Here is a 57,671-nt window from a genome sequence, read left to right on the forward strand (position 1 = left end):
TGATGAGCAGCCGGGCCGCGCTGAAGGTTCCCTCATCGGTGACCACCTGCTGCAGGTCGCCATCGCGGGAAATACTTTTTATCGGACAGTTAAACAGCTGTGCTGCCCCCTGTTCACGGGCAAGGTGGATCCAGTGTTCGACGGCCAGTTCACTGGACAGATAACCGGCGTCGGGTTCAAAAACAGCGTCAAAATGGGCCGGTAACGTAATCTCAGGCCAGCGTCGGGCCACCCCTTGCGGAGTCAGAGGTTCAACATTCAGTGACCAACGCTCAGCACTTTCTGCCAGGCTTGTCATAAACAGTGAGTCCCGGGGGCCTGCATTCAGCACGCCACAGGGATGAAGCAGCCGGACACCGGCATCGGCTTCAAACTGCTGCCAGAGCTGCTGACTGCGCAGCAGCAGCGGGACATATTTCTCACCTTCGCCATAGGCGTAGCGGATCAGTCGGTTCTTTCCGTGGTGGGCACCTTCTGTATGAGGCGGATGAAAGGCATCTACCATCAGCACCTTTAAACCGGCCTTGCTGGCATAATAACCGGCCGCCGCACCGGCAGATCCGCTGCCGGCGATGATCAGATCGTAAATCATTCCCTGTGAGCTCCTGAATCAAGACAGATAAAGCAGCATAGCAGACCCGCGTAGAGAATAAAAAAAGCAATAATGCGGATAAAGCGTCTCCGGTTGTTACCCCTGCAGTGCAGTTGTAGTGCAGGTGACTGATGTGCCCGGAGTACATTCAGGGTGAACACCGGTACCTCTCAGGTTACCGTTACGGAGGGGGACTGACTAACAGAAGGGCATGCATCGACCTTTTGAGGACAGGTAACACGATAGCCTTGCAGGTGAGAAAACGGAAAGGATGCAGGCACCCGGCAGGGTGCCTGTCAGAGGAGAGATTAATGTTTTAGCGGTAAAGATAAACTGTTTTCGGCAGATTCTATTTTGGCGATACCCGCTTCCAGAATCGAAATAAATTGCCGGGCGACGTCCGTCGTCAGCCAGTAAGTCGGGCCCACATCGGCATCTTCTTCACTTTGCTGCATTGATGATAATGAGTGCAGGCGGATCATCATGGCGTCATAGACATCAACGGTACTGATATCCCAGCCGACCAGTGAATGGGTCTGAATAACATCTTTCTCTCTGTCCATAAAACCTCCTGATTACTCGTTAGACTACGTGTAGGTTGAGGTTTACATCCGGCCTTCTGTGATGGAAAGAAGGTGGATCCAGTATAGCATGACTGTTGAAAACACGCTTATTCAGCGCGAAGAATATGAGACAGGGATAATGATTACCGGAAAATGAACAGGAAGTACAGTCGGTTTACCGGAGAGCCCGGCAGGGTGTCGCCAGTCAGACAAAACTGCCTGCTTTTTATCGGACTTTTAGCATCGGGCTACGCCCGGGTGCTGCAGGCCAGTCTTAAGGACACGCTGTTGCTGAAACGAATAAAAAAGCCGGATGGCGACACCCGGCACGGCGCATGACACGCTTAATCGTTACTGAAATGATCGGTTAAACAGCCGCAGTGGCGGCTGTTTATGCTGTATATATTTACAGTGTTTGGGCGGAAAATGCAACCCCTGGCGGCTCTCAGGCCTCTACACTCCAGTTCAGGGTTTCACCGGCCAGGAAAGGTACCAGCACATCTTCCCCGGCAGGGATGGTCTCCGGCACGGTCCAGGGTTTACGGACCAGTGTGACGGTATCGGTATTGACCGGTAAGCCGTAGAACTGCGGCCCGTTCAGTGAACAGAAGGCTTCCAGGTGCTGCAGAGCGCCCAGTTCATCGAATACAGTGGCATAGGCTGACAGTGCTGTCGGGGCATTAAAGACCCCGGCGCAACCGCAGGACGATTCTTTGCGTCCGCGCAGGTGAGGAGCCGTATCTGTTCCGAGGAAGAAACGGCTATCCCCGCTGGCAACAACCTGACGCAGCGCTTCCTGATGGACATTACGTTTCAGAATAGGCAGACAGTACAGATGCGGGCGGATCCCCCCGCTGAGCATATGGTTACGGTTAAACATCAGGTGCTGCGGTGTGATAGTCGCGGCAATATGTTGTTTTTCACTGCTGACAAACTGGGCCGCATCCCGGGTGGTAATATGTTCCATCACAATCCGCAGCTCAGGAAACTGACGGCGGAGCGGGATCAGGACCTGGTCAATAAATTGTGCTTCACGGTCGAAGATATCAATATGGGCATCGGTCACTTCACCATGAATAAGCAATGGCATACCGATAGCCTGCATGCGCTCCAGTACCTTAGCGATATGCTGAATACTGGTAACACCGTGGCTGGAATTGGTGGTCGCATGTGCCGGGTAAAGTTTAGCCGCCGTAAATACCTTCTCTGTAAAACCGGTTTCAATTTCATCCGGGTCCAGGGAGTCGGTCAGGTAGCAGGTCATCAGGGGCTGGAAGCGGTGTGCCTTTGGCGTCGCTGCCAGGATACGTTCACGATAGGCTTTCGCTGCGCTAACAGAAGTGACCGGCGGCACCAGGTTGGGCATGACAATCGCCCGTGCAAAAACATCACTGGTATACGGCAGGACAGTATTAAGCATTTCATCGTCACGTAAATGAATATGCCAGTCATCGGGGCGGCGTAAAGTGATTGTATCTGGGTGAAGAGTCATGCATCAGGCTCCGGCGTCATAAGTGAAGGTGGGATTTAACCGGGGAGTAAGGATAAAGCTCCCCGCGCCGGAATGCACATGTTTTTTCGCGTGATTTCTGTCGTCAGCAGAAATCACTGTCACACCTTTAGCGGGTGAGTGAAATCACTAATTCTCCCGGTCTGACTTCCAGTCCCTGCGCCAGTTTTTTCGCTATCGCTTCCCCGGTACCGCGATCCGCATTCAGTACATAGGCCGGATGGGTTCTGAAATAGTCCTGCAGTGACTGGTTCAGTACCGGCATCAGGGCATTGACGACCTGTTGCAGTTTTTCCGGCCGGACCTGGCTGTCAGTCACCTGCAGATCCTGCAGATAAATGGCACCCTGATCAGGGTTATAAACCGGCTGTGCTTTCATCTTCAGGAAAATATCGGCGTTCTGCTGACCAAACAGCGACGTTAACTGCAGACTGGCTTTCCCCGAGAGGGTCATTTTACCAGGTTCTTCACGGCCGATAGCAGACTGCAAGTCTGTCAGGATAATATGTGCGGTCGCCAGGCCGTTCACACCGATATCTTTCTCATAATTGTCATGCTTCTTCAGCGCCTGATTCACTTCCTGCTCCGTAATGGTATAGCGGGCCAGATGGTCACAGGCACTCAGTAACAGAATACTGATCAATAACGGTACAAACAGAATAACCTTACGCATTTTTCCTCACTCACCGGGCATTTTATCAGGCGCAGACAGGCATTTTGCCTGAGTTATCCCGGAGTGTATATCTCCGCGCGTCTGATACTCCGGGGAAGCCGGACAGTGACCGGGATTTCAGGAGGTGATCGGAAAATCGCCATTCAGGACAGAAAGTGATGCGTTTTTAATGGGATAAATTTCCTGACGGGTTTAACATAGCCTGCTTTCACCGCCGGCGTGGAGGGGCGTGGCAGAACGCAACTCTCCGGTGAATTTATCTTCAGGGAGCTTCTATGTTCGGATATCGCAGTATGGGACCACGGGTGAGTCTGACCACAGATCGCATGGTGGTCCGTTTAGTCAACGAACGTGATGCATGGCGTATGGCCGATTATTATGCCGGTAACCGTGACTATCTCATGCCCTGGGAGCCTATCCGTGATCAAAGCTACTTTCAGCCTTCGGGCTGGCAGACACGGTTATCGATCATGGCCGAACAGCAACGGCAGGGCGCAGCCTGTTATTTTATTCTGACTGATCCTGACAGCGAAGAAGTGATGGGGGTGGCTAACTTCAGTAATGTGGTACGAGGATGTTTTCATGCCTGTTATCTGGGATATTCGCTCGGCGAAAACTGGCAGGGACAGGGACTGATGCAGGAAGCATTACAAACGACTCTTCGTTATATGCAGCGCCAGCAGAAAATTCATCGCATCATGGCTAATTATATGCCGCGCAATCAGCGAAGTGGTAATCTGCTGGCGCGACTGGGATTTGAAAAAGAAGGCTATGCCCGGGAATATTTACTGATTAATGGCGTCTGGGAAGATCATGTACTGACCGCGCTGACCTGGAAAGAGGGCACGGCGGACAAGTATCGCTAAATCACGCCTTGTAACAAACAGTACTGGTCATTTTACTGCGGGGCAGTAGACTAACGCCGGCACACCCGGAGAGTTATCTCCTGGCAGGGACATAAATGTCGAAATAGCAGGATGTCAGAAACACTATGAATTTGCTCAAATCACTGGCTCAGGTCAGTTCTATGACGTTATTTTCCCGTATCCTGGGGTTTGCCCGGGATGCTATTGTCGCCAGAGTCTTTGGCGCAGGTATGGCGACGGATGCCTTCTTTGTGGCATTTAAACTGCCGAACCTGTTAAGGCGTATCTTTGCAGAAGGTGCCTTCTCGCAGGCTTTTGTGCCTATTCTGGCAGAGTATAAAAATACTCAGGGTGAGGAAGCGACCCGTATTTTTGTCTCCTATATCTCCGGTCTGCTGACGCTGGTACTGGCCATTGTCACGCTGCTGGGAATGCTGGCAGCCCCCTGGGTTATCTATATTACTGCCCCCGGGTTTGCGGATACGGCCGATAAATTTGCGCTGACGACGTCACTGCTGCGCGTCACGTTTCCTTATATTCTGCTTATTTCACTGGCCTCGCTGGTGGGTGCGATTCTGAATACCTGGAACCGTTTCTCGGTGCCGGCTTTTGCCCCGACGCTATTGAATATCAGCATGATTTTCTTTGCACTGGTCGCGACTCCCTGGTTCCACCCGCATATCATGGCTCTGGCCTGGGCTATTGTTGCCGGTGGCGTATTGCAGCTGGGTTATCAGCTGCCGCATTTACGTAAAATCGGGATGCTGGTACTGCCGCGTATCAATCTGCATGATAGCGGGGTCTGGCGCGTTTTACGGCAGATGGGGCCGGCGATCCTCGGGGTCTCCGTCAGTCAGATTTCCCTGATTATCAACACCATTTTTGCTTCTTTCCTGGCCTCCGGCTCAGTCTCCTGGATGTATTATGCGGACCGCCTGATGGAGTTTCCTTCCGGAGTGCTGGGGGTCGCACTGGGGACTATCCTGTTACCGTCGTTATCACGCAGTTTTTCCAGCGGTAACTTCAAAGAATATTCTCATCTGATGGACTGGGGGTTGCGCCTGTGTCTGTTACTGGCCATCCCGAGTTCGGTGGCTATCGGTATCCTTGCCGGTCCCCTGGTCTCTGCGCTGTTTCAGTACGGTAAATTCAACGCCTTTGATGCACTGATGACCCAGCATGCGCTGGTGGCTTATGCCGTAGGTCTGGTCGGCGTGATCGTGGTAAAAGTGCTGGCTCCCGGTTTTTATTCGCGTCAGGATATTAAAACTCCGGTAAAAATTGCCATCGTGACGCTGATTTCTACCCAGTTAATGAACCTGGTTTTTATCGGGCCGCTGAAGCATGCCGGGTTATCGTTATCTATCGGTCTGGCCGCCTGCCTCAATGCCTCACTGCTGTTCTGGCAATTGCGCAAGAAAAACTTTTTCCAGCCTCAGCCTGGCTGGTACAGCTTCCTGGCCCGGCTTATCCTGGCAGTGATCCTTATGGCCGTCGTGTTGTGCGTAGTGCTGCACTTTATGCCTTCCTGGGGCGAAGGTGAGATGGTCTGGCGTATTTTACGCCTGATGGGCGTGTGTGCTCTGGGTGGTTTTGTTTACTTCGCCAGCCTGGCGGCCTTTGGCTTCCGTCTGAAAGACTTTTCCCGCCGCAGTGTTCAGTAACGTATCATGAACATTCCACGGCTTACCCTGACAGGGTAAGCCGTGCGGGGTTCAGTTTTATCACTCCTGTTTCTTCCCCGCGATTATTATCTCTCCGGACCGTTTTCTGTCATTGAGTCTCTGCCTGCAGGACAAATGCCTCTGCTGTGCCGGGTGAGGCTATCAGCACGCCGGATTTCTGCAGAACCGTGAAACAGTAAGCGAAAGTCATGACGGATAGCCTGATATACCGGGCAGGGGGCTGAGCGCGGATTCTGTAATAGCGATTCCGTTCATGTAACCGGGTGATCAGCATAGTCACGCTGACTTAACAGAGAGGCTGGGGCTGATCCCTGTCATGCAAAACGGCAGGCAGCCTGACAGATCGGTTATTATGACCTGCAGAACCCGGAGGCAAAAAAAAACCTGACCGCAAGGTCAGGTTTTTTGGGCTGGCAACATGGCCGGCATCATCAGGAATTACTCGCCGGTTTTAGTCACCGGAGCAGTTGCATGATGTGTAGCGGCATGACCACCGGCTGAACCTTTACCGTCGAAAGCATATTGAGGACGAACCCAATCGCTGTGTGGCAGAGGTTCCGGACGCCATTCCGGCGCCGGAGCTTTCGTCATCGGTGCCGTTGCATGGTAACGATAACGCGCAGTGACCGATGCGTCAGCCGGTGCTTCGGTCTTAACTGGCGCAATATCCGCGACCGGTGCTTCGGCGACCGTAGCCTGCGGCGCGGGACGTTGTTCTGCCGGTGTCGGTGTTTCAGCATCAGCCTGCTGTGCGGTAGCCTGTTCAGTCACCTGCGCTGCCTGAGGGGCTGGTGCAGGGACGACAGTTTCAGACGACTCGTCTTCTGCTGCAGGCTCTGCCACCACTTCAGTGTCGGGCTGACTGACAGCCGGCGCTTCTACGGCGACAGGCGTTACGTCGATAACCCCGGCTTCGCTCACCGGAGTGACGGTGTCAACGTCATGTTTTTCAGCCACTACCGCATTCGTTTCTGCGACATCAGCGGCATGTTCAGGTGATACCTGAGGTTCTGCCGGGGTTGTTACAACAGAGACAGGAGCCTGAGGTTCGGCCTGCGGAGTCACTTCAGCAACAGTTGTCTGTGGTTCAGACTCTGTAGTGACTGCCGGCAGATCGTAACGGATCCAGACTTTACCTGACGCCATCTCCGGGGAGGCAGCCGCCGTTTCCAGAGGCATCGGAGATTGCTGCGGGTAACGCTCATCACGATAACGACGACGACGCTGACCACTGACACGCAGGTGACGCGGTGAACGGCGTGAACGACGCGGAATATTAGCGTTATTCTCACGGCTCTCCGCAGAGGCTTCGCGGCCGGTATCGCTTGCGGGTTCTTCCTGAACGGCCGGAGTGGTTTCCACCGCCGGAGTTTCTGCGGCCAGGTCTTCTTCAGACACATAACGGACTTTCTGTGTCAGCGTACGTTGCTGACGACGTGCAGTGACCTGAACCTGTTCTTCTTCACGTTCACGTGCAGGTTGCTCTGCCTCCGTTTCCGCGACGACGGTAGCCGTTTTTTCTGTAGCATTGGCCGCCTGTTGCTGGCGACGTTCTTCCTGACGGCGACGCTGGCGCTCAGCACGTTGTTCACGACGCTGTTGCTCACGTTGCTGACGGGCTTCTTCGCTCAGAGGCTGACGAGGTTCAGCGGCGGTGTTGCGATCCTCTGTAGCAGCCGTATTACGACGGTTGTTACGGCGATTATCGTCACGGGTATTTGCTGTCTCGTTATTACGATCGTTGTTGCGTGACTGACGGTCATTACGCTCGTTACGGTCATTACGCTCGTTACGGTCATTACGCTCGTTACGGTCATTACGCTCGTTACGGTCATTACGCTCGTTGCGGTCATTACGCTCGTTACGGTCATTACGCTCGTTGCGGTCATTACGCTCGTTGCGGTCAGTACGCTCGTTGCGGTCAGTACGCTCGTTACGATCAGTACGCTCGTTACGATTGTTGTTGTTACGGCGATTGTTACGGCGGTCGTTACGGTTGCCGGACGTATTTTCACGAGGGCGTTCCGGCGTCGCTGTTTTTTCCGGCGTTGCTACCGGGGCTTCAGCTTCCCGTGGGGCTCCGCCAAACAGGTTTTTCAGTCCGCTAAACAGACGACTGAAGAAACAAGACGCTGTTGCGGTGGTTTCTTGCTCTTTTTCTGCGGCACGACTCTGAGAAGCCGCTGACTCGGTCACTGCCGGAGGTGCTTCCTGGATTGCAAAAGCAGCAAGTGCAGGTTGCTCCGGACGACGGCGTTCAGCCGGCTCTTCATCTGAAATGGAGGCAATTTCAACTTCATGCAGCTTCGGCAGGTGATAGCTGAGGGTCTTGGTCTCTTCACCTTTACGAACACGCAGCACCGAATAGTGTGGAGTTTCCATACGCTCATCAGGAACAATGATAGTACGTACGCCCCCCTGACGGGTTTCAATGGCATTGACCGCTTCACGTTTTTCGTTCAGCAGGTAAGAAGCCACCTGTACCGGCACAATGGCATGGACTTCTTTGGTGTTTTCTTTCAGTGCTTCTTCTTCAATCAGACGAAGAATGGACAGAGAAAGTGACTCGTTGTCACGTACTGTACCGGTACCACTGCAACGCGGGCAAACGTGGTGGCTGGACTCACCCAGTGACGGGCTGAGACGCTGACGGGACATTTCCAGTAAGCCGAAGCGCGAAATGTGGCTGATCTGAATACGGGCGCGATCCTGACGGACAGCTTCACGCAGACGGTTTTCAACCGCACGCTGGTGGCGTACCGGAGTCATGTCGATAAAGTCGATAACAATCAGGCCGCCCAGGTCACGTAAGCGTAACTGGCGGGCGATTTCGTCTGCCGCTTCCAGGTTAGTATTGAACGCGGTTTCTTCAATATCCCCCCCGCGGGTAGCCCGGGCGGAGTTAATATCGATAGCGGTCAGGGCTTCGGTACTGTCGATAACAATCGAGCCACCGGAAGGTAACCGGACTTCACGCTGGAAAGCGGATTCAATCTGGGATTCAATCTGGTAATGGCTGAACAGCGGGATTTCCCCGGTGTACAGTTTGATTTTGCTGCTGAAGTCGGGACGGCCGAGCGCGGCAATATGCTGACGAGCCAGCTCCAGAACCTTCGGGTTATCGATAAGGATCTCACCAATATCCTGGCGCAGGTAATCACGGAAGGCGCGAACAATGACATTACTTTCCTGATGGATCAGAAAAGGGGCAGGGCGATTTTCTGCCGCTTTCTTAATCGCATCCCAGTGTTTCAGACGAAAGCTCAGGTCCCATTGCAGGGCTTCTGCCGATTTACCGACGCCTGCGGTACGCACGATCAATCCCATACCTTCCGGCAATTCCAGCGAGGAAAGGGCTTCTTTCAGCTCTGTACGGTCATCACCTTCGATACGGCGGGAGATCCCACCGGCACGCGGATTGTTCGGCATCAGTACCAGATAGCTTCCGGCCAGGCTGATAAAGGTGGTCAGCGCAGCGCCTTTGTTACCACGTTCTTCTTTATCAATCTGAACAATGACTTCCTGACCTTCACGTAACACGTCTTTAATATTAGGACGGCCGTGCATGGAGTAATTGGCAGGAAAATATTCGCGGGAGATTTCTTTGAGAGGAAGGAAACCGTGACGTTCAGCACCGTAATCAACAAATGCAGCTTCAAGGCTGGGTTCAATTCGGGTGATTTTACCTTTGTAGATGTTCGCTTTTTTCTGCTCATGACCAGGACTTTCGATATCCAGGTCATACAGGCGCTGTCCATCCACCAGGGCGACACGCAACTCTTCCTGCTGAGTTGCGTTTATTAACATTCTTTTCATTTATAAGTACTCGTCATTTTTTCATAAGTGACTCAGCTGTGGGCATCATTGCCCCGGACGAAGATAAACCGATGGCTCCGTGGCTTATTGCAATCACGTCAGCCTCACGGCTGTCGATCGCTAAAGGAGCGCAAATAATGTCGGAGGTGAGGTCTCTCAAAGAGACCGCGACCAGGAGGATGTCAACTGCATGATAAAAAACAGTGGTATGCCCCCCCATACGTCCGGGCTACAACCCGCAGCCCGCTAAGTGCCTGAGTTAACATTACGTCTTATGCCATTGCTGCGTGTCTGTTCAATCCGGCAAAAATTTCTGCTTCATGTTTTCCTTATTCCGGATTTCCGGAAAAAGAAACCAGAGCATTATTCCATTGCTGGCATTAATATAGCAAGGTGACTTTCACTGCGAAGATCACTTTATTTGTTATTTATTTGTTCTGCTGAACAGGCAGCTCTGGCGATAGGCCAAAAAGGAAACGCATTGCTGGCGAAATAACCAGCGCAATTGCTGGCCGGTGACAAAAAAGTAGCACTCAGGAATAACTCTCTTTAGAATCTCACCCATGAAAAATGAGAACCAGGGCGTACAATTTGTCGCCATTACGGCGGAAAACGCCGGACAACGTATCGATAACTTTTTGCGTACCTTTTTGAAAGGGGTTCCGAAAAGTATGATTTACCGTATTTTGCGTAAAGGTGAAGTACGGGTTAACAAAAAGCGAATCAAACCAGAATATAAACTGGAGGAAGGTGACGATATTCGTATTCCCCCGGTGCGGGTCTCAGAGAAAGAAGCGCCTGAAGTTTCTCCTAAGCTCGAAAAAGTGGCACAACTGGAGCGGGCCGTTATCTACGAAGACGAGGCTATCCTGGTCCTGAATAAACCTTCCGGTACCGCAGTTCATGGGGGCAGTGGCCTGAATTTCGGCGTTATTGAAGGGCTGCGTGCTCTGCGTCCTGAGGCACGTTTTCTTGAGCTGGTGCACCGTCTGGATCGCGATACCTCCGGTGTCCTGTTGATCGCTAAAAAGCGTTCAGCATTACGTTCATTGCATGAGCAGCTCCGTGAGAAGGGGATGCAAAAAGATTATCTGGCACTGGTCCGTGGCCAGTGGCCTTCGCATACTAAATCCGTGAAAGCTCCGCTGTTAAAAAATATTTTACAGAGTGGTGAGCGGGTGGTGCGGGTCAGCAGTGAAGGTAAACCGTCCGAGACGCGCTTCAAAGTCGAGGAACGTTATCAGCATGGCAGTCTGGTAAAAGCCAGTCCGATCACCGGGCGTACGCATCAGATCCGTGTGCATACTCTGCATGCCGGACATCCGATAGCCTTTGATGATCGTTACGGCGACAGTGAATTTGACCGGCAACTGGCGAAAACCGGGTTAAACCGGCTTTTCCTGCATGCCGCGGCCATTACTTTTACCCATCCGTCAACGGGCGAAACATTGCGCCTGGAAGCGCCGATGGACGAAAAACTGCGCCGTTGCCTGGCCATTCTGCGCCAGGAAAAACAGTAATTGCCTCTCCTGCCGGGGTATATGCCCCGGCAGCACTCACTGCGGGCTTAATCCGTTAGCGGATTAATTCCCGCGTCACGCAGAAATTCTCCGAGAGCGATCAGCGGCAACCCGACCAGGGTATTGGGGTCCCGGCCCTGTAACTTTTCAAACAGGCTGATGCCCAGGCCTTCCGCTTTAAAACTGCCCGCACAGTGTAATGGCTGCTCTTTCGCGACATACCCTGCAATTTCAGCCGCAGAAAGAGTGCGGAAAGTGACATCAAAAGTCTCACAGCATTGCCAGAATTGCCGGCGACGTGAACAATACACGGCCAGTCCGGTGTAAAAAGTGACGGTATTACCGCTGGCGGCTTTCAGTTGCTGTCTGGCGCGTTCTTCCGTATGAGGTTTGCCAAGGAACGTACCATTCAGCACGCCTGTCTGATCAGACCCGATGATAAGCGTGTCTGGCCAGGCGTCTGCCAGGGCCAGCGCTTTCTGCTTTGCCAGTCGTATCACCAGTTGCTCTGCAGTTTCGCCGTCCAGTGCAGATTCATCAATATCAGGCGCAGCCCATTGAAAGGGCAGGCCAAGTTTTTCAAGAATGGCACGGCGGAATGGGGAAGACGATGCTAGTAACAGTGCTTGTTTCATATTTTTTTCATTATCTGTAGCGAATTGAACGTTCTCATTTTAAACTATCCGCCGCACCGGATGCGAATATTGGGTGAAAGATGCCTGAAAACGGCCTTTTTCTTTGACTCTCTGACATTACAAAGTTAATATGCGCGCCCTATGCAAAAGGTAAAATTACCCCTGACACTGGATCTGCTCCGTTCTGCTCAGAAACGCCTTGATTATCATGGCGTCTATACTCCTGAACTCACGGAACGTATTGCGGCCTCAGTTGTGAGTGTGGACAGTGATGTAGAATGCACCATGAGTTTTGCAATCGATAACCAGCGCCTTGCGGTGCTGAAGGGCACGGCCGGAGTAGAGGTCACCCTGCGTTGTCAGCGTTGCAATAACACGTTTCCGCACACTGTAAACGTAAGTTATACCTTCAGTCCTGTCCGTAATGACGAACAGGCGGAGGCGCTACCGGAAGGTTACGAGCCAGTTGAAGTCGATGAGTATGGCGAAATCGATTTGCTCGCGGTCATCGAGGATGAAATTATCCTCGCATTACCTGTCGTTCCGGTGCATGATTCTGAACACTGTGAAGTGTCCGACGCGGATATGGTCTTTGGTGAATTGCCTGCAGAGGCAGAGAAACCAAACCCGTTTGCCGTATTAGCCAGTTTAAAGCGTAAGTAATAGGAGTAAGGTCCATGGCCGTACAACAGAATAAACCCACCCGTTCTAAGCGTGGTATGCGCCGTTCTCACGATGCGCTGACCACTACCACTCTGTCAGTAGATAAAGTTTCAGGCGAAACTCATCTGCGTCACCACATGACTGCCGACGGTTACTACCGTGGTCGTAAGGTCATCACTAAGTAATTTCTTGCTGCGACGCAAGGCGTTACTTTGACACGTTTGACCCTGGCAGTTGATGCCATGGGCGGGGATTTCGGTCCTCCCGTGACGGTGCCTGCTGCATTGCAGGCACTGGCCTCACACTCGCAACTTGAACTTCTTTTAGTCGGTTATCCCGACGAAATTCAGCCATTACTTGCCAGAGCGGATTCTCTGTTACGACAGCGGGTGCATATTATCCCGGCTGAGTCGGTTGTTGCCAGTGATGCTATACCTTCCGTCGCTATGCGTCACAGCCACGGATCTTCAATGCGTATCGCATTGGAACTCATAAAAGAAGGGCGGGCTGATGCCTGCATTAGTGCCGGGAATACCGGGGCATTGATGGGGCTGGCCACCTTGTTATTACGGCCGCTTGAAAATATTAAGCGACCGGCGCTGGTCTCTGTGGTTCCCCATATCCGACAGGGGCAGACCGTACTGCTGGACCTCGGGGCGAATGCCTGTGCAGACAGTACGATGCTGGTTCAGTTTGCGATGATGGGCGCAGTGCTGGCCGAAGAAGTGATGGGGATAAAAAACCCGCGCGTTGCTCTGCTGAATATCGGGCAGGAGGCAAGCAAAGGGCCACGGCATATCCGTGATGCCGCCGGAAAGATACGCTTACTCGACGGGCTTAACTACGTCGGTTTTCTGGAAGGCAGTGATTTGCTGAGTGGCAAAACAGATGTATTAGTGTGTGATGGCTTCGCAGGAAATGTCTCACTGAAAACTATGGAAGGTGTAATAAAAACATTTCTGACCCTGATGACAGGGACAGGACAGACAATGAAGCGATCATGGTGGCGTCACCTGGTTGTCCGTAGTATGAAGGGACGTCTGATGAAGCGTTTTGGCGAAATCGACCCCGATCAGTATAACGGTGCATCCCTGTTAGGGTTGCCCGGAATTGTTATTAAGAGTCATGGTGCCGCAAGTGAGCGAGCCTTCGCCGTTGCCATCGAACACGCGATTCAGGCGGTGATCCGTAATATCCCTGAAAAAATTTCGGTTCGGCTTGATACAGTACTAGCCAGGAGTGACATAGCCTAGATGTTTAGCAAAATTATTGGTACGGGCAGCTATCTGCCTCAACAGGTTCGCACCAATGCTGATCTGGAGAAAATGGTAGAGACCTCAGACGAGTGGATTGTCACCCGGACAGGTATTCGTGAACGACGCATTGCTGCTGCCGATGAAACGGTCGCGACGATGGGCGCAACCGCGGCGCAGAATGCGCTGCAGATGGCCGGTATCGATGCTAATGACATCGGGCTTATCATTGTCGCCACGACGTCGTCGTCACATGCTTTCCCAAGCTCGGCCTGTATTATCCAGCAACAGTTAGGGATCCGTGATTGCGCGGCCTTTGACCTGGCCGCGGCCTGTGCCGGTTTTACCTATGCACTCAGCGTTGCCGACCAGTACGTGAAAAGCGGCGCGGTTAAAAATGCACTGGTGATCGGTTCAGATACCTTATCCCGGACGCTGGATCAGGCTGATCGCGGTACCGTTATCCTGTTCGGAGACGGTGCCGGTGCAGTGGTTCTGGGCGCGAGTGAGCAGCAGGGGATTATCTCTACCCATTTACACGCGGACGGTAATTACGGTCAGTTACTGACGTTGGCTAATCCGTCACGTGATGAAGGGGCAGAACCTGCCTACCTGACGATGGCGGGTAATGAAGTCTTTAAAGTTGCCGTCACTGAATTGGCTCATATCGTTGAAGAAACACTGGCGGCTAACAATATTGATCGTCAGGAACTCGACTGGCTGGTGCCACATCAGGCGAATTTACGCATCATCAATGCGACGGCGAAAAAGCTGGGCATGGGGATGGATAAAGTCGTGGTCACGCTGGACCGTCACGGGAATACCTCGGCCGCTTCCGTGCCGACGGCCCTGGATGAAGCCGTGCGTGATGGCCGTATTAAACCAGGCCAACTGGTGCTGCTGGAGGCCTTTGGTGGCGGGTTCACCTGGGGTTCAGCGTTAGTTCGTTTTTGATAGACAGGAACTCGAAATGACACAATTTGCAATGGTATTCCCGGGTCAGGGGTCACAGGCTGTTGGCATGCTGGCTGAGCTGGCAGAACAGTATCCGTCAGTGGAAGCGACGTTCGCCGAGGCTTCTGCGGCTCTGGGTTATGACGTATGGCAATTGGTTCAGCAAGGACCGGCTGAAGAACTGAATAAAACCTGGCAGACACAGCCGGCATTGCTGGCGGCCTCCGTGGCTATTTATCGTGTCTGGCTGGAGCAGGGCGGCGAAGTCCCTGCGCTGATGGCAGGCCATAGCCTGGGCGAATATTCTGCATTGGTGTGTGCCGGTGTTCTGGATTTCGCTGATGCCATCCGTCTGGTAGAATTACGTGGCAAACTGATGCAGGATGCCGTCCCGGCAGGGACCGGGGCAATGCAGGCGATTATTGGTCTGGACGATGCGGCGATCCGTCAGGCATGTGAAGAGAGTGCTCAGGGCCAGGTGGTTTCACCGGTCAACTTCAACTCTCCGGGCCAGGTCGTTATTGCCGGTAATAAAGAAGCGGTTGAACGTGCGGGTGCAGCCTGTAAAGCCGCCGGTGCGAAACGCGCACTGCCTTTACCGGTCAGCGTACCTTCGCATTGTGCACTGATGAAACCTGCCGCGGATAAACTGGCTCAGGCTCTGCAGGATCTGACGTTTAACACTCCGTCAGTCCCTGTGGTCAACAACGTGGATGTGAAGTGCGAAGTCTCTGCGGAGGCTATCCGTGACGCATTAGTGCGCCAGCTTTACAGCCCGGTCCGCTGGACCGAAAGCGTTGAATTTATCGCTTCACGTGGCGTAAGCCAGTTAGTTGAAGCGGGTCCGGGCAAAGTCCTGACCGGCCTGACCAAACGTATTACGGACTCATTGACAGCCGTTGCTGTGAATGACCCGGCGTCCTTAACTGTGGCGCTGGCAAAAGAATAAGAGGATAATCATGAACTTCGATGGTAAAATTGCGCTGGTCACCGGTGCGAGCCGTGGAATTGGCAAAGCAATCGCAGAAAAACTGGCAGCACAAGGTGCCACAGTTATCGGTACTGCCACCAGTGATAAGGGTGCTGAGGCTATCAGTGCTTACCTGGGCGCAAACGGTAAAGGGATGACCCTGAACGTGACCGATGTTGATTCTGTTGAGTCTGTACTGAAAAACATCCGCGCAGAATTTGGCGAAATCGATATTTTGGTGAATAATGCCGGGGTAACCCGTGATAATCTGCTGATGCGTATGAAAGATGACGAATGGCAGGATATTCTGGATACCAACCTGACTTCAGTGTTCAGGCTGTCTAAAGCCGTGTTGCGTGCTATGATGAAAAAACGCAGCGGACGAATCATTACCATTGGTTCAGTTGTTGGAACAATGGGTAATGCGGGCCAGGCAAACTACGCAGCAGCAAAAGCGGGTTTGATTGGCTTTAGCAAATCACTGGCGCGCGAAGTTGCGTCACGTGGTATTACTGTAAACGTTGTGGCTCCGGGCTTTATTGAGACGGACATGACGCGAGCACTAAATGAAGAGCAACGGGCCGGTATTCTTGCAGAAGTTCCTGCAGGTTGTCTGGGCAGTCCTGCAGACATCGCGAATGCCGTTGCATTTTTGTCCTCTGACGAGGCGGGTTACATCACTGGTGAAACCCTTCACGTCAATGGCGGAATGTATATGGTCTGATAACTGCGAAAATTAGTTGCTTTTTTTGTGCAATAAAACGCAAAATATAGCAAATCGTGGTTTGACCAGATTGGTTTTAGTTGCATCTTTTTCAACATTTTATACACTACGAAAACCGTCGCGAAAGCGAGTTTTGATAGGAAATTAAATAGTATGAGCGATATCGAACAACGCGTTAAGAAAATCATTGCTGAGCAGCTGGGTGTTAAAGAAGATGAAGTGACCAACTCTGCTTCTTTCGTAGAAGACCTGGGTGCCGATTCTCTTGACACCGTTGAGCTGGTGATGGCTCTGGAAGAAGAGTTTGATACTGAGATTCCAGACGAAGAAGCTGAGAAAATCACTACCGTTCAGGCAGCGATCGACTACATCAATAGCCATCAGGGCTAATGAATATCTTCAGGCGGTCATTCGACCGCCTGAGTTTTTTGTCCGTCCCACTTAGTGTTTTTTTCCCCCTCCCTGGAGGACGAACTTGTCTAAGCGTCGTGTAGTTGTGACCGGTCTTGGCATGTTGTCTCCTGTCGGCAATACCGTAGAGTCTACCTGGAGTGCTCTCCTTGCCGGTCAGAGCGGCATCAGCATGATTGACCACTTTGATGCCAGTGCCTATGCAACCCGTTTTGCAGGTCTGGTGAAAGATTTTAATTGTGAAGATATCATTTCGCGTAAAGAACAGCGCAAAATGGATATATTCATTCAGTATGGAATTGCAGCGGGTGCGCAGGCGATGGCGGACTCCGGTCTGGTTGTCACCGAAGAAAACGCGCCGCGTATTGGTGCAGCCATCGGTTCCGGCATTGGCGGCCTGGGGTTAATTGAAGATAACCATCTTGCAATGACCCGTGGCGGCCCGCGTAAAATCAGTCCTTTCTTCGTACCGTCCACCATCGTTAACATGGTCGCCGGACACCTGACCATCATGTATGGTCTGAAAGGACCGAGCATCAGTATTGCGACGGCCTGTACCTCAGGTGTGCACAATATTGGTCATGCGGCCCGAATGATCGCTTATGATGATGCGGATGTTATGCTGGCCGGTGGCGCTGAAAAAGCCAGTACCCCACTGGGTGTCGGTGGCTTCGGTGCCGCACGTGCGCTGTCAACCCGTAACGATGACCCTCAGGCGGCAAGCCGTCCGTGGGATAAAGATCGTGACGGTTTCGTACTGGGAGACGGTGCCGGTATCGTGGTCCTCGAAGAGTACGAACACGCGAAAAAACGTGGCGCAAAAATCTATGCTGAGCTGGTTGGCTTTGGTATGAGCAGCGATGCTTACCATATGACCTCACCGCCGGAAGATGGTGCAGGTGCTGCGCAGGCGATGGTTAACGCTTTACGTGATTCCGGATTATCTGTGGATCAAATCGGCTATATCAACGCGCACGGTACTTCCACACCGGCCGGGGATAAAGCAGAAGCACAGGCCGTTAAGTCTGTGTTCGGTGCGGCCGCGGATAAAGTGATGGTCAGTTCGACTAAATCAATGACGGGTCACCTGCTGGGTGCGGCCGGTGCCGTTGAATCGATTTTTTCGATTCTGGCGCTGCGCGACCAGGCGATACCGCCAACACTGAATCTGGATAATCCGGATGAAGGGTGTGATCTGGACTTCGTACCACACACTGCTCGTCAGGTAAGCGGGCTGGAATACAGTCTGTGTAACTCCTTCGGATTTGGCGGAACCAATGGTTCTGTTATTTTCCGTAAGATCTGATGTTTCAGTGACGCCTCAGGCCCGCAATGCGGGCCTTTTTTTTAGGTGGGTGTCCTGACCTGCCGAAGCTCTGTTGTATCTCAATCCTTTCCCGGAGAGCTGATGATGTTGATCAACGGTGATGAAACCGAATTCCTGCCGGTCAGTGACCGGGGGTTACAGTTTGGCGATGGCTGTTTTACTACTGCGCTGATCCTCGAAGGTAAGATCTGCCGCCCGGAGGCACATCTTCAGCGCCTGCAGGAGGGCTGTAAACGCCTGGCTATCCCGTTTACGGACTGGCAGAAACTGGTGCAGGAGATGCACTCCCGGGCTGCCACGCTGCAGCGCGGGGTGCTGAAAGTGGTGATCACCCGCGGCTCCGGTGGCCGGGGATACAGCAGTACGGGATGCGGCCAGCCACGACGTATTGTGTCGGTGGCAGCTTACCCGGCACAGTATGATTCGTGGCGGGCACAGGGGATTACTTTGCTGACCTGTCCGATGCGTCTGGGGATCAATCCTGCGCTGGCCGGGATTAAACATCTGAACCGGCTGGAACAGGTCATGATCCGCCAGTTCATTGATCAGTCCGATGCAGAAGAAGCACTGGTACTCGACTGTCGTGACCGGATAATTGAATGCTGCAGCGCTAATATCTTCTGGCGCAGGGGTGAGCAATTGTTTACTCCACGGGTAGACGAAGCCGGTGTTAACGGTACAATGCGGCGTTATCTGATCCGTCTGCTGGCGGAGCAGGGATATGATTGTCAGGAAGTCCGGGCCGGTCTGCCGGCTTTGCAACAGGCTGATGAAGTGTTTATCTGTAATTCGTTGATGCCGGTGGTTCCGGTGACCAGGGTCGATACCCTGACATATTCTCCGGGAACACTGACACAAAGATTGTCTGAGCTCTGTTATTCACCAGGTTAAGCATGCAGAAAAAAATAAAATTTACATTAGGTTTAGTCGTTGTGGCCGGTGCACTGATCGCCGGAGGGGTATGGAAAACCCGGCAACTGGCCGGGTCGCCGTTACTCATTTCGCAACAGACGATTTATACCCTCCCGGCAGGGAGCGGACGTGTAGCGCTTGAGCAACAGCTCGAAGAGCAACACATTATCCCGGACAGTTTCTGGTTTGGCTGGTTACTGAAAGCTGAGCCGGACCTGGCCCGGTTCAAAGCCGGCACCTATCGTCTGACTCCCGGAATGACCGTGCGCCAGTTACTACAGCTGCTGGCCAGTGGTAAAGAGGCTCAGTTTCCGGTCCGGTTTATCGAAGGGCAGCATCTTACGGAATGGCTGAAAACCTTACGTGATGCACCTTATCTCCGTCATGAACTGAAAGATGACCAGCTCAGTACGGTCGCTGCGGCCCTCAGACTTTCCCCTGATGATACGGAAGGGTGGTTTTATCCGGATACTTATCTCTATACCGCGCATATGAGTGACCTGTCGCTGCTGGAGCAGGCTCATCAGCGGATGGTCAAAGAAGTGAGTAACGTCTGGGAAAGTCGTGATGCCGGTCTTCCGTATAAAGATCAAAACCAGTTGCTGACGATGGCTTCTCTGATCGAAAAAGAGACGGCCCTCAGTAGCGAACGAGGCATTATCGCTTCAGTCTTTATTAACCGGCTGCGACTGGGGATGAAATTACAGACCGACCCGACCGTTATTTACGGGCTGGGAGATCGCTATACCGGCGCTCTGAGCCGGAAAGATCTGGAAACCCCGACGGCATATAACACCTATGTTATTCCAGGGTTACCTCCGGGGCCGATTGCTATCCCGAGTATTGCCTCCTTACAGGCAGCGGCTCATCCGCCGGTGACGGGCTATCTGTACTTTGTTGCTAACGGTCGCGGAGGTCATACGTTCACGACGAATCTGGCCAGTCACAACCGTGCGGTTCAGGTCTGGCGGACGCTTGAGGTTAAGCGTGCTGCTGAGGCAAAATCTGCCGGCAGTGCGCCGGCTCCCGGTGCAGCTGCTGACAGTCAGGCTCATGATGCACAGACGCCTTCCGCGCCATCAACGGCCTCGGGCGCAGATCCGGCAGTGAAGGGACAGGATAAAAAAACAGCCAATGAAAAGTAAATTTATCGTCATTGAAGGTCTGGAAGGTGCGGGCAAAACGACGGCCCGTGACCTTTTGGTGGATGTCCTCCGCCAGCATGGTGTGACAGACATTGTCTTCACCCGGGAGCCCGGCGGAACCCCGCTGGCGGAAGCCTTAAGGACCCTGATTAAAGAAGGCGTCACCGGTGAAGAGATTACAGACAAAGCAGAATTGCTGATGCTGTATGCGGCACGTGTGCAACTGGTGGATACTATTATTAAACCTGCGCTGGCGCGGGGAGCCTGGGTAGTCGGTGACCGGCATGATCTCTCCTCTCAGGCCTATCAGGGGGGCGGCCGGGGTTTTGATCGTGAACTGATGGATACCTTACGTCAGGCGGTACTCGGCGACTTTACCCCGGATCTGACGTTGTATCTGGATGTGGCTCCGGAGACAGGTTTGCAGCGCGCACGCAGCCGGGGGGCGTTGGATCGCATTGAACAGGAATCGCTGGATTTTTTCCATCGTACCCGCGCACGTTATCAGGAAATTGCCGCCCGGGATCCGTCAATCCTGACGGTGGATGCCAACGGTACACCACAGCAGGTTAGTGAGGCATTACGCCAGACCCTGACCCGCTGGCTGTCGGAACACAACTGATGCAATGGTATCCGTGGCTGAATGCCCCGTATAAACAGGTGATCACCCGCTGTCAGGCCGGGCAAGGGCACCATGCATTACTGATACAGTCCTTGCCGGGAATGGGTGATGAAGCGCTGGTCTGGGGGATTTCACGCTGGCTGATGTGTACATCGCCTGAAGGCATTAAAAGTTGTGGTCACTGTCACGGATGTCAGCTAATGCTGGCCCGCAACCATCCCGACTGGTACTCGCTGACGGTGGAAAAAGGTAAGTCATCACTGGGAGTGGATGCCATCCGCCAGGTGACGGATAAACTTTACCATTTTGCCCAGCAGGGCGGGGCTAAGGTGATCCATATTCCGGATGCGGCTCAGCTTACCGGGGCGGCGGCCAATGCCCTGCTGAAAACGCTGGAGGAACCGCCGGCAAATTGCTGGTTTTTCCTGGGCACGCATCAGCCTTCTGCGCTACCGGCCACGCTGCGAAGCCGGTGCATGGTACTGCATCTGGCAGTGCCGGCGGAACAGCAGAGTCTGCACTGGCTGAGTGCTCAGGTGTCTGCAGATCCTGCCACCCTCATGACCGCGTTGCGACTGGCCGCAGGAGCACCCGCCGCCGCACTGGAATTCCTGAGCAGCGAGCAGCAGACCCGGCGTATGCAATTCTGCCAGACACTGTCCGGGGCTATCCCGGACGACAGTTTGTCTCTGTTACCCCTGCTGACCCAGGACGATGTTGCCCTGCGTATACACTGGCTGATGAGCCTGTTACTGGACTGCGTGAAATACCACCAGAACAGCCTGCAATGGATGACCAATACTGATCAGCAGGCCCTGATTGCCCGGCTGGCAACCGTCATTTCATTGCCGGCGCTTCATCAGAGTCTGACGCTCTGGAAGCAGTGTCGTCACCGTATTCTGGAAACCCCGGCGGTTAACCACGAATTATTAGTCACCGAAGCGCTGCTGGACTGGGAGCAACTGTTCCTCCCGGCGGTGTAATAGCTGAAAGTTCAGAGAGTAATTTATGTTTTTAGTTGATTCACATTGCCATCTTGATTGTCTGGATTATGAAAAAGATCACAGTTCTCTGGATGATGTTATCCGTAAAGCCGCTGAACGGGATGTCCGTTTTATGCTGGCCGTCGCGACCACCCTGGACGGGTTCAGCCGTTTAAAATCATTTGTCGGCGACCGGCCTGACGTAGCATTTTCCTGCGGAGTACATCCGTTAAATATGGATCCCCTGTGCGATCCGCAACGTCTGGCTGCGCTGGCTGCCGACCCGCAGGTCATTGCTCTGGGTGAGACCGGACTGGATTACTTCTATGAGAAAGATGCGGAACAACAACGGCAGCAGCAAATAGCTTTCCGTCACCATATTCGTATAGGACGTCAGCTGAATAAGCCGGTAATTGTTCATACCCGGGATGCCCGTGAAGACACGCTGGCACTGCTGAAAGAAGAGAAAGTGGAAGAATGCGGCGGGGTACTGCATTGCTTTACGGAAGATAAAGAGACCGCCGCCAGATTACTGGATATGGGCTTCTATATCTCCTTCTCCGGCATTATTACGTTCCGTAACGCCGAACAGATACGTGAAGCCGCGCGCTATGTTCCGCTGGACCGAATTCTGGTGGAAACCGACTCGCCTTATCTGGCCCCGGTCCCGCATCGCGGTAAGCAGAATCAACCCGCTTTCACCCGTGATGTGGCCGACTTTGTGGCAGAACTGAAAGGCGTGGATACCGAAACGCTGGCCCGCCAGACCACCGAAAATTTTTCCCGTTTGTTCCATACGCCGCTCGGGAACAGCCACGACTGATAGCGGCAGGTGGCTCCGGTGCCCGGGCCGTCCAGCCGTCAGTCGGGCCACAATGTTTTCGGGGAGGAAGTTAGCCGGAATATTGATAGCGGACTAAGCTAAAAATGCTACGGAGACTTTCCGCAGGGGTCGCCGTTGCACCTGAGAAGTCCCTGCTGGCGCGGGATCGCTGCGCCAGCCTGTGGCTTCCGGGCTGGCGGATAGCCAGATTTTTATGGCTTTCCTGCGAATAAATAATGTAAAGTCAGATAATTACTTACACTTAGTATGATGCAGCAGACTGTTTACTGTGGGTGTTTCGCCGGCAGAAAACACAGGATAATCAGGAAATCGATGTATGGCCGAAGAAACTATTTTCAGTAAAATCATTCGCCGTGAAATACCGGCAGATGTGGTGTATCAGGATGAACTGGTGACGGCATTTCGCGATATTTCACCTCAGGCACCGACCCATATTCTCATTATTCCTAATCAGTTGATCCCGACAGTGAATGAACTCACCACTGAACACGAGCCTGCATTAGGACGTATGATGACGGTCGCGGCAAAGATTGCAAAACAGGAAGGTATTGATGAGGACGGTTACCGTTTGATTATCAATTGCAACCGTCATGGTGGCCAGGAAGTTTACCATATCCACATGCATCTGGTCGGTGGTCGGGTACTGGGGCCGATGTTATCCCGGTAATTATTCGGAGAGACCTTATGCGACCGGTCCTGTATACGTTGCCGCTGTTGCTGTTATTAACCGCCTGCAGCAGCCATCAGCCACAGATCAGTATTTCACAGCCGCTGGTGATGGAAGCTGATGTATTGTCCGCAGGGATCACGACCGACGGACCGACGGTGAGTGGTGACAGCGGGCAGCACAAAGCCAGTATCATACTCTATAATGATCGTGATGTTCCGGTTACTCTGCACTATCGTTATTTCTGGTACGATGACAAAGGGCTGGAAATTTTACCGGAACAACCGGCTGCAACCATTGTGGTGCCCGCGCATCAGGATCGTCAGGCTGTTTCATGGTCAGGTAACCTGAGTGCCAGCCAGGTTCGTGTGTCTCTTTATCTCTGAGGATGTTCAAGTGATTCGCAGCATAAAATTCAGCAGTCCGTTATTGTTAGCTTTTATTCTGTCCGGTTGTGTCATTAACCAGACACAGAAACCTGCACCGGTTGAGTCGGCCCGGCCGGCGACGCAGGTGCCGCAACCGGCACAGCCGCCTATTCAGGCGCCGCCGACACCTCCGCAGCTCACAGAGTCACAGCCACAGGTACAGGAAGTCCCTCAGCTACCGAAACTGCAAAGTATCAACTGGCAGAATAGTGTTCAGCCACTGGTTAACAGTATGATGAATACCCCGGGGATTACTCCTGGCAGCGTATTGCTGGTGGATCGACTGAAAAACAATACCAATGGCTCAATTCAGAGCGATGATGCTTATCTGGCGATCAATCAGGCACTCAGCAGTAACAGCAAATTTACGCTGGTCACGACAGCGCAGCTGAACCAGGCTAAGCAGGCTCTGGGACTCTCGCCGGAAGACAGCCTTAACTCCCGTAGTAAAGCGATTGGTCTGGCTCGTAACCTGAATGCACAATATGTGCTTTACAGCACGGCACGCGGGGATGCCAAATCACCGAAACTGCAGATGCAGCTTATGCTGGTGCAGACCGGGGAGATTGTCTGGAGCGGCAGTGGCAACGCCGTCGATTGATCCCTCGCTGGAAACGCTGCTTCGTCAATACCACCCGGCCGGTCTCTCTGCCGGGTGTTTTTTATCCCTTCCCGGGCTGAGCGGTCAGTCTGTTAAAATCACCCTTCCTGACGTCACGCTGGTCGCCCGTCAGCAACCGCGACAGCCTTTGCCGTTTGTTGATCGTCGGCGTGAATACCGGGTGCTAAAAAAACTGGCCGCCGGGCACCTGGTATTACCTCCGCTGGCCGTTGACCGGCATTGGTTAGTGCAACCCTGGCAAGCCGGGGAAGGGCTGTCACCACAGACATTCTCTGAACAGTATGGCGGGATCACGGCACAGCTTATCCGCTTACATCGCCAGCCACTCACCGGTTACCGGCTCTGTTTTACCACGCTTCTGGAACAGTACTGGCTGCTCTGTCGTGAACACCATGTTCACTGGCTTCGTCACTGGCGACGCCTGCGACAGCGGGGAGAGCCTGCGCCGTTGCGCCTGGCACCGGTACATATGGATCTTCACGCCGGTAATGTCGTGCAGGGGAGCGACGGGTATCACTTTATTGACTGGGAATATAGCGCCGACGGCGATATTGCGGTTGATCTGGCCATCATTTCCATGAATGATCCACAACATGCTTCACGCTGGATAACCTGCTATGCCCGCCACTCAGGGATTGCTCCTGAACACTTAACCCGGCAAATTCGTCGCTGGCAGCCGTGGTTAAGTTTGCTGTCTGCCTGCTGGTATCAGTTACGGGCAGAACAGACCGGGCATCCGCAGTTCCGGCAGCTCGCCCGTCAGAGCTGGCAGACGCTCTCATTTTAAATCAATACCATTGCGTACGGATTAGGAAAAGTATTATGACAACATCAATTCCCGGCCCCCTGATGCTGGATGTGGAAGGCTACGAGCTGGATAGCGAAGAGTGTGAGTTGCTGCAACATCCGCTGACCGGCGGGGTGATCCTGTTCAGCCGTAACTACCACTCTTTGGACCAGCTGGCTGAACTGGTCCGCCAGATCCGTGCGGCTTCGCACACCCGGCTGGTGGTGGCCGTGGACCAGGAAGGCGGGCGGGTACAACGTTTTCGCGAAGGCTTTACTCAACTTCCGGCCATGCAGTCATTTTCTGCACTGACTGAAAATGAGCAACAGGCCGGTCGTCTGGCCAAAGAAGCCGGCTGGCAGATGGCCGCAGAAATGACGGCGATGGACATCGATATCAGTTTTGCGCCGGTACTGGATATCGGCCATATCAGTGCAGCGATCGGTGACCGTTCATTCCATGACAACCCGCAGATAGCATTGTCAGTGGCTGAACAGTTTATTGCCGGTATGCACGACGCCGGAATGAAAACCACCGGTAAGCACTTCCCCGGGCATGGTGCGGTACAGGCCGATTCGCACAAAGAAACGCCGATTGATCTGCGGGATGAAAAAACCTTACGTGAACACGATATGGCAATATTCAGCCAGTTAATCCGCCGTCAGGGACTGGATGCCGTTATGCCGGCGCATGTGATTTATCCGGCCATGGATCCGCAACCGGCGTCTGGCTCACCGTACTGGCTGAAAACTGTCCTGCGTCAGGAACTGGGTTTTTCCGGTGTCATTTTCTCCGACGATCTGTCGATGGAAGGGGCCGCCGTGATGGGCTCTTACCCTGAAAGGGCGCAGCAATCCCTGGCTGCCGGGTGTGATGTTGTACTGGTCTGTAATCACCGTGCGGGCGCGATTGAGGTGCTGGATCACCTGCCACATACCACCGCGGAACGTCTGACCCGTTTATTTCACCGTGGGACTACGGGCTATGCCGCCCTGCAGCAGCATTCACGCTGGAAAGAGAATCATCAGCAGTTAGCGGCATTGCAGCAACGCTGGCTGGAGAAAAAAGCCGAAGGCTGAGCACCGTCGTTGACCGACTCCCCGGCTTACGAACTCCCGTAAGCCGGGGAGTTGCCCGGGATTGATGAGATGGGCTTACTCTTTCATCTGCATATCCCTCCGCTCCTCTGATGTTTTCTCTGCGACTTTTCCCGTCACAAAATATTATTCTGTCGTTCTTTTTTTGTGCTTATCATTTTGATAGGAACCGCTTACCGGCTCGTGTTATGCTGAATTCAGGTTGTATTTTGAAATTTAACTTTATGTTAGCTAAGGGTATTATCATCCTGGTTTAACTATCAGTGGATCTTTCGGGGGGTTTTGTTGACTACATCTGTGCAAAAAATCGTCATTGTGGGCGGTGGTGCCGGTGGACTGGAGCTGGCGACTCAACTGGGTAATAAACTGGGACGACATAAGAAAGCTGAGATAACGCTGGTTGATCGAAATCAGACGCACTTATGGAAACCTCTGTTACACGAAATTGCGGCAGGTTCGATGGATGAAGGTATTGATGCCCTCAGTTATCTGGCTCAGGCCCATCATCATCACTTTACCTTCCGTCTGGGCACACTGACAGAAATTAACCGCGAACAGAAAAGTCTGCGTCTGGCCGAAATCCGTGATGAGGATGGTCAGGTGCTGGTTGAAGAGCGTGATTTACCCTATGACACGCTGGTGATGGCGTTAGGCAGTGCGTCGAATGACTTCGGTACCCCCGGCGTCAAAGAACACTGTATTTTCCTGGATAACCCGCATCAGGCGCAGCGCTTCCACAACCAGATGCTTAATCTGTTCCTGAAATACAGTGCCGGGACTCAGCCGCAGAAAAAAGTAAATATCGCTATCGTCGGTGGCGGGGCGACCGGGGTCGAGCTGTCCGCTGAACTTTATAATGCGGTTAAAGAACTGCACAGCTATGGTTACAAAGAGCTGGGCGGTGAAGCCCTCAATGTGACTCTGGTGGAAGCCGGAGAACGCATTCTGCCGGCATTACCACCGCGTATCTCTGCGGCGGCAGAACTTGAGCTTAAAAAGCTGGGCGTGAATGTTCTGACGCAAACCATGGTGACGCGTGCCGATGCTGACGGGCTGGAAACCAAATCCGGTGAGAAAATCCACGCGGACCTGATGGTCTGGGCGGCCGGGATTAAAGCGCCTGACTTTATGAAGGATATCGGCGGCCTGGAAACCAACCGCATCAACCAGCTGGTGGTTACGTCGACGCTACAGACCACCCGCGATGAAGATATCTATGCCATCGGTGACTGTGCGTCCTGTGCGTTACCGGGGGGCGGGTTTGTGCCTCCGCGTGCGCAGTCTGCTCATCAGATGGCGTCCCGGGTGCTGGCAAATATCATTGCCCGTCGTAAAGGTAAGGCTCAGCAGGACTACGTCTATAAGGATTACGGCTCCCTGGTGTCACTGTCCCGTTTCTCAACGGTCGGCAGCCTGATGGGTAACCTGATGCGTGGCTCAATGATGGTTGAGGGCAAGATTGCCCGTATGGTCTATATCTCCCTGTACCGTATGCACCAGATAGCACTGCACGGTTATTTCAAAACCGGGCTGATGATGCTGTCCGGCAGCATCAACCGGGTGATCCGGCCTAAGCTGAAACTGCACTAATTTCCTCTCCTTAACCCCGGCCCGCCTGTGGCCGGGGTTTTATCAGAAGCTTCCCAAAATGTCGCCAGAGATGTGCTGACAGCCATTTTTTCCGTTTGTCTGATAGTGACCCGCGAGTGATTCTGACAGACTGCCACCCGTAAGGCGGGACACGCACGCCAGCGTCACTATGTTAATGCGTGGTCATTCGATCAGTCAGGAGGATCCCTGTGAATAAATCAATGGTTGCAGGTGCAGGAATCGGGATAGCCGCCGCATTGGGCATCGCGTCGGTGGCAGGTGTGAATATATTTCATCGCAATCCGGAATTCGCGCAGGTGATGTCGGCAACACCTATCCGTGAGGTGATCAAAACCCCCCGCCAGGAGTGTCACGCGGTTAATGTGGTTCACCGCCGTGCAGTTCAGGATGAAAACCGTCTGGCCGGCTCGGTGCTTGGTGCAGTCGCCGGCGGGGTACTGGGGCATCAGTTCGGCGGAGGGCACGGGCGTACACTGGCGACGGTCGCCGGGGCAATGGCCGGCGGATATGCGGGTAACCAGGCTCAGGCCGGTTTACAGGATCGTGATACCTACACCACGACACGTCAGCAGTGCAGAACCGTCTATGATAAGCAGGAAAAAACGCTGGGCTATGATGTGACCTATAAGATAGGCGACCAGCAGGGCAAAATCCGAATGGATAACGACCCCGGGACCCGTATTCCGCTGGACAACCGGGGCCAGCTGATTATTGACAGCGCGCGCAGTTAAGGGCGTTATATAATCAAGCCCCCGACGGAATGCATCTCAAAAGTTGGACACCCGATGGATTACGGTGCAGTTCAGTGAGCCGTCCAAGGTTTTCCCGCAAATTACGGCTCACGGTTGTCACGCCTTCTCTCAACAGCAGCGATGGCTATCGTCATCGACCGTACAGTTATGTATCTCAGTAGTGCAGTAAATCTCGTCAAAAAGGCCGGTATTGTTTGAGCCATATCTGAGAACCGGCTTTGTTTCAGTCTGTCGTGGTGGTTTAAACAGTACCCGTTTGCAGCGGTCATACAGTCGCTGTTTCCGATGATTTGAGGAAGGCATGGTCAGGTACTTTAAAGGTACCTGACCCATGTTTAATGCGACAGAGTCTTACAGAGACTGATAAATCGTAATTCTTTTGGGAGAAACGGGGCCACGGATAATAACTTCTTCAGTATGTGTCACTAAATTATAATTATAACGATTGAGTCTTACTGCGGCGTCAAAATAAAGATCATCCAGAGTCTCTTCATTGTTGTTATTGCTTTTCGGATAAATTACGGATTTATTATAAAGATAAAGTCGTGATGTATCGCGCTGTGACAGCACGTGCTTTAAATCCTCCGCAACATCGACAACATCCAAAGCAGTGGCATTTATCTTATAGACGTAACATTTTTTTCCGGAAGGATATAACGCTCTTTTCGAGCTTAAGGATCCGGAACGATTGCTGCCATCAACATGCTTATTCAGCACCGATTCTAAGAAAAAACGGCTGATCCCTCTGAGGGATTTTGATGCAAAAACGGTGTGCTCTCCAAAGATGTTATTCATCCATAGTGAGTTTGTGCCTTTAAAACCTTTGCTCAAAATTACGTTGGGTGGTAAGAAATCTAATCGATAAAGGGTATCAATATTCGGATGATAATTTTTTTTCCATATTAACATCATCAGACCTTAAGTAAGCGTCACCTCCGGATCCTTCCGGAAGTGTTGTGGCGACTTTTCCGGCCAGAAACCATCAGCAGGCATTTCTGCTCTGATTCCGGTTAAAGGCCAGGAACTTACCGACTGAAACCGGCTTAAATATATTAAGCTATTTTCTCTGACAGATATACTTATGCAGAACCAACACAGGCTGACCGGGGCGGGGCAAGGTAGAACACACCGGTTTTACGGCGGGATTACCGCAGGCGGTGTGCTGAATATGAAGCAGGCAGGGAACGACAAAATAAACCCTGTTGAAAGCGTCAGTCTTCAGTATGAAAAAATTATATGGCGTAGTGTGGAGGGAAATATTCAGTACACAGACGTCCGGGATCAGCGGCCAACGGCATAAATGAAAATGGGTGGGATTCCGGCCCACCCATGACTACCTTGTGATTACAAAGCTAACTTTCATCCCTCAACCTGGTGTGTCCGGCTTTCGGGGTTCACTTCAGACGGAGGCTTGACGTTTACAGCCGGTGCTGCTGCATTTGCACTAACAGTTCTGCAACCCACTCGATACGTACCTTTCGTTCCTGCAGATCACGGGTAAAGCGCAGTTTTACCGGACCTTCCAGCTTCCACTGCTGCGGATCTTTCTGTAACAGACCAATCAGCCAGCCAGGGTCGACATGGTTTTTCTCAGCAAACTCGATATACCCCCCTTTCTCTCCGGCTTCAATTTTCCGGATCCCCAGCGCCTTCGCTTGCTGACGCAGACGTGCAATGTCCAGCAGATAGCGGGCCGGGTCCGGTAGCAGTCCGAAACGGTCAATCAGTTCGACCTTCAGCTCCTGGATTTCGTCTTCATGCTCCGCACTGGCGATACGTTTGTAGAAAGACAAACGGGTATTCACATCCGGAATATACTCTTCCGGCAGCAGGGCAGGCAGCCTTAATTCCACTTCCGTCTGCTGACTGGTCAGATCTTCCAGTGACGGTTCACGTCCTTCTTTCAGTGCCTCGACGGCGTTTTCCAGCAGCTCCATATACAGGGTAAAGCCGAGCGTTTCCATCTGTCCGCTTTGATCCTCACCCAGTAATTCACCGGCACCGCGGATTTCCAGATCATGGGTCGCCAGCGCAAATCCGGCTCCCAGGTCTTCCAGCGAGGCAATGGCTTCCAGACGCTTCTTCGCATCGGTGGTCATCGCTTTCGGATGCGGCGTCAGCAACCAGGCATAGGCCTGGTGATGTGAACGTCCCACGCGTCCGCGTAACTGGTGCAACTGTGCCAGGCCGAAGTGGTCGGCGCGTTCAATAATGATGGTATTGGCGCTCGGAATATCGATACCGGTTTCGATAATGGTGGTGCAGACCAGGACATTGAAGCGCTGGTGATGGAAATCATTCATCACCCGTTCCAGTTCACGTTCACGCATCTGCCCGTGACCGACGCTGACACGGGCTTCCGGCACCAGAGTGGCCAGGCGTTCTGCGGCTTTACTGATGTTTTCGACATCGTTATACAGGTAATACACCTGACCTCCGCGCAGCACTTCACGCAGGATAGCCTCACGGACCACCAGGTCATCATATTCACGGACAAAGGTTTTAACCGCAAGACGACGGGCCGGTGGTGTCGCAATAATCGATAGATCACGCATACCGCTCATCGCCATGTTCAGTGTCCGCGGGATCGGGGTGGCGGTCAGCGTAAGAATATCCACATCTGCCCGCATCGCCTTAATACGCTCTTTGTGCCGGACCCCGAAACGGTGTTCTTCATCGACAATCAGTAATCCCAGATCATGCCATTTCAGATCACTCATCAGCAGTTTGTGGGTACCGATCAGAATATCGACTTTACCTTCGCTGGCTTCCTGCAGAACCGCATTCTGCTCTTTGGTGGTACGGAAGCGTGAAAGCATCTCGATCCGCACCGGCCAGTCAGCGAAACGGTCACGGAAATTATCGAAGTGCTGTTGTGCCAGCAGAGTCGTCGGTACCAGCACCGCGACCTGCTTGTTATTTTCTACTGCCAGGAAGGCGGCGCGCATGGCGACTTCGGTTTTACCGAAACCGACATCCCCGCAGACCAGCCTGTCCATCGCCAGCGGCTGGCACATATCACTCAGCACAGCATTAATGGCTTGTCCCTGATCCGGAGTGGTTTCATAAGGGAAGCCCTCACAGAACTTCTGATACATCTCGCGCTGATGTCTGAACGCATAACCGGTTTTTGCCGCCCGCTGGGCATAGATATCCAGCAATTCTGCGGCCACATCGCGGACTTTTTCCGCCGCTTTCTGACGGGCGCGGCTCCAGCTGTCACTGCCCAGTTTATGCAGCGGGGCATTTTCATCGGCACCACCGGCATAACGGCTGATCAGGTGTAAAGAGGACACCGGCACATACAGGCTGGCATTCCCGGCATAGGTCAGCATCAGATACTCACCTTTAACGCCCCCGGCTTCCAGGGTCGTCATTCCGGCGTAACGGCCGACGCCGTGTTCCAGGTGAACCACCGGCTGCCCGGGATGCAGTTCGGCCAGGTTACGGATCAGCACATCCGGATTAATGGTTTTGCGGTTGTCCTGGCGGCGGTGAACGACCCGTTCGCCCAGTAAGTCGGTTTCACAGATCAGTGCACGCTGCCGCAGATTATCGATAAACCCGCGTTCTGCCGGGCCCGTCATCAGATAATAGCCGGGAGCGCTGGCGTCGTTCAGCAGCCCGATGTCTGTCGGACGGATTTTTATTTTACTCAGCTGCTCCTGGAGCCGTTCACGGCGTCCCTGGCTCTCTACCGAAAAAATAATGGCGCCGTCAAACGACTCGATGAAGTTGCGTAGCGCACCGAGCGGTTCCCGGGCCTGAGCCTGCAGGCTGATATCCGGCAGGGGGCTGTAGCTCAGGTTCGTATTAGCTGCCTTGTCTTTGACTTCCCCGCTGGCCAGCCGGATCAACGGCCATTGCTTCAGGGCGGTCATTAGCGTATCCGGCGGCAGCCAGAGCGTCTGTGGCTCCAGCAGCGGGCGTAACGGATCCACCCGTCGGTTCTCATAACGCTGTTTTGTATCCTGCCAGAAACGTTCACTGCCGGCCTGAAGATCACCGCAGCTCAACAGCAGGGTACTGGCAGGCAGATAGTCAAACAAGGGCAGTAGTGGTGAAGAGAAGAACAGCGGTTGCCAGTATTCAATCCCCACCGGCAGGGTGCCTTTGCTGACCTGCTGATAGATATGACCGGCATCGCGTAACACATCAAAATGTTCACGCCATTGGGTACGGAAAAGCTCTATTGAGGCTTTATCCGTCGGGAACTCATGGGCAGGCAGAAGATTAATGGCATCCACTTCTTCCAGGGTTCGCTGACTGTCCGTATCGAAGAGACGCAGGCTGTCGATTTCATCATCAAAAAAATCAATCCGGTAGGGCTGTTCACTGCCCATGGGGAACAGGTCGAGCAGGGCACCACGGATGGCAAACTCACCATGTTCCATCACCTGGTCCACATGCCGGTAACCGGCCTGGTCAAGTTGCTCACGCAATAAATCACGGGATACCTTTTGCCCCCGGGACATCATCAGGGCATATCCCTGCAGGAAAGAATGCGGGCAGACACGCTGCATCAGGGTATTGACCGGCAGGATCAGTACCCCTTTTTCCATGGCGGGCAGCTGATAGAGCGTCGATAAACGTTCCGAAATAATATCCTGATGGGGAGAAAAACTGTCGTAAGGAAGGGTTTCCCAGTCAGGTAAGTGGCTCACGGGCAGGGTCGTGAACTGACGGATTTCCCCCCGCAGATGCAGGGCAGACTGCATGTCATTGGTGATCAGTAACAGTGGCCCGTTATGGCGTTCTGCAATATCTGCACACTCTGCAGCCAAAGCTGCGCCTGTTAACAGCCCCAGCTGACGGTGGTCGCCGGCATTGACGGGCAGCGAATAACTTGTCTTATCTGACATATGGGCTAATCATTCTCTCCGGATTTTCCAGACTGCTATGATTCCACAGAACGTCGCGGGGATCATCTTCCTGACAACATTTTCCTGCCTTCACGGGGGCAGAGCGGATTGAAGTCGCTGTAATTTTAACCATAAATGATGAAAAAACAGGCAATGACAGATTAATTTCCCCCGGAAGGGGCATTATCAGATAACTTTACCCGCCAAACAGGGAGGCAGGGTTTCCTTAACGGCCTGGCTCCTTTATCATCCTGATACTGAATTTCAGGCAACCGTCCGGGACGGATTTCATGTACCAACCCGTAGCTCTGTTTATAGGTCTGCGTTATATGCGCGGACGTGCATCCGACCGTTTCGGTCGGTTTGTGTCATGGTTATCAGCCATTGGTATCACTTTAGGGGTGCTGGCGTTAGTCACCGTCCTCTCTGTGATGAATGGATTTGAACGACAACTTGAAGGCAATATTCTGGGGCTGATGCCCCAGGCGCTGGTGACCAGCGACAGCGGCAGTATCAATCCGCAGAAGGTGCCTGCGGATAGCCTGCATCTGCAGGGCGTTTCGCGGATTGCACCGCTGACAACGGCGGATGTGGTGCTGCAGAGTGCCCACAGTGTCGCGGTCGGGGTAATGCTGGGGATCAATCCTCAGGAAAAAGATCCACTGATCCCCTATCTGGTGGCTGGCTCGGCGAATGATCTGCAACCCGGGTCCTATCGCGTTATTCTTGGTGCCCAACTGGCCAGTCAGCTGGGCGTTCAGCCAGGTGATCGACTGCGCCTGATGGTACCTTCCGTCAGTCAGTTTACCCCTGTCGGACGGATCCCCAGTGAGCGTATCTTTACCGTCGCAGGCACCTATGCCGCCGACAGCGAAGTCGATAGCTATCAGATCCTGGTCAACCAGCAGGATGCCTCGCGGGTGATGCACTATCCCGTGGGTAACATCACCGGCTGGCGTCTGTGGCTGGATCATCCGCTGGATGTAGATCAGCTGAGTCAGCAGACGCTGGCGCATGGCTTACAGTGGAAGGACTGGCGTGAGCGCAAGGGCGATCTGTTCCAGGCGGTGCGTATGGAAAAAAATATGATGGGGCTGTTACTGAGCTTAATTGTTGCGGTCGCCGCGTTTAACATCATCACTTCCCTCGGTCTGCTGATTATGGAAAAGCAGGGAGAAGTCGCCATCCTGCAGACCCAGGGGCTGACACGCCGTCAGATCACCGCCGTATTTATGGTTCAGGGAGCCACTGCCGGAATTGCCGGTGCTCTGCTTGGAACACTGGGCGGGATACTGCTGGCCAGCCAGCTGAATCACCTGTTACCGGTCATCGGACTGTTCCTCGACGGTGCAGAATTACCGGTTGATATTAATCCGGTGCAGGTCGTGACTATCGCCGTAACGGCAATGATCGTGTCGTTGCTGGCCACTCTTTATCCTGCATGGCGCGCTGCCGCTGTGCAACCCGCTGAGGCTTTACGCTATGAATAACTCGCTGTTGCTGCAATGTGAGCAGCTGTGCAAACGCTATCAGGAAGGTAGCGTACAGACTGACGTACTGAAGGAAGTCTCCTTCACCCTGCAACCTGGTGAAATGACGGCGATTGTCGGCAGCTCAGGTTCCGGTAAAAGTACCTTGCTGCATCTGCTGGGGGGGCTGGATTCGCCGACCTCCGGCGAAGTCCTGTTTAAAGGTCAATCGCTGAACCGGATGTCTGCGGCGGCGAAAGCGGAATTACGTAACCGTGAGCTGGGCTTTATTTACCAGTTCCATCATCTGTTACCTGACTTTTCGGCGGTGGAAAACGTGGCGATGCCGTTACTGATCGGCAAAAAAAGCAGCGCTGAAGCCTTACAGCGTGCCACAGAGATGCTGGCTGCGGTGGGTCTTGCAGCGCGTGCAGCCCACCGTCCGTCGGAGCTTTCCGGGGGGGAGCGGCAGCGTGTCGCCATCGCCCGTGCGCTGGTTAACCGGCCGAGTCTGGTGATGGCGGATGAACCGACCGGTAACCTGGATGCGCGGAATGCCGATGCTATCTTTCAGTTACTGGGGGAGCTTAACCAGACGCAGGGGACAGCCTTCCTGGTGGTGACCCATGACCTGTCACTGGCAAAACGACTCAGTCGTCAGATGGAAATGCGCGACGGGAAATTAACCGCGGACGTCACTCTGACAGGAGCGTTGTAATGCGGCTTCCGTTATCTTTACTGCTGGCATTCCGGTTCAGCCGGGGCCGTCGCCGCGGCGGCATGGTCTCGCTGATTTCAGTTATTTCCACGGTCGGCATTGCGCTGGGGGTAGCGGTACTGATCATCGGACTCAGTGCGATGAACGGTTTTGAGCGCCAGCTGAACGAACGAATTCTCAGCGTGGTACCTCACGGTGAAATTGAGCCGGTGCATCAGCCTTTTACAAACTGGCAGCAACTGATCGCCCCGATTGAGCACGTCCCGGGGATTGCCGCGGCGGCAGGCTATATTAATTTTACCGGCCTGGTGGAAAGCGCCAGCAAACTTCAGGCCCTGACGGTCAAGGGCGTTGACCCGCAGGCAGAAAAGCGGCTCAGTTCGTTACCGATGTTTGTGCAGGATAACCGCTGGGCAGATTTTCGTGCCGGCCAGCAACAGATCATTCTGGGTGGCGGGATCGCTAAATCCTTATCGGTGAAAACCGGTGACTGGATAACCATAATGATCCCGAATAATGACGGTCAGAACCGCCTGATGCAGCCGAAAAGGATCCGCCTGCAGGTCGAGGGTATTCTGCAACTGAGCGGCATGCTGGATCACAGTCTGGCGCTGGTCCCGCTGGCCGATGCCCAGCGTTATCTGGAAATGGGCGACAGTGTCACCGGCATTGCGCTGAAAATGAGTGATCCGTTTAAAGCGGTCAGTCTGGTGCGTTCTGCCGGGGAAGTCACCCATAGCTATGTCTATATCCGGAACTGGATCAGCACTTACGGCTATATGTACCATGATATTCAGATGATCCGCGCCATTATGTATCTGGCAATGATCCTCGTGATCGGGGTCGCCTGTTTTAACATTGTCTCCACGCTGGTGATGGCAGTGAAGGATAAGAGCAGTGATATTGCGGTGCTGCGTACTCTCGGGGCCGGCAACCGCCTGATCCGTGCCGTATTTATCTGGTATGGCTTGCTGGCAGGTCTGGCCGGGAGCATTGCCGGGGTCATCGTCGGGGTGTTCGGGGCGCTGAATCTGACCGCGATAATCCGCGCACTGGAAAAGGTGACCGGTCATCACTTCCTGTCCGGAGATATTTACTTTATCGATTTCCTGCCTTCGGAACTGCACTGGCTTGACGTCTGGTCGGTATTGGTGACCGCCATTTTACTTACCCTGCTGGCCAGCTGGTATCCGGCCCGCCGCGCCAGCCGGATTGATCCGGCCCGGGTGTTGAGCGGTCAGTAACATTCATCCCTGCCGGTTTCACCGGCAGGGATGATGAGCGTCATTCTTCACTGTTCCTGAACGGACGCCTTGTTTTATTCACAGACCCGATCGCCTGATTGATCTGAACCGCCACTGCCTGTGGTTCAGCCAATATCCCTGCGGTCATTCTGTCTGCCCCGCAGGGGCCTCTCGCCAGCATTTTGCAGAATATCATGGCAATCCGTAGTACCTTGCGTGACAAAAGCCACCGACGGGGAAAGGTTTAGGCCTTTGCCGAAAACTGTTATTCTTATCCGGCACTGGTTGCCGTATGGCCTGCCAGTGTTCTGCAGGTGCTCATCAGTGACAGAGTTAAATAAAGACACTCTGTGGCTTCAGCGTCTGCAATTTTAAGAAGATATGCAGCAGAGGAATTGATATGCGAACACCGCGACGCCGCGTCCGGATCAGTCGTTTTCGTAAACAGAAACGTAAGAGACATTTACGGGTACGACAGTCTATTTTCGAATCTGATCGTCATGAACAGCGTCTGGCGATGACCCGCCAGCCGAAAGTGGTGATACTGACCGGTGCCGGGATTTCGGCAGAATCCGGAATACGTACATTTCGGGCCGAAGACGGACTGTGGGAAGAGCATAAAGTCGATGATGTGGCGACGCCAGAGGGATTTCAGCGTGATCCACAACGGGTACAACAGTTCTATAATCAGCGGCGTCAGCAGTTAGCCTCCGCAGAAATTGCCCCCAATGCTGCACATTATGCACTGGCAGAACTGGAATCGCTGCTGGGGGATAACCTGTTACTGGTGACCCAGAACATCGATAACCTGCACGAAAGGGCGGGGAGTCAGCGAATTATCCATATGCATGGCGAGTTGCTGAAAGTACGCTGTGAGAATACGGACCAGGTGATCCCGTGGCCGGGTGATATCAGTGATAATGACCGCTGTACCTGCTGTCAGTTTCCTTCAGTGCTGCGCCCGCATATTGTCTGGTTTGGTGAGATGCCGCTGGAGATGGATCGCATCTATCAGGCACTCCGGGAAGCCACATTGTTCATCGCCATCGGAACATCCGGCCATGTCTACCCGGCGGCAGGCTTTGTTCACGAAGCCCGTTTGCAGGGGGCGCATACGGTTGAACTGAATCTGGTTCCCAGCCAGGTGACTTCTGAGTTTGCCGAGCGCCATTACGGCCCGGCCAGTGAACTGGTACCGGAGTTTATCAGCGGTTTAATCCGGTCTCTGAAACGCTAACCTGGCAACTTACCGCATATACACAGTCCGGTAATATGAACTGCACCCCAAAAGCCGGATATCCCGCTGAGTAAGGTGCAGTTTTTTATGGCAGCGTCACAATCCCCCTCAGCCACCGGCGTTACGGCCAACCATCACAGCCCTGCTGGAAAAGACAAAACCAGTCTCCGCTGAATCGCTGTTTGTTGAGATAACAGCGGGACGATGATGGGCAGGGCGATGAACCTTCGGGCGGCTCTGCAGTCTCACTAATAAAAAACCCCGCAACAGGTGGCGGGGTTTCAGGTTATTCGCCTGCTTTCAGTTTCTGGAACAGGGTTTCATAGAGCCGGCTGGCATCACCGACATCATCCTGCCATTCGCCGTTCTGTAATACGCTGGCTGGCGGATACAGTGACGGGTCATTCGCAACATCTGCTGGCAACAGTTTACGTGCCGCCAGGTTCGGGGTCGGGTAACCGATAGTCTTCGCCACTTTTGCCGCAATATCCGGACGGAGCAGGAAGTTGATCAGTTTCAGCGCACCGGCTTTATTTTTGGCATTGGCCGGGATCGCCAGGTTATCCATCCAGAAAATCCCGCCTTCTTTCGGCCAGATAAACTGCAGCGGTGTTCCCGCCTGACGGGCCACATAAGCGGAACCATTCCAGATCATTCCCAGGTTAACTTCCCCTTCCATAAACGGGTTGCCCGGGTTATCTGAGTTAAAGGCCAGCACATTTGGCATTAACAGGCGCAGTTGCTGATAGGCCTCTTCAATCTGTTTCGGGTCACGGGTATTCCCGGAGTAACCCAGTTTACGCAGGGCTATCTGGAATACTTCACGAGCGTCATCGGTCAGCAGAATGCTCTGACGGTATTGCGGTTTCCACAGATCAGCCCAGCTGGTGACAGTTTTCGGGTCAATCGCACTGGTATTGACGCCGATAGCCGTCGCACCCCAGATGTAGGGCACAGAGTATTCATTGTTCGGGTCGAAAGATTTATTCAGCAGCGCCGGGTCCAGATTTTTAAAGTTGGATAGCTGCGATTTATCGATCTTCGCCAGCATGCCTTCTTTACGCATTTTCGCCACGTAGTAAGACGAAGGAACGACCAGGTCATAAGCGCCGTCTTTCCAGGTCTTCAGTTTTGCATACATGCTCTCGTTCGACTCATAGGTCGAATAAACCACTTTAATGCCGGTTTCTTTGGTGAACTGCTCCAGCAGTCCGTCCGGTACATATTCGGTCCAGTTATAAAAGTAGAGCGTTTTACTGTCATCGGCCCGTGCAGCTGACAGGGTGAATGCTGCGGTCAGAGCAACCAGTAAAAGTGATAGCTTTTTCATTCTTATCCTCGGTAACTTTTAATGTTTATCACGTGTCAGCCATTGGCTGCAGGCCACCAGAATCAGCGACAGGCAAAGCAGTAAGGTCGCCAGTGCATTCACTTCCGGAGAAACGCCCACTTTCACCATCGAATAGATCTTCAACGGCAGGATCTCAAACGTCGGCCCGGTCACAAAGGAGGACACCACGACATCGTCCATCGACAGAGTGAAGCTCAGCAGCCAGCCCGCCGCAATTGCCGGAAGTGCCAGCGGAAAAATAATCCGGCGCAGGGTCGTCAGTTCATTAGCGCCCAGGTCTTTGGCAGCTTCAAGCATACGAATATCAAAGCCCTGCAGCCGCGAAAAGACGGTGATCACTACAAACGGCAGACAAAAAGTAATATGTGCAATCAGCAGGGTCCAGAAACCGAGTGAAATCCCCAGTAGCATAAACAACACCAGCAGGGAGATGGCCATCACAATGTCCGGTGACATCATCACGACAAACAGCATGCCGTTAACCAGGGGCTTTCCCCGGAACCGGTAATGGTATAGCGCGACGGCGGTCATACTGCCCAGCAAGGTTGCACAGGTTGCGGAGGTGACCCCAAGCAGCAATGAGTGCCTGGCGGCCTGCAACAGACTGTAGTTATTCAGCAGCACGTTGTACCAGTGCGTTGTCCAACCCTGCCAGTTAATACCAAATCGCGACTGATTAAATGAATTGATGACCAGGATGGCAATCGGGATATAAAACCAGGCGTAAATGATCGACATAAAGCCGTTACGGATCCAGCGCATTAGCATAAGAAGCCCCTGCGTAAGACTTTTTCAGTCGGGAGATGGCGGGGGAAAAGCCCCGAAGTTAGGTTATTTTTGACCACTCGTGTATTTGCCTCACCTGCCTCGATACAGTGCGTATATTCATCTGTTAGTTGATAAGGCCGCGCATTCTACACGATTTTATCCTAAAGCACGATTAGCTGAGGCACTTAAGTGATGAAACAGGCCTGAAGACACACGGTTAACCCGGCATCCCGGGGGGCCGTTGCCTGCCACACACCTCCGACGCGATTTTACGCGGCAGGTGTTGTACATCTGCGTAATCTGCATCGGGCACAGGCGGTTAAGACGGCCGCCAGCCAGACGCAGAGAAACAAAAGGGGAGGCCGGTATCTCCGGACCTCCCCCTGTCGGCGAAGCGAACTTAACGGTCAATACCGATGATTTTTTTGTTCATCGCCTTCGCGGAGCGCCAGTACAGAAGTAACATTAGCCCCATCAGAACCGTCATAATAATGCTGGTGGCAGACCCGGCAGGCCAGTCCCTGAGCGATAAGAACTGGGTTTTAATGACATTACCGATCAGCAGGTTTCTGGCACCCCCCATCAAATCGGACACATAAAACATCCCCATCGAAGGGATAAACACAAGCAGGCACCCGGCAATCACGCCCGGCATCGTCAAGGGCAGAATTATCCGCATAAAGGTCTGCACCCTGCCAGCCCCCAGGTCCCGTGCAGCCTCCAGACAAGGCTTATCCAGCTTTTCCAGACTGGAGTAGAGCGGCATCACCATAAAAGGCAACAGGATATAGACCAACCCCAGGATCACCGCTTCGGGGGTATACATAATCCGTAGCGGCTGGTCGATAGCCCCGGCCCAAAGCAGGAAGCTATTGAGTAATCCGCGGACACTCAGGAAAATTTTCAGTGCATAGATACGGATCAGCGAGTTAGTCCAGAACGGCAGGATCAGTAAAAACAGCATTAGCGGACGCCAGCGTACCGGCAGACTGCTCAGGCACCAGGCAAACGGATACCCCAGTAGCAGACAGCAGGCCGTCGCAATAAAGGCCATATTCAGGGAATGCACCAGTACATCAATGTACAGCGGATCCGCCAGCCGACGATAGTTACTCAGCGTAAATACCATGCGGATGAAATTATTGTCGTCCCGGGTCAGAAAACTGGCCAGCAGTATCATCAGGTTCGGGGCCAGCACAAACAGCACCAGCCAGCCGGTGATCACTGCAACAACAACAGTCTGAAAGCGATTACGCATCAGCTTCATAGGGCAATACAACCTCCCAGTGATTGACCCAGCTTACGGTCACTTTTTGATTGAGCAGATAATCGAAATCAGGATCATCTTCGTTGAAGAATTCACTCACGGTAATGCTCTGACCATTATCCAGTTCAACCACCGATTCAAGCGTACTGCCTTTATAGTTCCGTTCGCGGATATATCCGGTCAGGCCCTGGGCACTGCCTGCATTTTGCACTTCGTCGATACGCAAATCTTCCGGGCGCAGCAGCACATTGACACGGTCTCCTTCGCTGACCGGGAACGGACAATGTACCTGATATTCGCATCCGCTGATTTCAACCTGAGTGGCCCCGTCCGCGCCGGTTCGGATGACCCGGCCATCGAACAGGTTAATCTCTCCGATAAAACGGGCAACAAACAGGTTAGCGGGTTCTTCATAGATAGCGCGAGGTGAGCCATCCTGCTCAATCTTTCCGTCCCTGAGAACCACAATACGGTCCGACATGGTCAGGGCTTCTTCCTGGTCATGGGTGACGAAAATAAAGGTAATACCCAGTTTACGCTGCAATGCTTTCAGCTCGTTCTGCATCTGCTTACGTAATTTGTAATCGAGAGCCGACAGGGATTCATCCAGTAACAGGACCTTAGGCCGGTTAACCACGGCCCGGGCAATCGCTACGCGTTGTTGCTGGCCCCCGGAGAGTTGTGAGGGTTTACGGTCGGCAAATTCCTGTAAGCGCACCATCGTCAGAGCTTCATTGACGCGCTGTTTAATTTCAGCGGCGGGGGTTTTCTGCATCCGTAATCCGAACGCTACGTTATCAAAAACGTTCATGTGCGGAAACAGCGCATAGCTCTGAAATACGGTATTGATATGACGTTTTTCGGCGGGCAGATGAGTAATATCCTGACCGTCCAGTGTGACCTGCCCCTGATCGGTGTTTTCCAGTCCGGCAATCAGGCGCAGAATGGTGGTTTTACCGCACCCGGAAGGTCCCAGCAGGGTCACAAACTCGCCATGTCCGATGGTGAGGTCGAAGTCAGCAACCACTGACTTCCCGTCAAAGGCTTTACTGATGCCAGAAAGCGTAACCAGCGCCTGTTGCGCGCATGTTTGCGTCATTTTAGTCACTCAGTTGAAATGAGAGCAGATAAGCAAAACCAGCCAGGCTGGCTTGCCACAATTTAAGCGCGGGATGATACCTGAATTATCCCTGATTGCCAGTGAAACAGGCCGTCGGGGCCTGAACCGCCAGTCAGTCGCGGCAGAGAAAGCGCCGGGACTGGCGCTCGCCGGGTAACCATGACCTGAAAGAATTAGTTAAAAATAATAACCGAATGATTTATGACCCTGGACAAAATAAAACCGCGACGCAGGGGCAATAATACCTTTCGGGTTAAAGAGGAGGCTATTATGGAGCAATTACTGGAGAGATTTTTAGAATATGTTCAGATAGATACTCAATCAAAAATACAATGCCGGGCCGTTCAGGTCCCCAGCAGTGAAGGGCAATGGTTGCTGGCCACGGTGCTCAAAGCTCAGCTGGAGTCACTGGGCTGTGTTGATATTAGTTTAAGTGAGCACTGCTGTCTGATGGCGACATTGCCGGCGAATACCACGGCAAAGGCCCCGGTGATCGGATTTATTGCGCATCTGGATACCGCGCCGGATTTTACCGGCAAACATGTCCATCCTCTGCTGGTGGAAAACTATCGTGGCGGTGATATTGCGCTGGGAATAGGGGATGAGGTGCTGTCGCCGGTACTGATGCCGGTATTGCATGAACTGCATGGCCATACACTGATCACGACGGACGGCAAGACCCTGTTAGGTGCCGATGATAAAGCCGGGATCGCAGCCATCATGACAGCACTGGCAAGGCTGAAGTCCCGTCCTCACGGGAAAATTCGGGTGGCATTCACCCCGGATGAAGAAACCGGGGCCGGGGCACCGTTATTTGATATTCAGGCCTTCGGTGCAGACTGGGCCTATACGGTCGATGGCGGCGGTTTGGGTGAATTTGAATATGAAAATTTTAACGCGGCCGATGCGGTGATCCGTATCAACGGACAGAGTGCGCATACGGGATATGCTAAAGGGAAGCTTATAAATTCTCTGGAACTGGCCTGGGCATTTCACCGTCAGTTACCGCAGGATGAGAAGCCGGAGAAGACAGAAGGAGATGCAGGGTTCTGGCATCTTCACTCACTCAAAGGGAATGCGCTGAAAGCGGAAATACATTATCTGATCCGCGATTTTGACGACCATCATTTCGCCGCACGCCAACAGACACTGGAAGCCATTGCTGAAGAGATGAATCAGACTTATGGCGGAAAAGCGACAGTTTCGGTCGTTTTTCATGAGAGCTACCGCAATATGCGCAGTAAAATAGAAGCGCATCCACAGGTGATTGAGCTGGTCCTGCGGGCGATGGACAAGAATGGTATCCGGCCGAAAATAAAGCCTATCCGTGGCGGGACGGATGGTGCATTCCTTTCCTGGCGGGGATTGCCTTGCCCGAATCTGTTTACCGGTGGATTTAACTTCCACAGTAAATATGAGTTTGCATCACTTGATATTATGGAGCAAAGCGTGGAGCTGATCGCCAGCATCGCGGAGCTGGCCTGCGAGGGTGAGGCCGCAACACTCCATAAAGGTGCGGTTGCGGCCACCGGGCGCGGTTATTCTTCCTCGTCGCCAAAATACCAGTAACCGCAATTCACCAGGCCGGCCAGCTGGCTCAGGAACGCAGGATCATCCAGCGCATCCCCGAAGTCAGCAACTCCCAGCGAGGGCTTGTTAGCCAGTGCGTGTAAGGCATCAGGCCAGGCACTACTCAGGCTCTCGCCATTAATAAAGACGGTATCATTGTACTCTAACACCCGTAACCCGCCGAGACGGGTAAGCGGTTCACCCTGCTGCAATGCCTCCAGCACTTCATCCGGCTGGTAGGGCGGTTCAGGCGGGGCAACATCCAGTTCATGACGTGACTGGGAAATAAACTCCCCGAACCACTGGCTGAACGTGGCCGGCTCATTGATCAAATCCGTCATCATCTGACGAATACGGTCAGTTTCACTGCTCAGAACCTGTGAGGGATTCTCGCGCAGTGGCAGGTCCGGGTCACTGTAACGGTGTGTCCCCAGCTCATTTGCCAGCATGTAATCGGCAAAGCTGCTCAGCAGTTCTTTACCTGACGGCGCACGGAACCCGACCGAATAATTCAGGGCATTTTCCAGTGAATAGCCTTCATGCGGAAATCCTGGCGGGATATAGACAATATCACCAGGTTCCAGCACTTCATCAATAATGGCCTCAAAGGGTTTCACCTGTAACAGGTCCGGATGAGGACAATGCTGCTCCATCCGGACATTATTACCGACCCGCCAGCGACGGCGGCCGCTGCCCTGAATGATAAAAACATCATACTGGTCCAGATGCGGGCCGACTCCGCCCCCGGGGACAGAAAAAGAGATCATCAGGTCATCCATACGCCAGTCAGACAGGGCGCGGAAAGGTGCCATCAGTGCGGCAGACGGGGCATGCCAGTGGTTGACGGCCTGAACCAGTAATGACCAGTGGGTTTCTCCAAGATGGTCAAAACTTTCAAACGGGCCGTGGCTGACCTGCCATTTATCACCTTCCTGTGAAACCAGGCGGCTGTCGGTTTCGTTTTCCATCGCCAGACCGGCCAGTTCATCGGGGGTGATGGGATCCGTAAACCCGGCGAATCCCTGCCGGATAACGACCGGTTTTTTCTGCCAGTAAGTCGCCAGAAATTCCGGCCAGTTAATTGAAAGTGAGTAGTCCATAGACGCCTGCTGTTGTTCTGAAGTAATTTCGCCAGTATACCAGCCCGCGGAGGGTTACGTCCGGCCAATTTACATCTGCTGGAGCCGGAAAATCACTTCCATACGTGTCCCCCCAAGGTGGCTGCTATGGGCAATAATATCGCCCTGATAGCGCTCCACAATTTCCCGAGCGACTGCCAGCCCGATCCCCTGGCCGGGCCGCAGCGTATCTGCCCGCTGGCCGCGCCGGAAAATCAGGTAACGCTTACTGTCAGGGATCCCGGGGCCATCGTCATCGATAAACAGATGTAATGCGGTGTCGGTCTGGCGGGCCGTGATTTCGATAAATTCCAGGCAATACTTACAGGCGTTATCCAGCAGATTCCCCATCACTTCCATAAAGTCATTCTGGTCTCCGCAGAAGGTGATCTCCGGTGAAATATCCAGCGTCAGGTCGACCCCTTTACGTTTATAAACTTTATTTAAAGCAGAACAGAGACTGTCAGACAGTGCCGATACGGAATGCAGATCACGCTGCAGCGGATTATGGTCTGCCTGCAGGCTGGCCCGGTGCAGATAGTAGCCGATCTGCTGCGAGATACGGCTGATTTGCTCAAGCATTACCGGTTCGGCTTCTTCAACACTGATAGCCGCGCCGCCCCGCAAAGAACGCAGTGTACTCTGCAGGACGGCGAGGGGGGTTTTCAGACTGTGAGTCAGGTCGGATAAGGTATTGTGGTAGCGCAGCCCCTGCTGACGTTCATTATTCAGCAAAAGATTAAGATTACGTACCAGACTGCGCAGTTCCTGTGGGGGAGTCGGGTCAAGACTTTCCCTCTGACTGGTCTCCAGCTCATGGATCTGCGCGGCCAGATGGCCGATAGGCCGCAGGCTCCAGCGTGCAGCCAGCCACAGCAGGGGGATCACTAACAGTAAATTGGCGGCCAGCACATAACTGAACCACATCCACACCACATTAGAGTGCTGCAGCTCCTGGGGAATAGAGTCCACGACGACGATAGTCAGGGCTGGCAGGCTGGGAGTTGCATCGTACCGGCTGACCGCCACGGAGTGGGTAAAGGTCTCGTCGCTATCGAGCTGACTCATCTTCTGTCTGGCTTCCCGGTTATCCCCGATGGCTTCCAGACTGGTGCGGTTATTGGTATCTATTTCATAGAAATCACTCTTCATCAGCCAGCCGGGGCGGATTTCAGAACGGATTTCCGGGACATCGCGGAGTTGCCAGAGCAGTCGCCCATGTTCATCATAGATAAACACCAGTGTCGGAAAATTCAGTTTGATCCGCTCAGGTTTGGCGATAGTCAGTTTATTATCCTGCCACTGAGCCAGCGTAAAAAAGAGGTTACTTTCACCGCGCATGACACGGTAGGTATTGTTATCGAAACCGATGGCATAACCGAAAACGGCCACCACACCATAAGACAGCGAAAGGAACAGCACAAGTACAGAGGCTGCCAGCAAAAAACGCACCCGCAGTGAAAGGGGTGCCCGCCTGGACAGCCTCGGCAGCCAGTGTTTACCGGCACTCAAAACGATAGCCCTGGCTGCGGACGGTCGTGATCACTTCACCGTCGTGCAGTTGCTGGATTTTCTTACGCAGGCGTCCCATTAGTACATCGATAGTATGGCTTTCCCGCAGTTCGGCATCGGGATAGAGCTGTAGCATCAGCGATTCTTTACTGACCACTTTACCGGCATTACGGATGAGCATTTCGACAATAGTATATTCGAACACCGTCAGGCGAACGGTCTGACCGCTGATGGTGAGTTCCTTGCGGGATAAATCAACCTGAAACGGCCCGTATTCAATCAGTTGCGAAGCATGACCACTGTTACGACGCATCAGTGCCTGCAGGCGGGCCGCGACTTCTTCAATATGAAAGGGTTTGGTCACATAATCATCAGCACCGGCTTCCAGTGCCTCTACTTTTGCCTGCCAGCCTTCGCGGGCAGTCAGCACCAGGATAGGCTGTTTCACTGCCTGCATCCGCCATCGCCGGATAAGGCTCATACCATCCTCCCCGGGCAGGCCCAGGTCGATTAGCGCCACATCGGGTTCATGTTCTGTCAGAAAATAATCGGCTTCACGGGCATCTTCTGCCACATCCACCTGGTGGCCCATATCCCGTAGCTGTACAGCCAGGTGATGACGTAATAACGCATTATCTTCAATAACCAGCACACGCATAATAACAACCTCAAAGGCAGGCAGGAAAAACTATGGGGGGATTATACGTGAAATGAAGTAAACAGGGGATTAACGCAGACCGGAAACTCCGGCCTGCGCAACAGACTTATTTCAGAGAATCCACCAGTTTCACGGCGTGGCCGATATAGTTGGCAGGTGTCATGGCTTTCAGACGGGTTTTTTCGTCTTCCGGCAGCGGCAGGTTATCGATAAACTCCTGCATCCCTTTTGCATCCACGCGGCGGCCGCGGGTCAGTTCTTTCAGTTTTTCGTACGGTTTTTCGATACCGTAACGGCGCATCACGGTCTGTACCGGTTCGGCCAGCACTTCCCAGTTACGGTCCAGCTCTTCCAGCAGACGGTCTGCATTCACTTCCAGTTTGGAAATGCCTTTCAGCGTTGACTGATAAGCAATAACCGCATAGCCGATACCCACACCCAGATTCCGCAGTACAGTCGAGTCGGTCAGGTCACGCTGCCAGCGGGATACCGGCAGTTTCGCGGCCAGATGCTGTAAGACCGCATTAGACAGGCCCAGGTTACCTTCGGAGTTTTCGAAGTCGATAGGGTTAACTTTGTGCGGCATGGTCGAAGACCCGATTTCACCGGCAATGGTTTTCTGTTTAAAGTGATTCAGCGCGACATAGCCCCAGATATCACGATCGAAATCGATCAGGATGGTGTTAAAACGCGCGACACAATCGAACAGCTCCGCGATGTAATCATGAGGTTCAATCTGCGTGGTATAAGGATTCCAGCGGATACCCAGCGAAGTGACAAACTCTTCGCTCAGACGATGCCAGTCCACTTCCGGGTAAGCGGCCAGGTGAGCGTTATAGTTACCTACGGCACCGTTGATTTTACCCAGCACTTCCACCTGCTCTAACTGGCGGACCTGGCGGGCCATACGGTAAGCAACGTTCGCCATCTCTTTACCCATCGTCGACGGGGAAGCCGGCTGACCATGGGTACGGGAAAGCAGAGGCAGATCACGGTATTCTTCGGCCAGACCTTCGATAGCCTGTGTCAGTTGTTTCCAGTACGGCAGGATCACTTCACGACGTGCTGTTTCCAGCATCAGGGCGTGAGACAGGTTATTGATATCTTCAGAGGTACAGGCGAAGTGAATAAATTCAGAAACCGCATGCAGTGCAGGCACCGCTTCGACTTTTTCTTTCAGAAAATATTCCACGGCTTTGACATCGTGGTTAGTGGTGCGCTCAATTGTTTTGATACGCGCCGCATCTTCTTCGCTGAAATTGTCGACAATCTGGTCAAGGAAAGCGTTTGCGTTGGCGTCAAATGCAGGAACTTCCCTGACTTCTGCGGTTGAGGCCAGCTTCTGTAGCCAGCGAACTTCAACCTGAACACGGAACTTCAGTAAACCAAATTCACTGAAAATTGCGCGCAGCGGGCTGACTTTTTCCCCATAGCGTCCGTCAACAGGGGAAACGGCGGTCAGTGCAGATAATTCCATCAGTGCAACTCCTGAATTATTGTAAAAGCAGTAAGGCTGTCGCCGTTAAACGCCGGGCGACAAACGGGATAAAATGAGTTTAGCTTCGTCTACGATCCGTGACCGGCTGAACATCAGGTGCAGGCGTCCGCCCCCGACTTGCTGCCAGAGCACGGCGGCACGGATACCGGTCAGCAGGGCCGCGCGAATTTTACTTTGTACCAGAGAATTCTGCAGGATAGCCGACGAGCCTGTGACCTGGATCCGCGGTCCGACAGGGCTTATCACATCCACATAAATCCCTGCAATGGCAGCGGTGATCGTCTCTGACTCCAGCTCATAAAACTGTAATTGCCGGTCGAGCTTCGCAATACGCTCGCTCAGTTCTGCCATGGCTTTGCTGTTTTTATGCAGCTTACGCTCCAGCATCAGCAGGCTAAGGGTATAACGGGTAATTTCTGCGCCAGCACCCTGACGGGAAGGATTATGAAGCACGGCGATTAAGGACTCCAGCCCGAAACGCAGGTTCGACTCATCATTACCATACACGGTCAGTGTATCGGCAGGGTTGAGATCCAGCAGACTGCGGAGGGAAACCTCAAAAACATCCTGCGGGCAATGGCCCTGATGGGCCAGTTGCTGTGCCAGATGTGCTGCCTGACAAACCCCGGCCAGTGCCAGGGTAATATCATAAATATTTTTCGCCACTGCGCCTCCGGGGGCTATTGTGCTATCGGCAGCGGCAGGCGTTGCTCGATGACGCCTCCACCCAGACAAACATCGCCCAGATAAAAGACTGCGGACTGACCCGGGGTAACTGCGGCAACAGGCGCATCGAAACGAACGTCTATTCTGTCATCGGACAGCGGAGTGACGGTGCACGGAATATCGGTCTGACGGTAGCGGGTCTTAACGGTACACCGCAGTGGTTCGGTCACCGGCTGACGGTCGACCCAGTCCAGTTGCTGAGCAATCAGGCCCACAGACATCAGTCGCGGATGTTCAGCGCCCTGAGCAACGATAAGACGGTTACCGGCCACATCTTTATCCACCACATACCATGGATTATCATTACTGTCTTTCAGGCCACCGATCCCCAGTCCTTTACGTTGCCCCAGGGTGTGATACATCAGCCCCTGGTGTTCGCCTAATACCTGTCCGTCGGTGCTTTCTATCACCCCGGGCTGTGCCGGAAGATAGCGGGCCAGGAAGTCGCGGAACTTGCGCTCACCGATAAAGCAGATGCCGGTGGAATCTTTTTTACGCGCCGTGACCAGGTCCAGTTCTTCCGCGATGCGGCGGACTTCCGGTTTTTCCAGCTCACCGACCGGGAACAGGCTTTGTGCAACCTGCTGGTGGCTCAGGGTATACAGGAAATAGCTCTGGTCTTTATTGCTGTCCAGGCCACGCAGTAACTGGCTTTTACCGTCTTTATCCTGGCGGCGGACATAATGCCCGGTGGCTATCAGATCGGCACCCAAATCTTCGGCGGCAAACTCCAGGAATGCTTTGAATTTGATCTCTTTGTTGCAGAGAATATCAGGGTTAGGGGTACGGCCTGCTTTGTATTCTTCCAGGAAATGTTCAAACACATTGTCCCAGTATTCAGCGGCAAAATTAATCTTATGCAGCCGGATCCCCAGTTTATCGCAAACCGCTTGTGCGTCAGCCAGATCGTCGGCTGCGGTACAGTACTCTTCTCCGTCATCTTCTTCCCAGTTCTTCATGAACAGGCCTTCAACCTGGTAGCCTTGCTGCAGCAGTAACCAGGCAGAAACAGAGGAATCAACGCCGCCGGACATCCCGACGATTACTTTTTTTTGACTATTGTCAGACATGACCTACTCACACAAGACGCATTTAAGAAAAACTGGCGGCACATTCTACCATGATGCCTGCGGTTACGCATCCCCGGAGGAAGGCCAATTGAACGCGCAGACAAGGCTGAGCGGATAACGTTCGCCCTGCTGCCAGAGACGGACACTCTCTGCAACCAGCACCGAACGCAGGTTCTTTGCCTGCAGGATGTCCCCGGGCGACAGCCAGTGACAGCGGGTGATATCGCTGTCCTGCGGGGCGGTTTCCGCACAAAAGGGGAGGTCGAGGCCGAAAAGAAAGCGGATAAAAGGCGTCTTATCCGGGGCGATCCATTGATGAACCCCGAGAAAATAGTGCGGTTCTGCCTTCAGACCGGTTTCTTCATACAGTTCCCGGCAGGCTGCCTGTAACAGAGTTTCATCCGCTTCCAGGTGCCCGGCGGGCTGGTTAAGCGTTGGCTTGCCGTTAACGTCTTCCTCAACGACCAGTAACTGACCTTCGGCATGGACAAGGCAGGCAACGGTGATATGCGGACTGAACATAATGACCTCCGGTTTAAAGTGACCGACCCCGGCAACCGGTACCGGGCAGAATGGTCAGCTTACACCGCGGGGGATACTTCACGCCAGTCACCGTTCCCGAGATTATCGAGGGTATAACTGCCGATGGCATAGCGGATCAATCGCAAGGTCGGAAAGCCGATAAAGGCAGTCATCCGACGCACCTGCCGGTTACGTCCTTCATGAAGAACAATTTTCAGCCATTGGGTCGGGATAGATTTACGTTCACGGATCGGTGGCTGACGGGGCCAGAGCCACGCCGGTTCAGAGACTTTTTCGACGCCGGCCGGTAACGTCAGGCCATCTTTTAACACCACACCGTCCCGAAGACGCTGCAGAGCCGCTTCGTCAGGTTCACCTTCCACCTGAACGTAATAAATTTTTGCGGTGCGTTTTCCCGGTTGTGTCATCCGGGCTTGCAGTTTGCCATCGTTGGTCAGCAGTAACAGCCCTTCGCTGTCCCGATCCAGACGGCCGGCAGCATAAACCCCGGCCACGGGGATAAACGCTTTTAATGTCTGACGGCCACCTTCATCTGTAAATTGCGGCAGGACATCAAACGGCTTGTTAAACAGTATCACTCTGCGGGGGGCAGACTCTTTGGTCACGGCAGCAGGACGCCGTGGGCGTCGCGCGGGTCGGGATTTATTTTGCATAATCTTACTTCTTTAGGGGCGTCGCGGCAGTATAGCCTGAACTGCAAGGGCAGACACCAGCAGAAAGCACAGGAGACGGGCGCAGGGAGAATAACTGCTGGTTTTTCGAGCACTTACTCTGAGCCGTATTTCCGCGGCAGACATCACACATCGGGCGGGTGAATCCGACGCGATGTGAATAAAAGACTTATCAGCGACCACTTTTTGGGGTAATACTCTTGGTATGCGTGACACAGGAAAGCGTCCGACAGGTTCGGTTTTTTTGCATGCTATTGCCGGAGAATTGCAGTAATATTTCCCGGCGCATTACAAATCATTAACATAAAATCGCTCGAAGGAGAGGTTGATGGAAAGCAAAGTTGTCATTCCGGCGGAAGGTCAGAAAATCACCCTGCAGCAGGGTAAACTGGTTGTTCCTGAAAACCCGGTGATCCCTTACATCGAAGGGGACGGAATTGGTGTTGATGTTTCTCCGGTAATGTTAAAAGTCGTTGATGCCGCGGTAGAGAAAGCCTACCAGGGCAAACGTAAGATTTCATGGCTGGAAATCTACACCGGTGAAAAATCCGTTGAGCTGTATGGCCCGGATGTCTGGTTGCCACAGGAAACCCTGGACCTGATCAAAGAATACCGCGTTGCCATTAAAGGCCCATTGACCACTCCTGTAGGCGGCGGTATCCGTTCTCTGAACGTGGCACTGCGTCAGCAACTCGATTTGTACATCTGTCTGCGTCCTGTCCGCTACTACCGCGGGACCCCAAGCCCGGTAAAACGTCCTGAAGATACTGATATGGTCATCTTCCGTGAGAACTCTGAAGATATCTATGCCGGTATCGAATGGAAAGCCGGCAGCGCAGAAGCAGATAAAGTGATCAACTTCCTGCGTGAAGAAATGGGTGTGAAGAAGATCCGTTTCCCTGAGCAGTGTGGTATCGGGGTCAAACCGTGTTCTGAAGAAGGTACCAAGCGACTGGTGCGTGCAGCGGTGGAATACACCATTACTAATAACCGCGACTCCCTGACGCTGGTTCACAAAGGCAACATTATGAAATTCACCGAAGGTGCTTTCAAAGACTGGGGCTACCAGTTAGTGAAAGAAGAATTCGGCGGTGAATTGCTGGATGGCGGCCCGTGGATGACCTTTAAAAACCCGAACACCGGCAAAGACATTATTGTCAAAGACGTTATCGCCGATGCCTTCCTGCAACAGATCCTGCTGCGTCCGGCAGAATATGATGTGATTGCCTGTATGAACCTGAACGGCGACTACATTTCAGATGCGCTGGCAGCACAGGTGGGCGGGATTGGTATTGCTCCGGGAGCGAACATCGGTGATGAATGTGCACTGTTTGAAGCCACCCACGGAACCGCACCAAAATATGCCGGCCAGGATAAAGTTAACCCTGGCTCAGTGATCCTTTCCGCAGAAATGATGCTGCGTCACATGGGCTGGACCGAAGCGGCCGATTTAATCATTAAAGGTATGGAAGGTGCCATCGCGGCCAAAACCGTTACCTACGATTTCGAACGTCTGATGGACGGCGCTAAGCTGCTGAAATCCTCAGAGTTTGGTGATGCGATCATCAGCCATATGTAATCCGGCCACACCGCCGATACATAAGAACGGGTTCTGAAAAGAGCCCGTTTTTTTTGCCCTCAACACTTTCCCCAAAATTCTCCCCAAAACTTTTCCCCAAAACCCCCCGACCTACAGCCCGAATTCCATCAGCATTCCTTACTTTTTAATACCAAAATATGGTCATTTGGGTTGGATGATGACGGATGACTTCTATATGTGAATGGTGCTTTTTGCAGGGATGCTTACAATAGCTTCAGGGCAGAGGGGTTAATCATATAACCAGCGCCCGACCTTTGCTGATTCGATAAGCATGCCGATAGTGAAGTCCGGGACAAGGATGGGTGAAGTCTTTTTGAAAGGATTCCATGATATGGGTCCCGCAGGGTAGTAAGTTTCAATCCTGAAATTGCCACGTGCGACATTGAATTTTTGGAAAAAGTCATTCATAAGATCTTCAACTTCAAATTCGTCAATGCTTAAATCGGTATCCAGATCAGTTTCAGGCGTTAGCTCTACCTTTTTTAGATTAAATAGATAAGTGCCGGCATAAGGCCTCACCAACTCATAAACTCTGTGCTCAATACTTACGTCTACCATAATTTATCACCACCCCGGGCTATGATGTTGTAGTCTCGTAAGGTGCGGTAGGTAATTTGTGTTACATCAGAGGCAAGAATGATCACACCAAACACAGGAATTGAGCGACCAATAAAGGGTGCAATATTACGGACCATCACCCGACGAGCAGTTAACGGTGTGTAACCGCCAAGCCAGGTAGGTAATGAAATACCTAAAGGGAATTTAGTTTTTCCGAATAAAGCTCTTGCTCCGATTGATGCATAAGATGTCCCTTTGGTCGTGTTGGCTAATTTACCTCTGGTGCTTATATTGTTTCTCCCTGAGGCAATAGCGACAATTGCACCGAAATCAGCGATACCGATACCGAACTGACCTGCTGTATTTTCACAGAAAATCATAAACAGAAGTTCAGAAGCAGTCAGATTTGATTTTCCTGCATAAAAATACGTCCCATTAAGTTGTTCAACCGTATCCATAGGGTCTCCTTGTTTTCACAGGTCAGATTCACCTTACGAAAAGATTAAATTTTGTACAATAGTTGTTTTTACAGTGTTAAATACAAAATTCTCATCCGCCTCACAAGTATCATCTTTCTGCTTCAGACCGATATGGGGAAATAGCCATAACAGTAATCTTCGGTGTCACGTGGATCACAGTCCCAGGTCCGACAGGCCCGGGTGCTCATCCGGACGACGTCCCAACGGCCAGAAATACTTGCGCTCACTCTCTTTGATGGGCATGTCGTTTATACATGCGAAGCGACGCTTCATCAGACCATCAGCCGCAAACTCCCAGTTTTCGTTTCCGTAAGAGCGGAACCAGTTACCAGAGTCATCGTGCCACTCATATGCGTAGCGAACTGCTATACAGTTACCGCTAAACGCCCACAGCTCTTTAATAAGGCGATACTCATGTTCTTTCTTCCATTTACGGTCAAGAAATTCTTGTGCCTCTTGACGATTATTCACGAACTCAGCACGGTTTCGCCATTTGGTATCCGGCGAGTAAGCCGATGCGACTTTTACAGCATCGCGGGTGTTCCAGCCATCTTCAGCTAGTCGGACTTTCTCAAGGGCTGTTTCCTGAGTAAAAGGAGGAAATGGTGGGCGTACTTTTGAATCAGTCATGATGAAATTCCTGAATTTTATTTAAATATAATATATATGTTCGAAATACTGACCTCAGGAAGAGGCCCGTTCCAGCAAAAGCTTAGCAATATCCCTGGCGTTGTCGGCTGCACTTCCGTCACCCATGACATATGCTGTGGTGATAGCCCCCTCTATCAGAATAAGTAACTGTCTGGCCAAAACCATTGGGTGTTCTGCGTTCAGCTGTCCGGCAAGTTCAAAGGAATAATCCAGTAATTTTTGCTTATGTATTTTTGCTATTTGCCGAATAGGGTCATCAGGGTCCCCAATTTCTCCGGCCGTATTGATAAACGCACAGCCACGGAAACCATCGGACTCAAACCAGCGTTTCAGGACAATAAACATGTTCAGGATGCGATCCTGAGCAGTTTTTCCCTTATCAGACTCAGCCTTGAACCAATGTATCCAGCGTTCGTGGCGTCTGTTCAGCGCTGCAGCGGCTACGTCTCCCTTGTTCGAAAAATGGTGATAAATACTTTTCCTTGCAACGCCAGAGGTCTTAACCAGAAGGTCCATGCCTGTTGCATAAATACCGTTCTCATAGATGAGTAGCTCAGCGGTCTGCAGAATTTTTTGCTTAGTATTACTTGTGTTCATTTTCATATTTAAATAGTAGAACGACCATTCTACCTGGTCAATTTTTCTGAATGGAAGATTCAGGGCATTACCTCCCGGGCTAAATTGAGCTAACAAGTCTGATTTTCAGATATCAGAAACAGAAGTAATACGACATTTCAGGAGGAGGGCATGAGGGCGTATAAACATCCCTGTGAAAAGCCTGCGGATATGCAGCAGACCCGGTGAGTTGGTGGCTGATTTCTTTATGGGATCCGGTTCAACGATTAAAGCGGCATTACACTGCGGTCGCCGGGCATCAGGGCTGGAACCCGGGAGTGAACGATTCGATATTACAGTCCATGAGATGCGGAAAATGAGTCCAGTCTCCTGAGAACACCAAACCGGCTTATCAGAAAGTAGTAACCAGGGGCGATAATTACCTCTTACCAGCCCCGATGATTTTGTGAGTAAAGACTCCGAAGAATGCCCGTATATCCGTAATAATGATTCCGGGCTGAAAAATTTCCTCAAACGCTTTGTCCGGGTTATCCGGGTAATTACTTAGAAAGAGTTCAAATTCATCGATCAGTTCGGCGAGAACTCCGGCCGGGCAATCGGAGATATAGTAATCCATCGCACCTTCAATAGAATCTGTTTCACAGATATAATCGTAATCCTGATTGAGATACGCACCCATCAGATTTTTGATTAACGGAAAGGATGTTTTCATCGTTTTTATCCTGTCGGGAAGGCTGTGAGAATGGACCAGGGTTTACCGTTATAAGGCTTATACTCCGGAACTCTATGGCGATTCGACGTTGAACCAAGTTTACTACTGTCCATCCTGGTACCACTACCGACCTTGTCGCCTGTTTCCTCCCCCGGTAATAGTCCTGGCCTTAATATTTAGCGATATCGTTCTTAAAACTGCGGTAACTATGCGCTCTGTCATATTGATATCGGTAAATGAGCTGACGGTATTAAGAGAACGGTTCACACTAAGTCTTGTCAACCGGTCACAGGGATAAACACTGGTTATTTACTTAAGGGCGTCATCAGCGAGAAAGTCACTTTAATTGGGGGGCCGGGCAACCGGAGGCTATCATTTCGTTAGAATCCCGGCAACAAGGTCGCTGTAGCGACCAGCCGGTCTGACCTGATGAACCAGGCTAATGAATCTCCAGGGAACCCACTCTTACTTTTGCTCCGCTTTTTCCAGACCCTCAAGTACGCGCAAAAGCAATCCTTTGCCTTCCTCTGGTGAAAAATAATTAAAATAACGCGTTTTGAATTCTGATTTGATAGTACTGTCATCGCTACACAGAAATGCTAACACTTCTTTTTTCAAATCCTGATGGTCTTGGGTAGCCAGCCCTTTTGTATAGATATCGATGGCATCATCAATAGTTTCAGCTCCGGTAATATAATCGAAATCCTGATTAAGTGACCCTTCAATCATAATATCAATATGGGTAGTTGAAAGCATAAGTTTAAATCCCCGGAAATGCGGTTAAAATATAATATGGCTTGTCATTATAGGTTTCGTATTTAAGTACAACCTTTACTTTAGTAGTATATATCAGCTTGTCACTGCCTCTGAACAGTGAGTAATCAATGACTTTTCCGGTATCGTAGGTAATAATCAGATTATGCCGCGCCTGGCGTGAAGCCCAAATTTTTATCCACTCTTTATTTACCTTCAACGCATTAGCGATGGATTTCTCTGCAAGGTTGATATTACTAAATGAACTGACTATGTCAGGCTTTCGTATCAGATGTTCAGTGCGTTCAA

57 protein-coding genes and 1 pseudogene (2 of these 58 cut by a window edge) are annotated in these 57,671 nt (G+C 52.6%); 31 read left to right on the forward strand and 27 right to left on the reverse strand.

Annotated elements, in window-relative coordinates; genetic code table 11:
• From solA to CG67_RS04345, 4 genes are all read right to left on the reverse strand, one after another.
• A protein-coding gene (solA, locus tag CG67_RS04325) for an N-methyl-L-tryptophan oxidase (protein ID WP_025901753.1) crosses the window boundary here: on the reverse strand, nt 1–592 show its 5' portion. Its footprint begins 527 nt before the window's first position; 592 of the gene's 1,119 nt are visible here — the first part of the coding sequence; its start codon is at nt 590–592; its stop codon lies off the left edge, out of view.
• Between the two features lie 308 nt (nt 593–900).
• On the reverse strand, nt 901–1,155 hold the full coding sequence (bssS, locus tag CG67_RS04330) for a biofilm formation regulator BssS (RefSeq protein WP_025901754.1): 255 nt from the start codon (nt 1,153–1,155) through the stop codon (nt 901–903).
• A 445-nt stretch (nt 1,156–1,600) separates the two neighbouring features.
• On the reverse strand, nt 1,601–2,647 hold the full coding sequence (gene pyrC, locus CG67_RS04340) for a dihydroorotase (RefSeq protein ID WP_025901756.1): 1,047 nt from the start codon (nt 2,645–2,647) through the stop codon (nt 1,601–1,603).
• 127 nt (nt 2,648–2,774) lie between these two features.
• Complete coding sequence (locus tag CG67_RS04345; RefSeq protein ID WP_025901757.1) at nt 2,775–3,338, reverse strand: lipoprotein; 564 nt, start codon at nt 3,336–3,338, stop codon at nt 2,775–2,777.
• A gap of 275 nt (nt 3,339–3,613) precedes the next feature.
• On the opposite strand from CG67_RS04345, the gene rimJ reads away from it, so the two are divergent.
• Together rimJ and murJ are read left to right on the forward strand one after the other, a co-directional pair.
• Nucleotides 3,614–4,204, forward strand: a complete 591-nt coding sequence (gene rimJ, locus CG67_RS04350) for a ribosomal protein S5-alanine N-acetyltransferase (RefSeq protein WP_025901758.1) — start codon at nt 3,614–3,616, stop codon at nt 4,202–4,204.
• Between the two features lie 125 nt (nt 4,205–4,329).
• A complete protein-coding gene (gene murJ / locus CG67_RS04355; RefSeq protein WP_025901759.1) occupies nt 4,330–5,868 on the forward strand; it encodes a murein biosynthesis integral membrane protein MurJ in 1,539 nt (512 codons plus the stop codon).
• Nucleotides 5,869–6,327: 459 nt separating this feature from the next.
• Here the strand turns inward: murJ and rne are convergent, their stop codons facing one another.
• Entirely contained in the window at nt 6,328–9,705 is a 3,378-nt protein-coding gene (gene rne / locus CG67_RS04365) for a ribonuclease E (protein ID WP_025901761.1), read from the reverse strand.
• A gap of 563 nt (nt 9,706–10,268) precedes the next feature.
• Here rne and rluC point away from each other — a divergent pair.
• A complete protein-coding gene (gene rluC, locus CG67_RS04375) occupies nt 10,269–11,225 on the forward strand; it encodes a 23S rRNA pseudouridine(955/2504/2580) synthase RluC (protein WP_025901763.1) in 957 nt (318 codons plus the stop codon).
• 47 nt (nt 11,226–11,272) lie between these two features.
• On the opposite strand, the gene CG67_RS04380 is transcribed toward rluC, so the two are convergent.
• Nucleotides 11,273–11,860 carry a nucleoside triphosphate pyrophosphatase gene (locus CG67_RS04380; RefSeq protein WP_025901764.1) on the reverse strand — a complete coding sequence of 196 codons (588 nt, stop codon included), beginning with the start codon at nt 11,858–11,860 and terminating at the stop codon, nt 11,273–11,275.
• Nucleotides 11,861–12,001: 141 nt separating this feature from the next.
• Between CG67_RS04380 and yceD the strand changes: the two genes are divergently transcribed.
• The 20 genes from yceD (at nt 12,002) to CG67_RS04480 (ending at nt 28,611) form a co-directional block, all read left to right on the forward strand.
• Nucleotides 12,002–12,523, forward strand: coding sequence for a 23S rRNA accumulation protein YceD (gene yceD / locus CG67_RS04385; RefSeq protein ID WP_025901765.1), 522 nt, complete (start codon nt 12,002–12,004; stop codon nt 12,521–12,523).
• A gap of 14 nt (nt 12,524–12,537) precedes the next feature.
• Nucleotides 12,538–12,708, forward strand: coding sequence for a 50S ribosomal protein L32 (rpmF, locus tag CG67_RS04390; protein ID WP_025901766.1), 171 nt, complete (start codon nt 12,538–12,540; stop codon nt 12,706–12,708).
• Between the two features lie 27 nt (nt 12,709–12,735).
• Nucleotides 12,736–13,776: a phosphate acyltransferase PlsX gene (gene plsX / locus CG67_RS04395; RefSeq protein WP_025901767.1), complete on the forward strand. Its 1,041-nt coding sequence runs from the start codon at nt 12,736–12,738 to the stop codon at nt 13,774–13,776.
• Nucleotides 13,777–14,730 (forward strand): beta-ketoacyl-ACP synthase III, encoded by a 954-nt coding sequence (locus CG67_RS04400; protein ID WP_025901768.1) that lies wholly within the window; start codon nt 13,777–13,779, stop codon nt 14,728–14,730. It begins immediately after the preceding gene.
• 16 nt (nt 14,731–14,746) lie between these two features.
• A complete protein-coding gene (fabD, locus tag CG67_RS04405; protein WP_025901769.1) occupies nt 14,747–15,679 on the forward strand; it encodes an ACP S-malonyltransferase in 933 nt (310 codons plus the stop codon).
• 10 nt (nt 15,680–15,689) lie between these two features.
• The gene (gene fabG, locus CG67_RS04410) at nt 15,690–16,424 is read left to right on the forward strand and encodes a 3-oxoacyl-ACP reductase FabG (protein WP_025901770.1); all 735 of its coding nucleotides are present in this window, start codon (nt 15,690–15,692) and stop codon (nt 16,422–16,424) included.
• Nucleotides 16,425–16,577: 153 nt separating this feature from the next.
• The gene (gene acpP / locus CG67_RS04415; protein WP_025901771.1) at nt 16,578–16,814 is read left to right on the forward strand and encodes an acyl carrier protein; all 237 of its coding nucleotides are present in this window, start codon (nt 16,578–16,580) and stop codon (nt 16,812–16,814) included.
• Between the two features lie 85 nt (nt 16,815–16,899).
• Nucleotides 16,900–18,141: a beta-ketoacyl-ACP synthase II gene (gene fabF / locus CG67_RS04420; protein ID WP_025901772.1), complete on the forward strand. Its 1,242-nt coding sequence runs from the start codon at nt 16,900–16,902 to the stop codon at nt 18,139–18,141.
• A gap of 102 nt (nt 18,142–18,243) precedes the next feature.
• Nucleotides 18,244–19,053, forward strand: coding sequence for an aminodeoxychorismate lyase (gene pabC / locus CG67_RS04425; protein WP_025901773.1), 810 nt, complete (start codon nt 18,244–18,246; stop codon nt 19,051–19,053).
• Between the two features lie 2 nt (nt 19,054–19,055).
• On the forward strand, nt 19,056–20,219 hold the full coding sequence (mltG, locus tag CG67_RS04430; protein WP_025901774.1) for an endolytic transglycosylase MltG: 1,164 nt from the start codon (nt 19,056–19,058) through the stop codon (nt 20,217–20,219).
• Nucleotides 20,209–20,841 (forward strand): dTMP kinase, encoded by a 633-nt coding sequence (tmk, locus tag CG67_RS04435; protein WP_025901775.1) that lies wholly within the window; start codon nt 20,209–20,211, stop codon nt 20,839–20,841. The genes mltG and tmk overlap by 11 nt, the downstream gene beginning before the upstream one ends.
• A complete protein-coding gene (locus tag CG67_RS04440) occupies nt 20,841–21,824 on the forward strand; it encodes a DNA polymerase III subunit delta' C-terminal domain-containing protein (protein ID WP_025901776.1) in 984 nt (327 codons plus the stop codon). The genes tmk and CG67_RS04440 overlap by 1 nt, the downstream gene beginning before the upstream one ends.
• 25 nt (nt 21,825–21,849) lie before the next feature.
• Entirely contained in the window at nt 21,850–22,647 is a 798-nt protein-coding gene (locus CG67_RS04445) for a metal-dependent hydrolase (RefSeq protein WP_025901777.1), read from the forward strand.
• A 337-nt stretch (nt 22,648–22,984) separates the two neighbouring features.
• On the forward strand, nt 22,985–23,335 hold the full coding sequence (gene hinT, locus CG67_RS04450; protein WP_025901778.1) for a purine nucleoside phosphoramidase: 351 nt from the start codon (nt 22,985–22,987) through the stop codon (nt 23,333–23,335).
• 17 nt (nt 23,336–23,352) lie between these two features.
• Entirely contained in the window at nt 23,353–23,721 is a 369-nt protein-coding gene (locus tag CG67_RS04455) for a YcfL family protein (protein WP_025901779.1), read from the forward strand.
• Nucleotides 23,722–23,731: 10 nt separating this feature from the next.
• Nucleotides 23,732–24,364, forward strand: a complete 633-nt coding sequence (gene lpoB / locus CG67_RS04460; protein ID WP_025901780.1) for a penicillin-binding protein activator LpoB — start codon at nt 23,732–23,734, stop codon at nt 24,362–24,364.
• Complete coding sequence (gene thiK / locus CG67_RS04465) at nt 24,345–25,172, forward strand: thiamine kinase (protein ID WP_025901781.1); 828 nt, start codon at nt 24,345–24,347, stop codon at nt 25,170–25,172. The genes lpoB and thiK overlap by 20 nt, the downstream gene beginning before the upstream one ends.
• A gap of 35 nt (nt 25,173–25,207) precedes the next feature.
• Entirely contained in the window at nt 25,208–26,251 is a 1,044-nt protein-coding gene (gene nagZ / locus CG67_RS04470; RefSeq protein ID WP_025901782.1) for a beta-N-acetylhexosaminidase, read from the forward strand.
• Nucleotides 26,252–26,554: 303 nt separating this feature from the next.
• Nucleotides 26,555–27,859: an NAD(P)/FAD-dependent oxidoreductase gene (locus CG67_RS04475; protein ID WP_071780082.1), complete on the forward strand. Its 1,305-nt coding sequence runs from the start codon at nt 26,555–26,557 to the stop codon at nt 27,857–27,859.
• Between the two features lie 209 nt (nt 27,860–28,068).
• Complete coding sequence (locus tag CG67_RS04480; protein WP_025901784.1) at nt 28,069–28,611, forward strand: glycine zipper 2TM domain-containing protein; 543 nt, start codon at nt 28,069–28,071, stop codon at nt 28,609–28,611.
• Between the two features lie 372 nt (nt 28,612–28,983).
• On the opposite strand, the gene CG67_RS04485 is transcribed toward CG67_RS04480, so the two are convergent.
• The gene (locus CG67_RS04485) at nt 28,984–29,544 is read right to left on the reverse strand and encodes a hypothetical protein (protein WP_025901785.1); all 561 of its coding nucleotides are present in this window, start codon (nt 29,542–29,544) and stop codon (nt 28,984–28,986) included.
• A 506-nt stretch (nt 29,545–30,050) separates the two neighbouring features.
• Nucleotides 30,051–33,494, reverse strand: coding sequence for a transcription-repair coupling factor (gene mfd / locus CG67_RS04495; protein WP_025901787.1), 3,444 nt, complete (start codon nt 33,492–33,494; stop codon nt 30,051–30,053).
• Nucleotides 33,495–33,784: 290 nt separating this feature from the next.
• On the opposite strand from mfd, the gene lolC reads away from it, so the two are divergent.
• From lolC to cobB, 4 genes are all read left to right on the forward strand, one after another.
• Nucleotides 33,785–34,984, forward strand: coding sequence for a lipoprotein-releasing ABC transporter permease subunit LolC (gene lolC, locus CG67_RS04500; RefSeq protein WP_025901788.1), 1,200 nt, complete (start codon nt 33,785–33,787; stop codon nt 34,982–34,984).
• A complete protein-coding gene (gene lolD, locus CG67_RS04505) occupies nt 34,977–35,681 on the forward strand; it encodes a lipoprotein-releasing ABC transporter ATP-binding protein LolD (protein WP_025901789.1) in 705 nt (234 codons plus the stop codon). The genes lolC and lolD overlap by 8 nt, the downstream gene beginning before the upstream one ends.
• Nucleotides 35,681–36,925 (forward strand): lipoprotein-releasing ABC transporter permease subunit LolE, encoded by a 1,245-nt coding sequence (gene lolE, locus CG67_RS04510; RefSeq protein ID WP_025901790.1) that lies wholly within the window; start codon nt 35,681–35,683, stop codon nt 36,923–36,925. The genes lolD and lolE overlap by 1 nt, the downstream gene beginning before the upstream one ends.
• A gap of 400 nt (nt 36,926–37,325) precedes the next feature.
• Complete coding sequence (gene cobB, locus CG67_RS04515; protein ID WP_025901791.1) at nt 37,326–38,162, forward strand: Sir2 family NAD+-dependent deacetylase; 837 nt, start codon at nt 37,326–37,328, stop codon at nt 38,160–38,162.
• 286 nt (nt 38,163–38,448) lie between these two features.
• Here cobB and potD read toward each other — a convergent pair whose 3' ends face one another.
• From potD to potA, 4 genes are all read right to left on the reverse strand, one after another.
• On the reverse strand, nt 38,449–39,492 hold the full coding sequence (gene potD / locus CG67_RS04520) for a spermidine/putrescine ABC transporter substrate-binding protein PotD (protein ID WP_025901792.1): 1,044 nt from the start codon (nt 39,490–39,492) through the stop codon (nt 38,449–38,451).
• A gap of 18 nt (nt 39,493–39,510) precedes the next feature.
• Nucleotides 39,511–40,281, reverse strand: coding sequence for a spermidine/putrescine ABC transporter permease PotC (potC, locus tag CG67_RS04525; protein WP_025901793.1), 771 nt, complete (start codon nt 40,279–40,281; stop codon nt 39,511–39,513).
• 400 nt (nt 40,282–40,681) lie between these two features.
• Nucleotides 40,682–41,548 (reverse strand): spermidine/putrescine ABC transporter permease PotB, encoded by an 867-nt coding sequence (potB, locus tag CG67_RS04530; protein ID WP_038011505.1) that lies wholly within the window; start codon nt 41,546–41,548, stop codon nt 40,682–40,684.
• A complete protein-coding gene (gene potA / locus CG67_RS04535) occupies nt 41,532–42,647 on the reverse strand; it encodes a spermidine/putrescine ABC transporter ATP-binding protein PotA (protein ID WP_025901795.1) in 1,116 nt (371 codons plus the stop codon). Before potA ends, potB begins: the two co-directional genes overlap by 17 nt.
• 52 nt (nt 42,648–42,699) lie before the next feature.
• Here potA and CG67_RS18640 point away from each other — a divergent pair, with 52 nt between their 5' ends.
• Both CG67_RS18640 and pepT read left to right on the forward strand, forming a co-directional pair.
• A complete protein-coding gene (locus CG67_RS18640; RefSeq protein ID WP_256360142.1) occupies nt 42,700–42,825 on the forward strand; it encodes a hypothetical protein in 126 nt (41 codons plus the stop codon).
• Nucleotides 42,826–42,938: 113 nt separating this feature from the next.
• Nucleotides 42,939–44,237 carry a peptidase T gene (gene pepT / locus CG67_RS04540; protein WP_025901796.1) on the forward strand — a complete coding sequence of 433 codons (1,299 nt, stop codon included), beginning with the start codon at nt 42,939–42,941 and terminating at the stop codon, nt 44,235–44,237.
• On the opposite strand, the gene CG67_RS04545 is transcribed toward pepT, so the two are convergent.
• The 8 genes from CG67_RS04545 to rluE all read right to left on the reverse strand — a co-directional run bounded on the left by CG67_RS04545 (nt 44,207) and on the right by rluE (nt 52,015).
• Nucleotides 44,207–45,337, reverse strand: a complete 1,131-nt coding sequence (locus CG67_RS04545; RefSeq protein ID WP_025901797.1) for a cupin domain-containing protein — start codon at nt 45,335–45,337, stop codon at nt 44,207–44,209. The genes pepT and CG67_RS04545 overlap by 31 nt on opposite strands.
• A gap of 69 nt (nt 45,338–45,406) precedes the next feature.
• A complete protein-coding gene (gene phoQ, locus CG67_RS04550) occupies nt 45,407–46,846 on the reverse strand; it encodes a two-component system sensor histidine kinase PhoQ (RefSeq protein ID WP_025901798.1) in 1,440 nt (479 codons plus the stop codon).
• A 7-nt stretch (nt 46,847–46,853) separates the two neighbouring features.
• Nucleotides 46,854–47,525 (reverse strand): two-component system response regulator PhoP, encoded by a 672-nt coding sequence (phoP, locus tag CG67_RS04555; protein ID WP_025901799.1) that lies wholly within the window; start codon nt 47,523–47,525, stop codon nt 46,854–46,856.
• Nucleotides 47,526–47,631: 106 nt separating this feature from the next.
• Nucleotides 47,632–49,002, reverse strand: coding sequence for an adenylosuccinate lyase (gene purB, locus CG67_RS04560; RefSeq protein ID WP_025901800.1), 1,371 nt, complete (start codon nt 49,000–49,002; stop codon nt 47,632–47,634).
• A gap of 45 nt (nt 49,003–49,047) precedes the next feature.
• A complete protein-coding gene (gene hflD, locus CG67_RS04565) occupies nt 49,048–49,689 on the reverse strand; it encodes a high frequency lysogenization protein HflD (protein WP_025901801.1) in 642 nt (213 codons plus the stop codon).
• Nucleotides 49,690–49,703: 14 nt separating this feature from the next.
• The gene (gene mnmA, locus CG67_RS04570) at nt 49,704–50,819 is read right to left on the reverse strand and encodes a tRNA 2-thiouridine(34) synthase MnmA (protein ID WP_025901802.1); all 1,116 of its coding nucleotides are present in this window, start codon (nt 50,817–50,819) and stop codon (nt 49,704–49,706) included.
• 63 nt (nt 50,820–50,882) lie between these two features.
• The gene (locus CG67_RS04575) at nt 50,883–51,341 is read right to left on the reverse strand and encodes an NUDIX domain-containing protein (protein WP_025901803.1); all 459 of its coding nucleotides are present in this window, start codon (nt 51,339–51,341) and stop codon (nt 50,883–50,885) included.
• 59 nt (nt 51,342–51,400) lie between these two features.
• Nucleotides 51,401–52,015 carry a 23S rRNA pseudouridine(2457) synthase RluE gene (gene rluE, locus CG67_RS04580; RefSeq protein ID WP_025901804.1) on the reverse strand — a complete coding sequence of 205 codons (615 nt, stop codon included), beginning with the start codon at nt 52,013–52,015 and terminating at the stop codon, nt 51,401–51,403.
• A gap of 346 nt (nt 52,016–52,361) precedes the next feature.
• On the opposite strand from rluE, the gene icd reads away from it, so the two are divergent.
• Entirely contained in the window at nt 52,362–53,612 is a 1,251-nt protein-coding gene (gene icd / locus CG67_RS04585) for an NADP-dependent isocitrate dehydrogenase (protein ID WP_025901805.1), read from the forward strand.
• Between the two features lie 249 nt (nt 53,613–53,861).
• On the opposite strand, the gene CG67_RS04590 is transcribed toward icd, so the two are convergent.
• From CG67_RS04590 to CG67_RS04605, 4 genes are all read right to left on the reverse strand, one after another.
• A complete protein-coding gene (locus tag CG67_RS04590; RefSeq protein ID WP_025901806.1) occupies nt 53,862–54,191 on the reverse strand; it encodes a DUF1493 family protein in 330 nt (109 codons plus the stop codon).
• Nucleotides 54,185–54,649 carry an STM2901 family protein gene (locus CG67_RS04595; RefSeq protein ID WP_025901807.1) on the reverse strand — a complete coding sequence of 155 codons (465 nt, stop codon included), beginning with the start codon at nt 54,647–54,649 and terminating at the stop codon, nt 54,185–54,187. The genes CG67_RS04590 and CG67_RS04595 overlap by 7 nt, the downstream gene beginning before the upstream one ends.
• A gap of 174 nt (nt 54,650–54,823) precedes the next feature.
• On the reverse strand, nt 54,824–55,300 hold the full coding sequence (locus tag CG67_RS04600; protein WP_025901808.1) for a DUF1348 family protein: 477 nt from the start codon (nt 55,298–55,300) through the stop codon (nt 54,824–54,826).
• A gap of 54 nt (nt 55,301–55,354) precedes the next feature.
• Complete coding sequence (locus tag CG67_RS04605; protein WP_025901809.1) at nt 55,355–55,924, reverse strand: TetR/AcrR family transcriptional regulator; 570 nt, start codon at nt 55,922–55,924, stop codon at nt 55,355–55,357.
• Between the two features lie 156 nt (nt 55,925–56,080).
• Between CG67_RS04605 and CG67_RS18015 the strand changes: the two are divergent.
• Nucleotides 56,081–56,270, forward strand: a pseudogene (locus CG67_RS18015) (DNA methyltransferase); the annotation flags it as partial.
• 45 nt (nt 56,271–56,315) lie between these two features.
• On the opposite strand, the gene CG67_RS04610 reads toward CG67_RS18015, so the two are convergent.
• The 3 genes from CG67_RS04610 to CG67_RS04620 all read right to left on the reverse strand — a co-directional run.
• Entirely contained in the window at nt 56,316–56,609 is a 294-nt protein-coding gene (locus tag CG67_RS04610) for a contact-dependent growth inhibition system immunity protein (RefSeq protein ID WP_025901810.1), read from the reverse strand.
• 465 nt (nt 56,610–57,074) lie between these two features.
• Nucleotides 57,075–57,365 (reverse strand): contact-dependent growth inhibition system immunity protein, encoded by a 291-nt coding sequence (locus CG67_RS04615; protein WP_025901811.1) that lies wholly within the window; start codon nt 57,363–57,365, stop codon nt 57,075–57,077.
• Between the two features lie 4 nt (nt 57,366–57,369).
• Nucleotides 57,370–57,671, reverse strand: partial view of an RNase A-like domain-containing protein gene (locus CG67_RS04620; protein WP_025901812.1) — the 3' end only. The gene runs 526 nt beyond the window's last position; the window shows 302 of its 828 coding nt (coding positions 527–828); its start codon lies off the right edge, out of view; its stop codon occupies nt 57,370–57,372.

The sequence above is a fragment of the Tatumella sp. UCD-D_suzukii genome, assembly GCF_000611875.2.
Classification (GTDB): Bacteria; Pseudomonadota; Gammaproteobacteria; order Enterobacterales; family Enterobacteriaceae; genus Tatumella; species Tatumella ptyseos.

Bases quoted from the DNA above. Each gene is read 5' to 3' on its own strand.
- rimJ (WP_025901758.1), top strand. From the start codon at position 3,614: ATGTTCGGATATCGCAGTATGGGACCACGGGTGAGTCTGACCACAGAT.
- CG67_RS04600 (WP_025901808.1), bottom strand. From the start codon at position 55,300: ATGACTGATTCAAAAGTACGCCCACCATTTCCTCCTTTTACTCAGGAA.
- mnmA (WP_025901802.1), bottom strand. From the start codon at position 50,819: ATGTCTGACAATAGTCAAAAAAAAGTAATCGTCGGGATGTCCGGCGGC.
- bssS (WP_025901754.1), bottom strand. From the start codon at position 1,155: ATGGACAGAGAGAAAGATGTTATTCAGACCCATTCACTGGTCGGCTGG.
- CG67_RS04440 (WP_025901776.1), top strand. From the start codon at position 20,841: ATGCAATGGTATCCGTGGCTGAATGCCCCGTATAAACAGGTGATCACC.
- CG67_RS04380 (WP_025901764.1), bottom strand. From the start codon at position 11,860: ATGAAACAAGCACTGTTACTAGCATCGTCTTCCCCATTCCGCCGTGCC.
- murJ (WP_025901759.1), top strand. From the start codon at position 4,330: ATGAATTTGCTCAAATCACTGGCTCAGGTCAGTTCTATGACGTTATTT.
- rluC (WP_025901763.1), top strand. From the start codon at position 10,269: ATGAAAAATGAGAACCAGGGCGTACAATTTGTCGCCATTACGGCGGAA.
- rne (WP_025901761.1), bottom strand. From the start codon at position 9,705: ATGAAAAGAATGTTAATAAACGCAACTCAGCAGGAAGAGTTGCGTGTC.
- CG67_RS04445 (WP_025901777.1), top strand. From the start codon at position 21,850: ATGTTTTTAGTTGATTCACATTGCCATCTTGATTGTCTGGATTATGAA.
- CG67_RS04605 (WP_025901809.1), bottom strand. From the start codon at position 55,924: ATGAAAATGAACACAAGTAATACTAAGCAAAAAATTCTGCAGACCGCT.
- acpP (WP_025901771.1), top strand. From the start codon at position 16,578: ATGAGCGATATCGAACAACGCGTTAAGAAAATCATTGCTGAGCAGCTG.
- CG67_RS04610 (WP_025901810.1), bottom strand. From the start codon at position 56,609: ATGAAAACATCCTTTCCGTTAATCAAAAATCTGATGGGTGCGTATCTC.
- cobB (WP_025901791.1), top strand. From the start codon at position 37,326: ATGCGAACACCGCGACGCCGCGTCCGGATCAGTCGTTTTCGTAAACAG.
- phoP (WP_025901799.1), bottom strand. From the start codon at position 47,525: ATGCGTGTGCTGGTTATTGAAGATAATGCGTTATTACGTCATCACCTG.
- potD (WP_025901792.1), bottom strand. From the start codon at position 39,492: ATGAAAAAGCTATCACTTTTACTGGTTGCTCTGACCGCAGCATTCACC.
- CG67_RS04615 (WP_025901811.1), bottom strand. From the start codon at position 57,365: ATGCTTTCAACTACCCATATTGATATTATGATTGAAGGGTCACTTAAT.
- pepT (WP_025901796.1), top strand. From the start codon at position 42,939: ATGGAGCAATTACTGGAGAGATTTTTAGAATATGTTCAGATAGATACT.
- lolD (WP_025901789.1), top strand. From the start codon at position 34,977: ATGAATAACTCGCTGTTGCTGCAATGTGAGCAGCTGTGCAAACGCTAT.
- lolE (WP_025901790.1), top strand. From the start codon at position 35,681: ATGCGGCTTCCGTTATCTTTACTGCTGGCATTCCGGTTCAGCCGGGGC.
- CG67_RS04545 (WP_025901797.1), bottom strand. From the start codon at position 45,337: ATGGACTACTCACTTTCAATTAACTGGCCGGAATTTCTGGCGACTTAC.
- CG67_RS04400 (WP_025901768.1), top strand. From the start codon at position 13,777: ATGTTTAGCAAAATTATTGGTACGGGCAGCTATCTGCCTCAACAGGTT.
- pabC (WP_025901773.1), top strand. From the start codon at position 18,244: ATGATGTTGATCAACGGTGATGAAACCGAATTCCTGCCGGTCAGTGAC.
- rpmF (WP_025901766.1), top strand. From the start codon at position 12,538: ATGGCCGTACAACAGAATAAACCCACCCGTTCTAAGCGTGGTATGCGC.
- nagZ (WP_025901782.1), top strand. From the start codon at position 25,208: ATGACAACATCAATTCCCGGCCCCCTGATGCTGGATGTGGAAGGCTAC.
- CG67_RS04485 (WP_025901785.1), bottom strand. From the start codon at position 29,544: ATGATGTTAATATGGAAAAAAAATTATCATCCGAATATTGATACCCTT.
- tmk (WP_025901775.1), top strand. From the start codon at position 20,209: ATGAAAAGTAAATTTATCGTCATTGAAGGTCTGGAAGGTGCGGGCAAA.
- CG67_RS04575 (WP_025901803.1), bottom strand. From the start codon at position 51,341: ATGTTCAGTCCGCATATCACCGTTGCCTGCCTTGTCCATGCCGAAGGT.
- CG67_RS04455 (WP_025901779.1), top strand. From the start codon at position 23,353: ATGCGACCGGTCCTGTATACGTTGCCGCTGTTGCTGTTATTAACCGCC.
- yceD (WP_025901765.1), top strand. From the start codon at position 12,002: ATGCAAAAGGTAAAATTACCCCTGACACTGGATCTGCTCCGTTCTGCT.
- potC (WP_025901793.1), bottom strand. From the start codon at position 40,281: ATGCTAATGCGCTGGATCCGTAACGGCTTTATGTCGATCATTTACGCC.
- potB (WP_038011505.1), bottom strand. From the start codon at position 41,548: ATGAAGCTGATGCGTAATCGCTTTCAGACTGTTGTTGTTGCAGTGATC.
- CG67_RS04595 (WP_025901807.1), bottom strand. From the start codon at position 54,649: ATGGATACGGTTGAACAACTTAATGGGACGTATTTTTATGCAGGAAAA.
- lolC (WP_025901788.1), top strand. From the start codon at position 33,785: ATGTACCAACCCGTAGCTCTGTTTATAGGTCTGCGTTATATGCGCGGA.
- CG67_RS04345 (WP_025901757.1), bottom strand. From the start codon at position 3,338: ATGCGTAAGGTTATTCTGTTTGTACCGTTATTGATCAGTATTCTGTTA.
- purB (WP_025901800.1), bottom strand. From the start codon at position 49,002: ATGGAATTATCTGCACTGACCGCCGTTTCCCCTGTTGACGGACGCTAT.
- hinT (WP_025901778.1), top strand. From the start codon at position 22,985: ATGGCCGAAGAAACTATTTTCAGTAAAATCATTCGCCGTGAAATACCG.
- pyrC (WP_025901756.1), bottom strand. From the start codon at position 2,647: ATGACTCTTCACCCAGATACAATCACTTTACGCCGCCCCGATGACTGG.
- fabD (WP_025901769.1), top strand. From the start codon at position 14,747: ATGACACAATTTGCAATGGTATTCCCGGGTCAGGGGTCACAGGCTGTT.
- CG67_RS04590 (WP_025901806.1), bottom strand. From the start codon at position 54,191: ATGGTAGACGTAAGTATTGAGCACAGAGTTTATGAGTTGGTGAGGCCT.
- mltG (WP_025901774.1), top strand. From the start codon at position 19,056: ATGCAGAAAAAAATAAAATTTACATTAGGTTTAGTCGTTGTGGCCGGT.
- fabG (WP_025901770.1), top strand. From the start codon at position 15,690: ATGAACTTCGATGGTAAAATTGCGCTGGTCACCGGTGCGAGCCGTGGA.
- icd (WP_025901805.1), top strand. From the start codon at position 52,362: ATGGAAAGCAAAGTTGTCATTCCGGCGGAAGGTCAGAAAATCACCCTG.
- rluE (WP_025901804.1), bottom strand. From the start codon at position 52,015: ATGCAAAATAAATCCCGACCCGCGCGACGCCCACGGCGTCCTGCTGCC.
- mfd (WP_025901787.1), bottom strand. From the start codon at position 33,494: ATGTCAGATAAGACAAGTTATTCGCTGCCCGTCAATGCCGGCGACCAC.
- potA (WP_025901795.1), bottom strand. From the start codon at position 42,647: ATGACGCAAACATGCGCGCAACAGGCGCTGGTTACGCTTTCTGGCATC.